The organism is Streptomyces paradoxus, assembly GCF_014202475.1.
Lineage (GTDB): Bacteria > Actinomycetota > Actinomycetes > Streptomycetales > Streptomycetaceae > Streptomyces > Streptomyces paradoxus.
Genome location: NZ_JACHGV010000008.1, coordinates 111756 through 168521 on the forward strand (window position 1 = coordinate 111756; position 56766 = coordinate 168521).

The window sequence follows — 56766 nt, forward strand, 5'->3', positions numbered from 1 at the left end:
CGGCCAGTGCGCGGTCGAGTGCGTCCGGATCGCCGACCGACGCCGGCCGGACCTCCAGCCCGGGGTACGCCGCCGCCAGCGCCTTCAGCTTCACCTCGTCGCGACCCGACAGGACCGGGACGAACCCGCGGTCCAGCAGCTCCGCCACCACGAACCGCCCCGTGTGCCCGTACGCGCCGAACACTGTCACCGTCTGACCCGGTCCCATGAGCTCTCCCCTGTGCTCGAACGATCAACTGCGCCCATCCTGACGGCGATGAGCATCCGACCGTGAGTGTCCGGAACGACACGCCCCATACAATTACGGACATGACCACTGTCGCGCTGGCCGCCACCGACGGGATGCTGCACTTCGAACTGTCCCTGGCGCACGAGGTGTTCGCCGCCGCCCCGGCCGGGGTGACGGGCCCCTGGTACGACCTCACCGTCTGCGGCCCGGCCCCCGTGCACATCGGCCGGTTCCGGCTGGAACCCGACGCAGGGCTCGACCGGCTCCGGCACGCCGGCACCGTGATCGTCCCCGGCTGGGCCGATGTCGACGAGGACCCACCCGCCGCGTTGGTCGACGCGGTGCGCGAGGCCCACGAGGCGGGCGCGCGGGTGGTCTCCCTGTGCACGGGCGCGTTCGTCCTGGCCGCGGCCGGCCTGCTCGACGGGCTGCGCGCCACCACGCACTGGGCGCACACCGGGGAACTGGCCGCCCGTCACCCCCGGGTGGAGGTCGACCCGGACGTGCTGTACGTGGACAACGGCAGGGTGCTCACCTCCGCCGGCAAGGCCGCCGCGCTGGACCTGTGCCTGCACCTCGTCCGTCTCGACCTGGGCTCGTCGGTCGCCAACGCCGTCGCCCGCCGCCTGGTCGTACCCCCGCACCGGGCGGGCGGACAGGCCCAGTTCGTCACCACCCCGGTGCCCGAGCGGGACGACCACCCGCTCGCCGCGCTGTTCCCCTGGATCATCGAGCGGCTCGACCAGCCGCTGACCGTGGAGGACCTGGCCCGCCGGGCCGGAATGAGCTCCCGTCACCTCGGCCGGCACTTCAGAGCGGTGACCGGCACGACCCCGTTGCAGTGGCTGCTGACCCAGCGCATCCGGCACGCCCAGGAACTGCTCGAGAAGACCGACGACAGCGTCGACGGCATCGCGGCGGCCACCGGCATGGGGACCGCCACGACGCTGCGCCGCCACTTCAACCGCACGGTCGGCGTGCCCCCGGACACGTACCGCAGGGCGTTCCGCTCGCGGACGCGCTGATCCCGAGGGGCTACGCCCGGCCGCCGGCGTGCAGAACGGCGAACGCCCCCTGCGCGCGGGTGCCGTCCGCCGCCTCCCAGGAGCCGGCGACGTGGGCGATCGCTCCCTGCGGAGGCACGACGAGGCCGTCCGTGGCGGGCTGCAGGGCCCGGTGCAAGCGGAGAACCGGGCCCTGCGGTGTGGTCAGCGCGGTGCCTTCCCGGTCGTCGGTGACGGTGAAGTCCGAGGAGAGGGAGCCTTCACCGGTGCGGGAGACGACGATCTCCTGAGCGGGAGTGTCGCTGACGTTCTGGTCCTGGGCCTGGGCCCGCCCTTCGATCAGGGCCCCCAACTGGGCCACCACCACGGGATCGTGGCAGCCGTCGTAGGCCCAGCGCCGCCCCAGCACACCGTGCTCCATCGTGCCCACGAGGGCGTGCTCCGCCCCTTCGAGCGGGGCACCGCGATAGGCCAGGGGCACCAGGTAGGCCACCGGCTGAGGGCCGGAGGCGTCGGTGACCACCATGAACTCGATCCCCACCTCACCCTGCGGATCGTCGAGCCGGAAGCCGCCCGCCTTCGCCAACTCCGGCTCCGCCGCGCCGCGGTACCACGGACGGGAGGGCAACCAGGCGGTGAGCAGCTCCAGCTTGGTCGGCTTCAGGGTGGTGTGGTGGATGACGGCCATGCCGGGCGTTCCCTTCCGGTGCGTCGTACGGGCGATCACACTTTCGCATCCGCGCGGAGCGGTCAGGGGCCCAGGGTAGGAGTCCGCGCGCGTAGGTTCTGACACCGGAACGCCACGAGGAGGCAGGACCATGACCCCATCGACGGGCAGGGTGGTGTGCGACATCACGATCTCGGCCGACGGCTACTCGGCCGGGCTCGGCCAGACGGAGGAGCGGCCGTTCGGGGACGACGGCGGTGACGGCTCGGGTGAACAGCTGCACGCCTGGATGTTCCGCACACCCGGCGAGAACCGGGCCGAGATCGACCGGCTGAACACAGCCGGGGCGTTCATCATGGGACGCAACATGTTCGGGCCGGTGCGCGGCGCGTGGGACCGGCCGTGGAACGGCTGGTGGGGTGGCGATCCGCCGTTCCACGCGCCGGTGTTCGTGCTCACCCACCACCCGCGTGAGCCGCAGCCGATGGCGGGCGGCACCACGTACCACTTCGTCACCGACGGCATCGCCTCGGCGCTGGCCCGGGCACGCGAGGCGGCCGGGGACGGCGGCGTCACCGTGCTCGGCGGCGCGACCACCGTCAACCAGTACCTCGCCGCCGGCCTGATCGAGGAACTGCGGCTGCACATCGCGCCCCTCACGCTCGGCGCCGGTACGCGGCTGTTCGAGGGCGTCCCGCCGCTGAGACTGGAGCAGGTGACCTCGCGGGCGGCGAGCGGGATCACGCACGTGACCTACCGCGTGCTGACCTGAACGTCCGGGAGGCCTGCGTTCGGGAGGCCTGCGTTCGGGAGACCGGAGAAGATCACTCCCGAATGAGACGGAGCCTCGTTCAGCACCCACAGACCGATCAGCGTGGCCAGCGCGAACACGACGGTGATGAGCACCGCGAGGACGAGCCTGCGACGGCGTTCGCGACGCAGCCACTCACCGCGTGCCGTGCGGTAGGCGTCCGGCGCGGCCCGCACCCCGCCGGCGAGGGCGGCCAGGGCCTCGGTCAGCTCCCGTTCCGTGCGGTCCGGATCGGTGTGGTTCATCGCCGGGCCTCCATCGCCTGGGTCAGCGCGGCGAGACCGCGCGCCGTGTGTGTCTTCACCGAACCGGAGGAGATGCCCATCGCGGCCGCGATCTCGCCCTCCTTCAGTCCGAGCCAGTGCCGCAGCACGAGCGCCTCGCGCTGCCGGGCCGGCAACTGCTGCAGCGCGTCGATCAGGACGCGCTGGTCGTCGCGGAGCAGCGCAGCGCTCTCCGCGGAGACGACGGTTTCCTCGGGCGGACTCTCCGCGTGCTTGCGGGCGACCTGGAGGTGCCGGATCCGCATCCGGGTCAGATTGCACACCGTGGAGCGCAGATACGCCTCCGCCGCCTCGATGTCCCTCAGGCGCCGCCACTTCCGGTAGATCTGGTAGTACGCCTCGGCCACCACGTTCTCCGGGTCGTCCGCGCCCAGCAGCACCGCCAGGCGCAGCATCGAGGCGTAGTGCAGCTCGAAGAGGCCCGCGAGTCCGGCCTCGCGCTCCAGTTCCGCCGGGTCGGCCGGCGCGGGTGTCAGCGCCTCGACGCCGGGCTCCGGCACGGGTATCGGGTGTCTGTGTCTCACTGCTGGTTCGCTCCCGTCTCCGGGCGCCGCCTGACGGTCAGGCGGGACGGCAGGTCGGTCAGGTCGGCGCCGCGCGGGACGCCGAGACGTTCGAGTACGGCGGTGCCGGCCACCGCGACGATCAGGTTGAGCAGCAGGGCGGCGAGCCCGGCGTAGATCTCCAGCGGCCCGGAACCGAAGCCCACGATGGACGAGAAGCCCTCGCGGACGACCAGGTACGTCCCGGCGGCCATGCCCGCCGCCCACCCGGCGAGCAGTGCCCGCGGATGCAGCCGTCCGGTGAACAGCCCGATGGCCACGGCCGGGAAGATCTGCAGGATCCACACCCCGCCCAGCAGCTGGAGGTTGATCGCGTCCTGGTCGCGCAGCCCGAAGACGAACGCGACCGCCCCGGCCTTGGCGATGAGCGAGACGGCCTTGGCGATGCGGACCTGCCGTTTGGGCGTGGCCGTCGGATGCACGTACTCGACGTACACGTTGCGGACGAAGCTGGTGGCGGCCGCGATCGACATCACCGCCGCCGGGACCAGCGCCCCGACGGTGATCGCTCCGAACACCAGCCCCGCCAGCGGCGCCGGCATCAACCGGTCGACCAGCATCGGCACGGCCGCCTCGGCCCCGCCCTCCGGCGCCCGCACCCCGGCCGCGAGTGCCGCGAACCCGAGGACGCCGAAGAGCGCGAGCAGTCCCGTCCAGGCGGGCAGCGCCACCGAGACCTTGCGCAGGGTGCGCGGTCCGTCGGCGGCGAACCCCGCCGTCAGCACGTGCGGGTACATCAGCAGGGCGAGCGCCGAGCCGAGCGCGAGGGTGGCGTAGGCGGGCTGCTGGGCCGGAGCCAGCACCAGCGCGGGGCCGCCGAGCCGCCGGGCCGCTCCGTCGAAGACGGCACCCGGCCCGCCGAGCCGCTCCAGGACCAGCCAGGTGACCGCGGTGAGCGACACGAAGACGGCCACCGCCTTCAGCGCGGAGATGACGGTGGGTGCCCGCAGCCCGTGGCGGTAGGTGGCCACGGCGAGCCCCGCGAACAGCGCCACCATCACCAGGTCCCCGGCCGCACCGCGCGGATACACCCCGCCGGCCGTCAGCACGGCCCGTATGCCGAGCAGCTGGAGCGCCAGGTAGGGCATGGTCGCGAGGATCCCGGTCAGCGCGACGACCAGGGCGAGCGGCGGCGACCCGTACCGCCCGCGGACGAAGTCGGCGACGGTGATGTAGCCGTGGGCGCGGGCCACGGTCCACAGGCGGCCGAGCAGCACGAAGGCGAGCGGGCAGAGGATCACCGTGTACGGCACGGCGAAGAAGGCCGCGGCGCCGTTGCCGTACGCCAGCCCCGGCACGGCGGTGAAGGTGTACGCGGTGAAGATCGTGCCGCCCAGCAGGAACCAGGTCCACACCGGGCCCAGGCTGCGGTCGGCCAGTGCCCAGCCCTCCAGGGACGGCAGCCGGCCGCTGGGCCGCAGGCGCCGCGCGGTGACGGCGAGCAGCGACGCTCCGCCGATCACGGCGAGGAACGTCGCGGTCATGGTGCCGTCCGCCATGGGTCACCGTCCTTGGTGTGCCTGATCCCTCGCGCAAGAGTTGCGCGGCGGCCCCGATCGGAGGACACGGAACCGGCGGGAAAATCCTCTGGACATTCGCTGTCAACCGGTTCCAGGGGGTGGGCAACTCTTGCACAGACCCACAGCGAGCGGGAGAGCCGCCGTTTCGCTGATCCCCGGGCACCTCGGGTCACGAGGTGTCCCGCACCGCCCCGGTGAGGAGCCGCCATGCCTGCGTCCACCCTGCCCGAATCCGGCCTGCCAGCGCCCGAAAAGTCGCGTATATCACTTCGATCCGCCCTGCTGTGGACCGGCGTCGCTCTGCTCGGCGCCGTCGCCTGGGGCGTCCTCGCGCTGGCCCGGGGCGAGAGGATCTCCGCCGTCTGGCTGGTGGTCGCCGCGCTCGGCTCCTACGCCATCGCCTACCGCTTCTACGCCCGGTTCATCGCCCGCCGGGTGCTCCGGCCGGACGACCGCCGGGCCACGCCCGCCGAGCGTCTGGAGGACGGCGTCGACTTCCAGCCGACCGACCGCCGGGTGCTGCTCGGCCACCACTTCGCCGCGATCGCCGGCGCCGGGCCACTGGTGGGACCGGTTCTGGCGGCGCAGATGGGCTATCTCCCGGGCACGCTGTGGATCGTCGCCGGGGTGATCTTCGCCGGGGCGGTGCAGGACATGGTGGTGCTGTTCCTGTCGATGCGCCGGGACGGCACGTCGCTGGGCCAGATGGCCCGTGACGAGATCGGCCGGGCGGGCGGGGCGGCCGCCCTGGTCGCGGTGTTCGCCATCATGATCATCCTGCTCGGCGTGCTCGCCCTGGTGGTCGTGAACGCTCTGGCCCACTCCCCGTGGGGCACGTTCTCCGTCGCGATGACCATCCCCATCGCCCTCTTCATGGGCTTCTGGATGCATCGCGTCCGTCCCGGCAGGGTCGTCGAGACCAGCCTCTTTGGCGTGGCGCTGCTGCTCCTGGCGATCGTCGGCGGCGGCTGGGTGCAGAACTCCTCCCTGGCCGGCACCTTCACCCTCAGCCCCACCACCCTCGTCTTCTGCCTCATCGGCTACGGCTTCGTCGCCTCGGTGCTGCCGGTGTGGATGCTGCTGGCGCCGCGCGACTACCTCTCCACCTTCATGAAGATCGGCACCATCGCCCTGCTCGCCGTGGGCGTGATCGTGGCCGCGCCCGTGCTCCGGGCCGACGCGGTGAGCGACTTCGCGACCTCGGGAGCGGGCCCGGTCTTCGCGGGGGCGTTGTTCCCCTTCCTCTTCATCACGATCGCCTGCGGCGCGCTGTCCGGCTTCCACGCCCTGGTCTCCTCCGGAACGACCCCGAAGCTGATCCAGAAGGAGTCCCAGGTCCGGCTGATCGGCTACGGCGCGATGCTGATGGAGTCGTTCGTCGCGATCATGGCGCTGATCGCCGCGGCGACGCTGGAGCCGGGTCTGTATTACGCGATGAACGCCCCGGCTGGACTGCTGGGCGCGACCGCCGAGTCCGCGTCCCACGCGGTGGCGGGCCTCGGCTTCACCATCACCCCCGACCAGCTCACCCAGGCCGCGAAGGCCGTCGAGGAACAGACCCTGATCGCCCGCTCCGGAGGCGCCCCGACCCTCGCGGTCGGCATGTCGGAGATCTTCTCCGGCGTCTTCGGCGGGGCGGCCATGAAGGCCTTCTGGTACCACTTCGCGATCATGTTCGAGGCGCTGTTCATCCTGACCACGGTGGACGCCGGGACCCGCGTCGGCCGCTTCATGCTCCAGGACATGCTCGGCAACGTCTACAAGCCGCTCGGCCGGGTCAACTGGAAGCCCGGCATCTGGCTGTGCAGCGGTCTGGTCGTCGCCGCCTGGGGCTACTTCCTCTACACCGGCGCCACCGACCCGCTCGGCGGAATCAACCAGCTCTTCCCGCTCTTCGGCATCGCCAACCAGCTGCTCGCCGCCATCGCCCTCGCCGTCTGCACCACCGTCCTCGTCAAGTCCGGGCGGCTGCGCTGGGCCTGGGTGACCGGCGTTCCCCTCGCCTGGGTCACCGCGATCACCTTCACCGCCGGCTGGCAGAAGGTCTTCTCCACTGACCCGAAGATCGGCTTCTTCGCCCAACGGTCCCACTATGCCGACGCCCTGGACGCCGGCCAGATCCTCGCCCCCGCCAAGACGACCGCCGACATGCACACCGTGGTCACCAACTCCACCGTCGACGGCGTCCTCATCGCCCTCTTCCTCCTCCTGGTCGCCGTGGTGATCGTCAACGCGGCGGTGGTCTGCGTGCGCGCGATACGGTCCACCACGCCACTGCCGACCACCGAGGCCCCGTACGTCGAGTCCCGCATCGACGTGCCCGGCGCATCCGTCGAGCCCCTGGCCGGAGCCCGCTCGTGAGGATCCGGCACTGGGTGCGGGCGGTGCGCTGGTACCTGCGCGAGCTGACCGGAGAGGCCGACTACGAGCGGCACTGCGAGCGGCACCGGCGCCACCACCCGCTCGCCCCGGTGCCGACCCGCCGCGAGTACCAGGTGCTGCGCACCCGGCACCAGGAGGCCCGCACCCACAGCCGCTGCTGCTGAGCGGCTCGCGGGACACCGCGCGGGCTCAACTGCCCACGGTGCTGCGGAAGTCGCGGACGGCGAAGGACAAGAGCGGTTTGTGCCGGGCCAGTACGGACAGGGGAGCGCCGGCCCCGGTCGTGACGCGGCTGCGGCCGAGGGCCGGCCGCCCGCTGATCCGCGCGGGCACGCGGCACTCCGTACCGTCGGGCAGTTGCTGGACCAGGTGGGCGCGGGCGGGCAGCCGGAAGGGCAGCCGCAGCACGTCCCGGTACGTGAGGCGGACCGGCGGAATGCCGGCGGCGGTCAGCTCTCCCCGGCCGCCCCGGCCGTCCGCGCTGAGCGTGATCACGCCCTGCTCCTTCGGGATGCCCCACAGGGCGCGTCCCCCGGCCAGGGACTGTTCGTCGTCGACCCAGGCCGCCACGGTGCTGCCGGCGAGGCGGCGGCCGTGGCGAACGGCCAGGGCGACGAGGAACTCGCGGTAGGCGAGGACGCCGCCGGGCCGGTAGTCCACCCAGAAGGTCAGCAGGGTGGCCCGGCGCCGCACGACCCAGGGGCGAACCCCGCGCGGCAGGGGCCAGGGCGGCAGATCGTCCGCCGGGACGCGCCACAGCGAGACGACCATGTCGCCGGTGAGATGCCAGGGCGACGGAGGAAAGGGCACGGCTGCTCGTTCCACGGCGTGATGACCGACTTCCTCGGCTGGGACTCGTACGGCAGATTGTCCCACCGGAGACGGTCGGGACCGGGCTGTGACGTCCGGGGCGACGGGTGCCGTGAGAGGGGCCGGCTCCTGTCGGTCACACGTCGAGCAGGTCCCGGGTGCGCACCGGACTCCCCAGCTCGAAGGACCGGTTCGCGGTGAGGCCCGCGACCAGTGAGCGTGCCCCGTCGACGGCGTCCGCCGCCCGCCCCAGCGGGTCGGCCACGGGTTCGCCGAAGAGATCCTCGAGCATGCGGACGTCCCCGCCGCCGTGACCGCCCTCGCCGGTCCGAACCTCCAGTACGCGCGGCGGTTCCCAGAACCGGCGCAACATCAGCTCCGTGCGCCCCGCCGTGTCGCCCACCGGCTCTCCGTGCGGCACGGCGCTCTCGTCCCGGACCGGCGACCGGGTCCAGGCGGACTCCTCGACCAGCAGCTCAAGACGTCCTTCGCTGCCGTTGACACAGAGAAGTCCCCGGCGGCGTAAGCGGGTACCGAGGCGCCGGGGCGCGGGCGCCCGGTCCCACCACGGCGCAGCGGCGGCGCGCGGCGTCGGAAGGCGTACGGTCTCCGTTTCGGTTCGGTCGGAGGACGACTCGGCGGGCACAGGACGGAGTCCCGGGTTCCGTGACGATTGCACGTCAGTAGCGTCGGCACGTGGTCGGCATTGAGTGAAAGTCCCACCGTGCGGGACAGGTCCTGCTCGCTTTGGATCGACCACGTCGCACCCCTGCCCGCTCCGCTGCACATTCCTTTGGAAAATGCCAAAGCGTTCACCTGCACCGAGCACCGTGCGTAGTGTCGTGCTCACGTTCGCGGGAACGGCCGTGCAGGGGGAGGGGATTCGGCGTGCCCGGAATCGACGAGAGTCTGCTGGACGCCATGCGGCTGCAAGGTGCCCGAGGGGCTTCGGTGGTCGATTGGATCAGTGGTCTTGCGCTGGGAGCGGTGGGTGACGCACCCGGTGGCGACGTGGAGGCGACGGCTGCGGAAACCGCGGAACTCGCCCGCCTCGCCACCGAGAGCGGCGCCCTCGCCCTGACCGGCAAAGGCCCGGGCGGGCCGCCCGACGACGACTCGGGTGGCCCGTCCGGGGGCCTGTCCGGCAAGGAGCCCCCTGTACAGGACCTGATCATCACGAACGCCGACTCGTACCACCTGCTCAGGTTCGTCACCACGACGTTCGACAGCACGGTGTTCGTGCACCTGTGGCTGGACCGTGACGAAGGAAACCTGGCCCTGGCCCGCATCCGGCTGGCCGAGATGGCGGACCGGCTGGTGCTCGGATGACCACGCCGACCGGGACCCTGCGCACGGACGAACCCGCCTCGGCCGTGCTCGGCACCCTCGCCGAACAGGGCGCGACCGGAGCCCTGTCCACCGAGACGGGGATCGTCTACCTCGCGGCGGGACACGTCGTGCACGTCGAATCCGCCGTCACACCCGACCTCGGCGACCTGCTCACCCACAGCGGCGCACTCGCCCCGGACGGCTGGTGGGAGGCGATCGACCAGGCAGGCCGCCGCTGCCGTGTCGGACGGCAACTGGTCGACAGCGGCCACCTCGCCGCCGGCGCCCTGGAACTGTGCCACCTGGGCGCGCTCTTCGACGCGGCGTACTTCGTGCTCGCCCACGACGGACCGGCACTGCGCTTCCGGCCCGGAGCCGCTCACTGGCTCGGCGCGGTCCGGTCCGTACCGGTGGAAACCGTCCTGCGCGAGTCCAGACGCCGCCGCGAACTGCTGCACCGCATATGGCCCGAACCCTCCGTCGACCGCGCGCCTCTGGCCCGGGTGCCCGGACCGGACGCCGCCGACCTGCCGGCCCGCCGCGGCCGGACCCTCGCCCAGGTCGACGGTGTGCGCACCGCCGCCCAGATCGCCACCGCCCTCGCCTGCCGCACCTTCCACACCCTCGTCGAGCTCCGCCGCCTCGCCGCCGCAGGACTGGTCACCCCCGTGGCCCCCCTGCTCCCCGTCCCCACGTCCGCCCCAGCCCCAGCGTCCGCCCCCGCCCCCGTGTTCGCCGAGCCGGGCCCCTCACCTCGTCCCGCGGCACCGGACGAGCCCGAAACCGCACTGCTGCGACGGCTCCTGCACGCCTTGGAGGCACTGTGATCCGCGCGCGAAGACAGCGTGCCGAAAGGAGACTGCTCATGGCCGTCGAGACCGACGTCCTGGACGAACTGCGTCGGCTCCGCACCCGCATACCCCGGCTGACGGGCTCCCTCGCGGCCACCGTCGACGGACTCGTCCTCGCCCACGACGTGCCGGGCACCGAGCCGGAGGGACTCGCGGCGCTCACCGCCGCCGCCCTCGGCGTCGCCTACCGCATGACCGACGCCGCCGCCCGTGGCGACTTCCGTGAACTGCTCGTGCGGGGCTCCGGAGGCTACGTCGCCACCTACGCCGCCGGGACGACCGCCGTGCTCACCCTCCTCGCCGAGGACCGCGTCAACGTCGGCCGCCTGCACCTCGAAGGCCGCCGCAGCGGCGCCCGGATCGCCGACCTGGTGGCCACGGGCGTGGGCCCGGGCACCGGCCGCCACGCCGACCGGGCCGCGCCCGAGGAGCACCTGGCCACGGTGCCCCCGGCCACGGACCGCCCCATCGGCACCCTCCCGGTACGCACCCCGCAGCGGCCCACGCACCAGCCGCGCCCGCAGACCGGCATCTGAGCCACCCGAACCTCCTGCCCCACCGAACCTCCCGACCCACCGAACCTTCCGACCCACCGAAGTAGAAGACCGAAGGAAAGGAACCGAGCGCATGGCCAACACGGAGACCGCGCTGAAGGAATGCCTGAGCTCCATCGACGGAGCGACGGCCGTCGCACTCGTCGACTACACCAGCGGCATGGCCCTCGGCACCCTCGGCGGCAGCAAGGACTTCAACCTGGAAGTCGCCGCCGCGGGCAACACCGACGTCGTGCGGTCCAAGCTGCGCACCATGGAGCACCTGGGGCTGAAGGAGGAGATCGAGGACATCCTGATCACCCTGAACACCCAGTACCACCTCATCCGCCTCCTGAAGGGCCGCGGAGGCAGCGGACTCTTCCTCTACCTCGTGCTCGACGGGAGCCGGGCCAATCTCGCCATGGCCCGCCACCAGTTGCGCCGCATCGAGGCCGACCTGGAGGTCTGAACCGGCACCACCGGACGGGAGCCCTCCGCCACGGACACGTCGCGGAGGGCCCCGGCACGCCGCACGGCGACGGCCTGCGCGCAGCCGGCCGCGTCTACGGTGGGTGCCATGACGGCACCCCTGGACGTGCTCGTGGTGGGCGCGGGCCCCACCGGACTCGCACTCGCGACCCAACTGCGCGCCTGTGGAACCCCCTTCCGGATCGTCGACCGCTCACTGGACCGTGCGCGGGAGTCACGCGCCCCCGCGATCCAGCCCCGCACCCTGGAGATGCTGTCCGCGTTCGGCGTGGCGGACGACCTCGTCGACCGGGGCAGCACGGCGGTCCGGCTGCACCTGCATCTGCCCCGACGGGTGCTGCGCGTCCTGGTGTTCGACGTCGGCTGCGACGACACGCCGTACCCCTTCCTGCTCTTCCTCCCGCAGTCGGAGACGGAGGCCACCCTGGCGGCTCATCTGGCCGAGCGGGACGTCACGGTCGAGCGGGGCACCGAGCTGGTCGGCGCCGAACAAGAGGGCGACCATGTCACCTGCCGCCTGCGACGCCGGGACGGGACCGACCAGACCGTACGGGCCCGCTACGTCGTGGGCTGCGACGGCGCGCACAGCACCGTGCGCGCCCGGGCGGGCATCCCCTTCGAGGGGTACGCCTATCCGCAGACGTTCCTGCTGGCGGACCTGGAGGCCGACGGACTGGAGCAGGGCACCGCACACACGTACATGACCGCGGCCGGGCTGCTGTTCTTCTTCCCGCTCGGCACTCCGGCCACCTGGCGGATGATCGCGATGCACCCGCCGGGCGCCCCCGGCGGCGAGGTGACCCTGGACCTCCTCCAGCGGATCGCCGACGACTTCACGCCCGACAAGCCGTCCCTGCACGACCCGGTCTGGATGACGAGCTTCCGCATCCACAACCGCGGCGCCACCCACTACCGCAAGGGCCCGTTCTTCCTCGCCGGCGACGCGGCGCACATCCACAGCCCGGCCGGCGGACAGGGCATGAACACCGGCATCCAGGACGCGCTCAACCTCGGCTGGAAACTCGCCCACGTCTGCCGCGGGGCCGCACCGGAGGAGCTGCTGGACACGTACGAGGCGGAACGCGCCCCGGTCGGCCACGGCGTACGCCGGCTCACCGACCGCGCGTTCACCGTCGGTACGAGCGGCCATCCGGTCCTCCGCCTGGCACGGACGCGACTCGCCCCGCACCTGGCCCCGCTGTTCCTGCGTGCGACCGGTGCCCGGGCGCGCCTGTTCCGTACGGTGTCAGAACTCGGCATCCACTACCGGCGCGGTCCCGCCTCCGCCACCGGACCGCACCGCCCGCGGCAGGGTCCACGCGCGGGAGACCGGCTGCCCGACACCCCGGCCGGACTCCAGCGGCTCATCGCCGGACCGGGCTACCACCTTCTGCTCACCGGCCCCGCCCACCACTGGCCCCAGGACCTGCCGCTGGGCGAGCGTCACGGCCTGCTGAGCGTGCACCGCCTGGGCACGCGAAGCCCGTGGCCCGGCGTCACCCAGGCCCTCGTACGCCCCGACGGATACGTGGGTCACCTGGCACGCGGCACCGACCTCACGGCCCTGCGCGCCCACCTGGACCGCTGGCTGCCGGCTCTCTAGGAGGGGAGGCCGGCGAGCCACTCCGTCAGGAGCCGGTTGGTATCGGCCGGCCGCTCCTGCTGCACGAAGTGACCGCAGCCGTCCAGGATGTGCGAGGCCCTCAGCCCGGGGAGCGTGGCCGGGAACGCCTCGATCGCGTCGGCCAGCCAGGTCGTGGAGGCGTCCAGGCCGCCCCCGATGAACAGCGACGGCTGGGTGACAGGGGCACCGGAGAAGTCCGCCAGGTCCTGCCAGTCACGGTCCATGTTCCGGTAACGGTTCAGGGCCCCGGTCAGTCCGGTGCGTTCGAACTCCGCGGCGTAGACGTCGAGGTCTGCCTCGCTCATCCACCCCGGCAGCCGGCCGGCCGGGAACCGGTCACGCAACCGACCGCCGCGGGCCACGAAATGGGGGTCGGCCCCGGGCGGCGCGTCCGCCGACAGGGCCGCGTAGAAGCCCGCGAGCCAGCCGCGCACGTCGGGCTCGATCTCCGCCTCGGCCCGGCCGGGCTCCTGGAAGTAGGAGACGTAGAACTCCTCGTCACCGCCCATCCGCGCGAAGACCTCACTCGGTTTCTGTCCGCCGGGCGGCGTGTACGGCACGCTCAGCAGCCCCACCGCGCGGAAGGTTTCCGGCCGGACCAGCGCGGAGGCCGCCGCGATGGCCGCGCCCCAGTCGTGCCCGACGAGCACGGCGGACCGCTCGCCCAGGGCCTCCACCACGGCGGCGTTGTCCTCCACCAGCTCCAGCATCCGGTACGCGTCCGCCTCCGGGGGCCGGGACGAACGTCCGTAGCCGCGGACGTCCACGGCGACCGCGCGGTAGCCGGCCGCGGCCAGCGCCGGCAGCTGGTGTCGCCAGGCGTACCAGGACTCGGGGAATCCGTGCAGCAGGAGAACGAGCGGTCCGGCACCCTGCTCCACGAGGTGGGTGCGGCCGGCCGGTGTGGAAACGAGGCGATGCGTGCGGTCAACGGCGGACGTCTGCGGCATGGATCCTCCCGCGATCCGAAGGGGCGCTCGGTCCACCGATCATCCAGCGCCCGCCGCGCCGCACGCGAAGCCTGTTGCCGGGTCGGCAAAAGGCTCAGCCGTGGAAGGTGATGTACCCGTTGCCGTCCGCGTCGGAGCCGCTCCTGGTGTACGAGTGCACGTCGGCACGGCTGCCGGACGGCTTGTACACGTAGATCGTGTCCTTGTCGTTGTTCCACATGAAGTTGCAGTTGTCGCGGTAGACGACGTTCTTGGTGTCGGAGTCGGTCCCGTTGCCGCCGCGCAGCTTCACGTAGTCACCCGGCTGAAGGGTGTGGCTCGCGGTGAAGGTGAACTTGTTCCCCGCCGCGTCCTTCACGACGTACCCCTTGAGGTTCACCGTCGTGGAACGCGAGTAGTTCTTGATGGTCAGGTACTCCTCGGCGGTGTTCCCGCCCGAGCAGCGGTTGGAGTCGCTCCCGGGAGCGTCGTACTGGATGCCCCGGATCTTCAGCGCGGAGTCGTACTCGGCGGCCTGGGCCGGAACCGCCGACAGGGCGGTCAGGGCCCCGGCGGCGAGGGCCGTGGTGGCGACAAGGCGTATACGCATGGACGTTCGTCCCCCCTGCATGGCCTTCAGGTGAAGGCGATGTGATGGTTCGGTGAAGCATCCGGATCGTACACGCTTCAAGTACGCAGAAGGGCGGGTCCGGTGACATTGCCACCGAACCCGCCCCGCGGGAGGTAAAACGTCAGGTGCGAGGCGTCAGGCGCCGCTGGCCCGCAGCATGTCCTCGCGCTCGACGATCTTCACGCGCTCGCGGCCCTCGGGCTCGCCCAGAGCCTTCTCCGCGGCGTCCAGCTTGTACCAGCCGTCCCAGGTGGTGAAGCGGATGTCGCGCTCGGCGAGGAACGCGTCCACGGCCTCGGGGTCCGGGGCGGCGGGCGTGTGCAGCCTGCCGCCCGCGTAGTCCTCCAGCAGGTTCTTCACCGTCTCGTTGGCGTCGCCCTTGGTGTGCCCGATGAGGCCGATGGGGCCGCGCCGGATCCAGCCGGTGACGTACGTGGACTGCAGGTGCTCGCCCGACTCCTGCACGACCCGGCCGCCCTCGTCCGGGACGGTGCCCGAGTCGATGTCCCAGGGCAGCTTGGGGAGTTTGTCGGACAGGTAGCCCACCGCGCGGTACACGGCGCCGACGTCCCAGGTGTTGAACGTGCCGGTGCCCTTGACGTTGCCGGTGCCGTCGAGTTCCGTGCGCTCGGTGCGCAGGCCCACGACCTTGCCGTCCTCGCCGAGGACCTCGACCGGCGACTCGAAGAAGTGCAGGAAGAGCTTGTGGGGCCGGTCGCCGACGTCGCGGATCGCCCAGTTCTCCAGGGTCTTGGCCACCATGTCGGCCTGCTTGTTGCCGCGCCGGGTGGTGATCGAGCCCTCGTCGTAGTCGATGTCCTCGGGGTCGACGATGACCTCGATGTTGGGGGAGTGATCCAGCTCCCGCAGCTCCATCGGGCTGAACTTCGCCTGCGCCGGGCCGCGTCGGCCGAAGACGTGGATCTCCTTGGCCCGGTTGGCCTTCAGACCCTCGTAGACGTTCGCCGGGATCTCGGTCGGCAGCAGTTCGTCCGCCGTCTTGGCCAGAACGCGCGCGACGTCGAGGGCGACGTTGCCGACGCCGAGCACGGCGACCTTCTCCGCCTCCAGCGGCCAGGTGCGCGGAACGTCCGGGTGGCCGTCGTACCAGGACACGAAGTCCGCGGCGCCGTACGAGCCGTCCAGGTCGATGCCCGGCAGCGAGAGCGCCCGGTCGGCGGTCGCGCCGGTGGCGAAGATCACGCCGTCGTAGAACGCGCGCAGGTCGTCCAGGCCGATGTCGGTGCCGTAGTCCACGTTGCCGAAGAGCCGGATCTGCGGTTTGTCGAGCACTTGGTGCAGGGCGGTGATGATGCCCTTGATCCGCGGGTGGTCGGGGGCGACGCCATAACGGATCAGACCGAACGGCGCCGGCATGCGCTCGAAGATGTCGATGGAAACGCCGGGTTCGGCGGCCACCTCGGACTTGAGCAGGGCGTCGGCGGCGTAGATCCCGGCGGGGCCGGATCCGACGATGGCTACCCGCAGGGGGCGGGGCATGGTCAGGTTCCCTTCGAGCGGCGACAAGCGATCTCGACGGGAAGCCTAAACTAAGGCATGCCTAAGTCGGTACGAGGGTCCGGTCTATGAGCTCATAAGGCTACTTTATGGGGAGTGCATGGTCCCGCTTATGGCAGGGGCTGCTCCGCCCAGATGACCTTCCCCGCCGGCAGGTAGCGCGTCCCCCAGCGTTCCGCGAGCTGCGCGACGAGGAACAGGCCACGCCCGCCCTCGTCCGTCATGGTCGCGTACCGCAGGTGCGGTGAGGTGCTGCTGCTGTCGAACACCTCGCAGATCAGGTTGCGGTCGCGCAGCATCCTGACGCGTATGGGGCCGCCCCCGTACCGCAGCGCGTTGGTGACCAGCTCGCTCAGGATCAGTTCCGTGCTGAACGTCAGCTCGTCCAGGCCCCATTCGGACAGTTGCCGGCTGACCGCCGCCCTCACCTCGCCCACGGCCGCCGGATCGGCCGGCACCGGCCACTCGGCGACCTGGCCGGAGGCCAGCGCCCGGGTACGCGCGACGATCAGCGCGATGTCGTCGCTGGAGCGGGCCGTGAGCTGCGAGTCGAGCACGACCCGGCAGGTGTCCTCCGGCGACTGCCCCGCCCGGCCCAGCGCCTCGCGCAGCATCTCCAGACCCACGTCGATGTCCCGCTCCCGGTCCTCGACCAGCCCGTCGGTGTACAGGACCAGCCGGCTGCCCTCGGCAAGCTCCAGCTCCGCCGTCTCGAACGGCAGACCGCCGAGCCCGAGTGGGGGACCGGCGGGGACATCGGGGTACTCCACCGTGCCGTCCGGGTGGATCAGTGCCGGCGGGGGATGCCCGGCCCGCGCGACGGTGCAGCGCCGGGACACCGGGTCGTAGACGGCGTACAGACAGGTCGCGCCGGTGACCGGGGCGCTGCCCTCGTCCTCCGTCTCGTCCTGGTCGATACGGCCGACCAACTCGTCCAGCAGGGCGATCAGTTCCTCGGGCGGCAGGTCGAGGGCGGAGAAGTTGTGCACCGCCGTGCGCAGCCGTCCCATCGTGGCCGCGGCGTGCAGCCCGTGACCGACGACGTCCCCGACCACGAGCGCCACCCTGGCCCCCGACAGCGGCAGCACGTCGAACCAGTCACCGCCCACCCCGGCCTGCGCGGGCAGGTAGCGGTAGGCGATCTCCAGGGCGCCCTGCTCCGGCAGGTTGCGGGGAAGCAGGCTGCGCTGGAGCGTCACCGCCATGCTGTGCTCGCGGGTGTAGCGGCGCGCGTTGTCGATGGAGACGGCGGCCCGCGCGACCAGTTCCTCGGCCAGGGCCAGCTCGTCCGCGTCGAAGGGCTCCGGCTTTTCGCAGCGCCAGAAGCTGACCACGCCGAGCACCAGGGCGCCGGCCCGCAGCGGCACCGTGATCAGCGAGTGGATGCCGTACGCGACGATCTGCGCCGAGCGTTCCAGGTCCTGTGCCTGCCAGCCCGGAGCCTCGCCCAGCCGGGGTTCCAGGACGGGGCCGCCGGTGGCGAGGCTGCGGCCCTGCGGAGAGGACTCGACGAACCTGATCCGCTCGCCGGCCGGGTAGAGCGGCGCGTCCTTGCGGATGCCGCTCACCGCGGTCCGGCTGAGCGTGGCCGCCGCGTTCGGCTGCCCGCCGCCCAGCACCGCGTCGAACAGGTCCACGGTGACGAAGTCGGCGAACCGCGGCACGGCCAGTTCGGTCAGCTCCTCGGCCGTGCGGGTCACGTCCAGGCTGGTCCCGATGCCCACTCCGGCGTCGTACAGCATGTTGAGCCGTTCCCGCGCGGTCTCGGCCCGCCCGGACAGCGCCCGCAGCTCCGTGGAGTCGCGCAGGGTGGCGACGCTGCCGGGCGGCACGCCCGCACGGTCCGTGGTCCGCTGGTTGACGGCGAGGAGCCGGTCCCCGACGAGGTGCACCTCGTCCGTGGCGACACGTCCGGAGGCCAGCAGGTCGGCGGTGCCCGGGTCGAGACCGAGGCTGAGGACGTGCCGGCCCTCGGCGTCGGCGGGCAGCCCGAGCAGCCGGTGTGCCTCGTCGTTGGCGAGGACCAGGATGCCCCCGTCGTCGACGATGAGCACTCCCTCCCGGACGGCGTGCAGCACGGCGTCGTGATGCTCGTACATCCGGGTCATCTCGTGCGGACCGAGCCCGTGGGTCTGGCGCAGCAGCCGCCGGCTCACCAGTGCGGCACCCGCCGTCGCCAGGGCGAGCGCGACGGCGGCGGCCGCGAGCACGAGCGGCAGCTGACGGTCGGCGGTGCCGCCGACGTTCTTGGTCGTGATCCCCGCCGAGACCAGGCCCACGACCCGGCCGTCCGGATCCTTCACCGGCACCACGGCCTGCACGAGCGGGCCGATGGTGCCTTCGATCTCCTCGGTGAACGACTTCCCGGCGAGCGCGGGCGCGAGCGTCCCGACGAACTTCTTCCCGATCCGGTCCGGCCTGGGGTGGGTGTAGCGGATCCCGTCGGTGTTCATGACGACGATGAAGTCGACCTTCGACCGCTCCCGGGCGGCCTCGGCCCGGGGCTGGAGCACGGCGGTGGGATCAGGGCTCTGGAGTGCCTCGACGGTGCCCGGCGCGTTGGCGAAGGTCTCCGCGACGGCGAGCGAACGGTTGCGGGCCTCCCGCGTCGTGTCGTGCCGCACCTGCAGCACCAGCGCCACCACGGCCGCCACGACCAGCAGCAGCACGATCACCACGACGAGCAGGAACACCTGTCCGGCGACGCTGCGTCCGCCCAGCACCGACCGCAGCCCCGCCCCCGGTTGCCACCGTGGCGGGCCCGCCTCCCGCCGCTGCCGTGCCGACGGCGCAGCGCCGGGCCGCAGGGGCGATCGAGTCCCGGATCGACCCAAGAGTCGGACCATGTGCCATGTCTACACTGCCCGGCCCCGGGAGGCGAGGGGCATCACCCATGGTGGCAGGGGGTCCTCACCGTTTCGTCACGTCTGCGGGCTTGAAGGGCTCGCCGCCCACCCGTGAACGTGCGACCTGCCCACCGCGGAACGTACGGCAGTCTCAGGCGCCCAGCGAGCGGGCCAGCTCGGTCGTGGCCCGGGCGATCTCGCCGTCCTGGTCCGCCATCAGCCGGCCGAGTTCGCCGCGCCGGGACCGCACCGCCTGGCGCGCCGCACGCTCCCATACCACCGGGTTCTCCCGGTGGTTCAGCAGCTTCGGATAGGCGGCGGCGGTGCTCTCCCACTGCCGGGCGTCGGCGATGTTCTTGAGCAGCTGGATGATCTGGGCGCGGCAGGTCACCTGCGGCAGCTGCGCCAGCTCCCACAGGAACGGAACCGTGGCCGCGGTCGCCTGCTCCACCACGAAACCGAACTGGCAGATCCGTTTGCGCAGGTCGTGGAGGGCGGAGCGGGCGGTGTCGGCGTCATCCCCCGCGATGCCGTTGAGCAGGTGGGGAATGGCCGCCGCCGAGCCGGTGGAGTCCTGGATGTCGCCCCACGGCACGAGGTCCAGTGCCGTGAGCGGTGTGTTCCGGGCCGTGGCGTCGGGGCGCTGGGGACGCTCGCTGCTCGGGTGTTCCGTCGAAGCGCTGCGCATGGCGAGGGGCCTTTCCGCGGCAGTCGTGTCAGATGGGTGGACAGGGGGTGGATGGCCGGGTCGACAACCTGGCCCAGACCGTCTTGCCCGCCGGGGGGCTGGGGGCCCAGCCCCACTCCTCGGACAGGGCGTCGACGATGCACAGCCCCCGGCCGTGCTCCTCCAGGGCGATGCCCGCCGGCCGGTACACGGGCGGGTGGTCGTCGGGGTCGGAGACGGTGACCAGCAGGTGGCTGGGGTCCAGGAGGAAACCGAGCCGGATCTCCGGCACATCCGGTGCGTCCGAGGCTCTGGGCGCCGCGTGTGTCGCGGCGTTGGCGGTGAGCTCGGTGATGACGAGGGTCGCGTCGTCGCAGCGGTGGTCGAGCGACCAGCCGTGCAGGGTGTCGCGGGTGAAGGACCGGGCTCGCGCGAACCCCTCCCGGCTGCACTCGACGCGCAGTGCGGCCGAGGCGGACAGGGCACCCGAGAACTGCGGCGGTGTCCGCGGTGCCGAGGGCGGAGTTCCGTACGCCGAGGCCGTGTTCGGCCCGGCCGGGAAGGTGTGGCTCGCCCCGGATGCGCCTGCGTGTGCCGCAGCCCCACTCGGCGGCCGGAGCACGTGCTGCGCAGGTGATGACACGGCATCTCCCCGATGCGACGTCAGGACGCGGCGCCGGCCCGGGGGTTGACGCCGCGGCTATTATCCACACTGAAGGCGCTCGCGTGCAATTGCACGAGAAATTGCGTGAGTATCAAGCCGTCGTGGGTACGCGAGCCGGGACGAGTGCGGTCGTAGGGACGCGCCCGCACTCGTCCGGACGGCCGGGCACGCCGTGTGCGGCGGGGAACGAGAACAGCAAGGAGACTGCGGTGCCACCAGTGCAGAACGGAGTGCGGGCAAGCTCTTTGGAAGCCTGCTGGATGAAGAGCCGGCACAGCAACGCCGAGGGCAACTGCGTCGAAGTCGCCCCCCTCGTCGACGGCGGGATCGCGCTGCGCAACTCCCGCGACCCCGACGGGCCCGCCCTCGTCTACACGTCGGCGGAGGTGGCGGCCTTCGTGGCCGGAGCGAAGGACGGCGAGTTCGACCACCTGCTGTGAGGAACGGCCCTGTCCGTGCGCGCGATGCCCTCGGGGAAGCGGAGTTCAACTCCCCACTTCTGCGGGGGCATTGCGGGCGGATGCGTGAAGGCCCGGTGAAGTGCGATAGTGTAAGTCGCCCTTGTGCCGGTCTGCTGGGAGTCAGGATGTCCGCCGCGTCGCATCTCCCGTCTGGAACCCTACCTGGACAGACGCGAGCCGGCGCCGACTCTGCTGAAGATGCTGGTCGGTGTACAGCTCGCCGGCTTCCGCGAGGACGCCGGCCTCGCCCAGGACCAGGCGGCGCGCGCCGTCGGGTTCAGTGCCGCGAAGCTGTCCCGTATCGAGTCGGGCAAGGGCCGCCGCCCGCCGACGGAGAACGACGTCCGCGCCCTGCTGGAGCTGTACGGCACCGACGACTACGAAGTCTCCGTGCTGCTCAAGCTGCTGCAGCGGGCCGGTGAGCCCGGCTGGTGGCAGCGGTACGACAAGCGGCTGATGCCCGAGTGGTTCGACCGGCTGGTCGGGCTGCAGGAGGCCGCCGCCACCATTCGCACCTTCGAGATCCAGTACGTGCCCGGCCTGTTGCAGACACCCGCCTACACCCGGGCCGTGGTGGAGCGCGGCCTGCCGAACGCGCCTGCGAGCGAGGTGGAGCGGCGCGTCGAACTGCGCAGGCAACGGGCCCGGTTGCTGTCGCGGTCCGACGCCCCGCAGCTGTGGGCGATCATCGACGAGTCCGTGCTGCTGCGCGTCCTGGGCAGCACCGACGTGATGCGGGAACAGCTCGCGCACCTCGTCGAGATGGCCGGGCGCTCCAACGTGACGTTGCAGATCGTGCCGTTGAGCGTCACCAACGCCTCGGCGCCGGCCATCCCGATCACGTATCTGCGCTTCGGCGGCCTCGATCTGCCCGACGTGGTCTACCTGGAGCACATCAAGAGCGCGAACTTCCTCGAGGACCGCGACGAGACCGAGGAGTACCGGATCGCGCTGGACCGGCTCGCGGACGAGGCGCTCAAGCCCCGTGACTCACTGGAGCTGCTGCGGCAGACGATGGAGCAGCGCTACCCGTGACCCGTAGGTGCCTCGTGGGGGCCGACGGCCGTCCCGCACGAGGCGTCACTGCGGTCACTTCGCCGGGTCACTTCTCCAGGGGGATCCGCCCGACACCGCCGAACTCGATCCACTCGTGGGTGAGCTGACGGGGTGCCACCTCGGTGTCCGGACGCCAGGTCGAGACCTCCACGAGCCCCGGCTCCAGGATCTCCAGACCCTCGAAGTACGTCTCCACGTCCTTCGGTTCGCGCACGCGGCCCCAGTGGCCCTGGGTCGCCTGGTCCATGAAGTTCGTGACGAAGTCACGCACCTCGGGGTCCTCGCTGACCAGCTGGCACATCACCATGAAGCTGCCGGGCGCGAGCCGCTCCCGCACACGCCGGGCCACCGCGAGCGGCCCGTCGGTGTCACTGTCCGGGATGCAGTGGAACACCGAGTTGAAGAGCACGCACACCGGCTGGTCGAAGTCGATCAGCCGCTTGGTGTCGGCGTGGCCGAAGATCTGGTCGGTCTCACGCATGTCCGCGTGGATGACGGTCGTCCGCTCGTCCTGCTCCAGCAGGGCACGGCCGTGCACCAGCACCATCGGATCGTTGTCCACGTAGACCACGTGGGTCGTGGGGTCGATGCGCTGGGCGACCTGGTGCACGTTGTCCTGCGTCGGCAGGCCGGATCCGTGGTCCAGGTACTGCCGGATGCCGTACTCCTCGGAGAGGGTCTTCACGACCCGCTGGAGGAAGCGCCGGTTGTTCAGGGCCAGGCGGCGGGTGCTGGGGACGACCTTGTCGAGTTCCTCGCACGCGGCGCGGTCCGCCGCGTAGTTGTCCTTGCCGCCCAGGTAGTGGTCGTACATGCGCGCTGCCGTCGGCACATTCGCGTCGATCTCGGTGGACAGCTGCTTCTCGGAGTGCATCGTTCCCCCTGCAAGGTGCCGCGCCAACGGCTGGCTGGACAGGAAGTACATCCTAGGGAGCGGGAGTTGGGCGGTGCCAGCCCAGTGGCGAAGGTGGCCACGATCGAACGACAAGATGATCGCACCCGCGTCGGCCTATGTGCCGTATGTGAACATTCGCGTGCTTTGTGTCACCGGCGCTTCAGGCGGGTACCCGCCGACGACAGTGCCGTCCTCTGCGGGAGGTGGACCGTGGACACCTCGGCTGACCGGATCACGGACGTCTGGGGCTCGCGCACACCGTACGGGCCAGGTACGTCCTGGCCGCCCCGGACCGACACCCATCTCGCGGCGGGGCTCGGCGAGCGGGACGTGGAGCGCTGGGTGCAGGCCGCCTCGGTGCTCCACTCCAACGGCGACGCGATGGACATCGCGGTGCGCGAGGGACGCATCGTGGGCGTACGGGGCCGGGCCGCGGACCGGGTGAACCGCGGGCGCCTCGGCCCCAAGGACCTCTACGGCTGGCAGGCGAACGCCTCCCCGGACCGCCTCACCAGGCCCCTGGTCCGCGAGGAGGGCCGGCTCGTGGAGTGCGACTGGGACACCGCCATGAACCGGATCACGGCCCGGACCAGGGAACTGCTGGCCGACAGGGGCCCCGGCTCGATCGGCCTCTACACCAGCGGGCAGCTGTTCCTGGAGGAGTACTACACCCTGGCCGTGCTGGCCCGCGCCGGCATCGGCACCAACCACCTGGACGGCAACACCCGGCTGTGCACGGCGACGGCCGCCGAAGCGCTGAAGGAGACGTTCGGCTGCGACGGACAGCCCGGCTCCTACGAGGACATCGACCACGCCGACACCGTCGCCCTGTTCGGGCACAACATGGCGGAGACGCAGACGGTCCTGTGGATGCGCCTGCTGGACCGTCTGGAGGGTGCGGACCCGCCCCGCCTGGTCTGCGTGGACCCGCGCCACACCCCGGTCGCCCGGCGGGCCGACGTCCACCTGGCCCCGCGCGCGGGCACGAACGTCGCGCTGCTCAACGCCCTGCTGCACGAGATCATCCGCACCGGCCGCACCGACCGGTCCTATGTCGCCGCACACACCGTCGGATTCGACGAGCTCGCGGCCATGGTGGAGGAGTGCACGCCCGCGTGGGCGGCCGGGATCTGCGACGTGCCGGCCGCGCAGATCGAGCGGGCGGCTGAGATCATCGGCAGCGCCGAGAGGCTGCTGTCCACCGTCCTCCAGGGCGTCTACCAGTCCCACCAGGCCACTGCCGCCGCCGTCCAGGTCAACAACCTGCACCTGATCCGAGGCATGCTGGGCCGCCCCGGTTGCGGGCTGCTCCAGATGAACGGCCAGCCCAGTGCCGAGAACACCCGGGAGTGCGGCGCCGACGGCGACCTGCCGGGCTTCCGCAACTGGCAGAACGACGAGCACGTGGCGGACCTGGCCGCCGTGTGGAACGTGGCACCGCAGACCATCCCGCACTACGCCCCGCCCACCCACGCGATGCAGATCTTCCGGTACGCCGAGCAGGGCTCGGTCCGGATGCTGTGGATCACCGGCACCAACCCGGCCGTGTCCCTGCCCGAACTGTCCCGCATCCGGTCGATCCTCGCCCAGGAGAGCCTCTTCGTGATCGCGCAGGACCTGTTCCTCACGGAGACCGCGCAGCTCGCCGACGTGGTCCTGCCTGCCGCGACCTGGGGCGAGAAGACGGGCACGCTCACCAACGCCGACCGCACGGTGCACCTGTCGGAGAAGGCCGTCGAACCGCCCGGGGAGGCCCGCCCCGACCTGGACATCTTCCTCGACTTCGCCGCCCGCATGGACTTCCGGGACAAGGACGGCGGGCCGCTGATCACCTGGCACGACCCCGAGTCGGCGTTCGCGGCCTGGCAGCGGTGCAGCGCGGGCCGCCCCTGTGACTACACGGGCCTGAGCTACGACCGGCTGCGCGGCGGCAGCGGCATCCAGTGGCCCTGCACCGACGAGACCCCCGGCGGCACCCCGCGCCTCTACACCGACGGCATCGGCTTCGCCCACCCCGGCACCTGCGAGAGCTACGGCCGGGACATGGTCACCGGCGCCGGCGTGGAACCCGTCGAGTACCGGGCCCTCAACCCGCACGGCAAGGCAATGATCAAGGCGGTCGAGTACCTGCCGCCGCACGAGGACACCTCCGCCGGGTATCCCCTCCAGCTGATCACCGGGCGCACGGTGTACCACTTCCATACCCGTACGAAGACGGCCCGCGCGCCCGAGCTGGACGCCGCCGCCCCGGACGTCTGGGCGGAGATCTCACCCGCCGAGGCCTCGGCCCAGGGTCTCGCCGACGGCGACCTGGTGCAGGTCACGACGCCGCGCGGGGCGATACGGGCCCGGCTGCGCACCACCGCCATCCGTGACGGCATGGTGTTCCTGCCCTTCCACTACGGCTACTGGGACACACCGGCGGGGCACCGTCCGCCCGGCGACGGCCCGGGCCGCGCCGCCAACGAGACCACCGTCACCGACTGGGACCCGGTCTCCAAACAGCCGTTGTTCAAGACCGGCGCGGCCCGCCTCACCCTCGTCGCCCGCCGCGCGAACGCCACCGGAGCACGCACTACGACGCAGGGGAGCGGCTCATGACCGGCATCGGCACCGGCATCGTCCTCCGCCTCCTCCACGACGGCGAACGCGACCTGGAACAGGACCTGCTGGCCGCCGCCGCACGGCACCGCACCGACCACGAGTTCCACCACGTCGCCCTCGACATCGCCCGCTGGTCCCGCGAACACGCCGCCCGCCTGGCCGACGCGGGCCGCGACCACGGCCTGGACCTGCCCGGTCCGCGCGGCAACCCCTCGCCCGGGGCGCTCGCCGCCCTCCGGGAGAAGGCCTCGGCAGCCCTCGGCCGGCGCCCCGAGACGGGACTGCTCCTGCTGAACGACTTGCGTGAGCTGCACCTGGCGGTCGCGCGGAACTCCCTCCACTGGGAGATGCTGGCCCAGGCGGCACAGGCGGGCCGGGACGATCGGCTCCTGGCGCTCGTCACCGACTGCCACCCGCAGACGCTCCGGCAGCTCCGCTGGACCAACACCATGATCAAAATCCTGGCGCCGCAGCTCCTCACCGGCGTCTGACCCGTCGGTTCACCGCGATGTGAACCGCTAATCTGGAAATACGAGAATTGATCGAAGTCGAGGGCGTGTCCGCAACCGCTATTCTCACGGCCCCGGCCGCTTTCCAGTTTTCCAGGAGGAACTCATGGGCGACTATTACGACCTCGGCCCGCACGGCCGTCCCGTCACCACGTCCTCCGCCGATGCTCAACTCTGGTTCGACCGCGGCCTGGTGTGGACATACGCCTTCCATCACGAGGAGGCCGTCGCCTGTTTCGAAAAGGCGGCCGAGGCCGATCCGGAATGTGCGATGGCGTATTGGGGAATCGCCTACGCGCTCGGCCCGAACTACAACAAGCCCTGGGAATTCTTCGACGGCGAGGAACTGGTGCGGACCGTCGAGCGTACGCACGCCGCTGTGGAACGCGCTCACGAGAAGGCCGCCGGCGCCACCCCGGTCGAGCGGGCCCTCATCGGCGCCCTGCGGGCCCGCTACCCGCAGTCCGAGGCCGTCGAGGACTGTTCGGTGTGGAACGAGCCCTACGCGGACGCGATGCGCGTCGTGTACGAACTGGCGCCCGGCGACCCGGACATCGCCACCCTGCACGCCGACGCCGCGATGAACCTCACCCCGTGGCAGCTGTGGGACCTCAGGACCGGTCAGCCGGCCGAGGGCGCCCGGACCACCGAGGCCAGGGCCGTGCTGGAACGCGCCCTCGCCACCGAGGCCGGCGTACGGCACCCGGGGATCCTGCACCTCTACATCCACCTGATGGAGATGTCCCCGACCCCGGAGCAGGCCCTCACCGTCGCCGACCGGCTGCGCGGCATCGTGCCCGACGCCGGGCACCTGCTCCATATGCCCTCACACCTGGACGTTTTGTGCGGCGACTACCGCCAGGTCGTCGCGGCCAACAGCGACGCGATCGCCGCCGACGAGAAGTACCACCGGCAGGCCGGGGCGATGAACTTCTACACCCTCTACCGGGCGCACAACTACCATTTCAAGATCTACGGCGCCATGTTCCTCGGCCAGGCGCAGATCGCCCTCGACACCGCCGCCCAGCTGGAAGCCGCCATCCCCGAAGACCTGCTCCGCGTACCCAGCCCGCCGATGGCCGACTGGCTGGAAGCCTTCCTGGCCATGCGCGTGCACGTCCTGATCCGCTTCGGCCGCTGGGCCGAGATCCTCGAACTCCCCGCCCCCGCCGACCCGGAGCTCTACGCGATGACCGTCGCCATGCGGCACTACGCCCGGGGTGTCGCGCTCTCCGCCACCGGCGAGGTCGACCGGGCGGAGGCCGAACGCGAGCTCTTCCGGGCGGCGGTGACCCGGGTGCCGGAGACGCGGATGCTGTTCAACAACACCTGCCACGACATCCTCGCCATCGCCGCGGCCATGCTGGACGGCGAACTCGCATACCGCAGGGGCAACCACGACCTCGCCTTCGCCGCCCTGGAGCGCTCCATCGAGCTGGACGACAACCTCCCCTACGACGAACCCTGGGGCTGGATGCAGCCCACCCGCCACGCCTACGGCGCACTGCTGCTGGAGCAGGGCCGCGTGGCGGAGGCCGAGGCCGTCTACCGTGCCGACCTCGGCCTGGACGACACCCTGCCCAGGCCCCTCCAGCACCCCGGCAATGTCTGGGCCCTGCACGGCTTCCACGAGTGCCTGCTGCGCACCGGCAAGACCGGCGAGGCGGCGCTCGTGGCCCACCAGCTCAAGATGGCGAGCGCACTGGCCGACGTGCCGATCCAGGCGTCCTGCTTCTGCCGCCTGGATGTCGCGGAGCCCGCCGGCGAGTGCTGCCACTGACCCTCGGGGTCAGGGCCGGTTCAGGTGTGCGAGTTCCAGCGCCCGGGTCACCGCAGGCCGGTCCCGCTGCCGCCAGGACGGGTCGGTGGTGAGGGACATCAGAAGCTCAGGGGTCAGGCGGTAGCCCTCGGCGTGCGCCAGCAGGGCCTCCGCCTCGCCGGCCGACGTGGCGCCGTGGTCCTCGTCGGCGATCGTGCGCAGCACGTCGTCGCGGTCGGTGAAGCGGCTCAAACCGCAGTCGAGCCCGTCGTCGTCCAGGGTGCCGGATATGGGGCGCGGGCCCAGGTCCCTGTGCGGTGATGCGCCTTCCGCTCGTCCGCCGTGGTGGCCTCCAGTACGGCGATGAGCACCCAGCGCGCCCACAGCACCTCCGGCGACGGCAGGTCTCCGGGCAGCCCCGGCCGGCTGATGGTCTTGCGTGGCCCCCGCTCGTCACACCGATCGTGATCATGGCCGGCCACGTTTGGGATGCCGCTCCAGTGGTCACTCGTGCGGTGACCCTTTAGTCGGACACGACCTGGAGTGAGGCGAACCGTGGCTGCAGATCAGAAGGGCAAGGCGAAGGCCGAGCAGGCCAAGGGCAAGGCCAAGGAGACGATCGGCCGCGCGGTGGGCAACGAGCGGCTGGAGGCCGAAGGCCGTGCGGAGCAGTCGAAGGGTGACGCCCGGCAGGCCAAGGAGAAGACGAAGGACGTCTTCAAGCACTGAGTCCCTCTCTACGAGTACCGAAGTCATGTGGCGGGGGGGGGGGGCCCCCCCCGGGGGGGGGGCCCCCCCCCCCCCCCGGGGGGGGGGGCCCCCCCGCCCCCCCCCCCCCCCCGCCCCCCGGGCGCCCCCCCGCGGGCGCCCTAACTCGCCCCCGATGCTCTACCACACCCTCCACCCTCTAACTCACACCGTTTGTGTGGGGGGGGCCCCGCCCCCCCCCCGGGGGCCCCCCCACCGCCACATGCCGAGGTTGCGGGCCCGGCCACGAGACGACTCGCCCGTCATGCCGCAGAGGCCCCTTCCAGGGGAAGTGGCAGGCGGCTCCGGGAGCGGCGCACCGGGCGGTGGTGCGGGCACGGTCTCGGCGCACAGGTCCCGCACGCGGGCACCGGGTCCGGAACCGGCACCCGGAGGGCGGGTCGGCCGGTGACGGGAGCGTCTCCACGACGGCACCCCGCGTACATGACGGCGACCCGGTCCGCGTGCTCGGCGGCGAGCCCCACCCCGCGCACCACCTGGACGGGTCGGCGCTTGCCTCGGCGACGAGCCGCCGGGCGCGCTGCGGGTCGTACGGCCACGGTGCTGTGCGCGGGTTCTAGCCGGTGACGCCCTTCGAGACGAGCTGCCCGCTGGGCCGGCCGGCGAAGACGGCTGTCGTCAACCCCTCTCGGTCGATGGCGTAGTTGACTGCCCGGCGGCCCCGGATGTCGTCCAGCGGTGGCTTGGTGGCGTCGATCCGCAGGTACGAGACCTCGTTGGTGGCGAACTCGACCGCCCGGTCACCCGCCCCGTCCTCGGGGGCGAGCGCTCGTCGATGCGATAGGGCCACGTTCCGACCGGCTTCCGCGAAGTGGCCGACGTACGGGTCCACTTGGTGGCGCGAGCGGGTTCCAGGCCCCCGGTGGACGGTTCGCGCTCGGTGAGGGCCTCCGTGATGTTGTGCCGCGTCACCCTGCCCGTCGCCGTCAGTGAGGCGTCACAGGGTTCCAGGGTCGGCGGTTCCTCGGGAAGGACGATGCGCAGGGTGCCCGGCCGGAACGCGTCAAGAGGTGTGCGCCGGTTCTCAACTCGCCCCACCTCTTGACGTGTTGATTGCCGTCCTAAAACATGCGGGAAACTCGATTGATTCTGCGCGGTTCTGTTCGCTCTCGAAGGGAATCCATGTCCAGCAGACATCGCCTCGCCCGAACGGCACTGGCGATCACCGTCCCCCTGGCGCTCGGTGCGGGCCTCATGGCCGTGCCTCCCGCCGCCGCTGCCGCCGACCCGCCCGCGAGTGCGGTCACGGTACGGATCGACCCGTCCTACCGGCAGCAGGAGTTCGAAGGGTGGGGGACGAGCCTCGTCTGGTTCGCCAACATCACCGGCCGCTACCCCGAACCCATCCGGCAGAAGCTCGCCGCCATGCTGTTCGGCGAGGACGGACTCCGCCTGAACATCGCGCGCTACAACATCGGCGGCGGCAACGCCCCCGACGTCCGCAAGGACTACATGAAGACCGGCGCGACCATGGACGGCTTCTGGAAGGCGCCCGAGGGCACCACCAGGGAGGACACCGACTGGTGGAACCCCGACGACCCGGACCACTGGGACTGGTCCGCCGACCCGGGCCAGCGCTGGTGGGTGGACCGCGTCAAGAGCAAGGTGACCCGCTGGGAGGCCTTCAGCAACTCGCCGCCCTGGTTCCAGACCGTCAGCGGCTACGTGTCGGGCGGCTTCGACGCCAACACCGACCAGATACGGGCGGACCGCGTCGACGACTTCGCCACCTACCTGGTCAAGGTCACCGACCAGCTGGAGAAGAAGCACCGCATCCGGTTCGACACCATCGCCCCGCTCAACGAGCCCAACACCAACTACTGGGGCACCCAGATCGGCCCCGGCGGGCAGCCCACCGGCGGCCGCCAGGAAGGCGCGCACGCCGGCCCCGAACTCCAGCAGAAGGTCGTGCTGGCCCTGCGGCGCGCACTGGAGAAGGCGAGAACCCGCGCCACGATCTCCGCGATGGACGAGACCAACCCCAGTACCTTCGTCCGCAACTGGAACGCCTACGACAGCACCGCCCGGGCCGCCGTCGACCAGCTGAACGTGCACACCTACGGCACCGGCATGCGTACCAGCGCCCGCGACAGCGCCAAGGCCGCGGACAAGCCGTTCTGGATGAGCGAGGTCGAGGGCACCTGGGGGACCGGCACCGACTTCACCGGCATGGAGCCGGGGCTCGGCATCGCCACCCGGGTCGTCGAGGACATGCGTGAACTGGAGCCGTCCGCCTGGGTGTTGTGGCAGCCGATCGAGGACTCCATCCCCCAGGCGCAGGCCGGCAAGAACTGGGGCAGCATCCACGTCCCGTTCAACTGCACCGCCGAGGACACGCTGGAGACCTGCCCGGTCAAGGCAAACACCAAGTTCCACACGCTGCGCAACTTCACCCACCACATCCGCCCCGGCGACCACTTCGTCAAGGCCGACGACCCCTCCAGCGTCGCCGCCGTGCGCAAGTCCGGCCGCGGTGCGACGGTGGTGCACGTCAACAACGGCACGACCCCGCGCGCGGTGACCCTGGACGTCTCGAAGTTCCGGCGGGTCGCTCCCGGAGCGACCGTGACCCCCGTGGTGACCAGCGCCGACGGCGCGCTCGTCCGCGGCACACCCGTCAAGGTGAAGAACGACTCGGCCACCGTGACCGTCCCGGCGAAGTCGGTCACCACCCTCCTCGTCGACGGAGTGTCCGGCACCGCGAAGGACGCCGCGCTCGTCCAGCCCGGCCACACCTACCGCCTCCAGGGCGCCCAGAGCGGCAAGTCCCTGGCACCGTCCGCCGGCGGCGACGGCATCGTCGTCCGCACGGCCGACCCGGCCGCCAGATCCCAGCTCTGGACGGTGAAGCAGCTGACCCGCGGCGAAGGCAACCGCGACCGCTACGCCCTCGTCAACGCGGCCGACGGCAAGCGCCTGGCCGTACGCGACAACGAGGCCGTACTGGAGGACGGGGACACACCGTCCGCACAGTGGATCATGTCCACCACGGGAGACGGCACCTGGACCTTCGTCAATGCCGTGACGGGCCGTCTCCTCGACGTCGTCGGGCAGTCGACCGCGGACGGCGCCCGCGTCTCGGCCCACCCGCCGACCTCCAACGCCAACCAGCGCTGGGGAGTGACCGACGAGACGGTCCTCCGTACGCAGCCGGCGAAGGCGTTCACCGTGCCCGGGCGCGCCCCCGAACTGCCCGGCACCGTGACGCCCGTCTTCCGCGACGGCGCCCGGGGCGCGCTCCCGGTGCAATGGACGCTGCCCTCCGACGCGCGCTGGCGCAAGCCCGGAACGGTCCGTGTGGAGGGTCGGGCCACGGACGCCCTCGGCCGGACCGTGCCGGCCGAGACGGTCGTCACCGTGGACACCATCGCCTCCACCCTCCCGGCCCGCGCCAAGACCTACACCGGCGGACGGCCCGACCTGCCCGCCACGGTCACCGGCGTGGGACGGCACGGCGGGACGGCCGGCCTCCCGGTCACCTGGGACGCCGCACCCGGCGGCGCCTTCGACGGCACCGGCGTGGTCACCCTGCGCGGCACGGCCCGGGTCCCCGGCGCAGACCCGGTCGCGGCGACCGTACGCGTCCAGGTCACCGCTCCCCGGGCGACCAACGCCGCGCGCGACGCGGCGTGACGGTGGGCGCCACCTACACCGAGAGCGGCTACTCCGCCGAGGGCCTGCGCAACGGCACCACGTCCGAGAAGGCCTGGTCGAACTGGAGGTCCGGCGCGAAGAACCCCTCCGACACCATCACCTTCACGCTGCCGGAAGCCCGTGATGTGACCCGGGTCGTGACCCACTTCCACCGCGACGGCACCAACGTCAGCTTCGCGGAGTCCCTCAAGGTGCAGGTGCGGGGTTCCGACGGCACCTGGTCCGACGCGAGCGACCAGGTCGCCGTCGGCACCGAGGGGACGCCGGTGGCCGACGTCCCGGTGCGCGCGGCCGGTCCGGCGACGGGCGTGCGCGTGGTGATGACGGCCCGCCCGGGCGGCTACATCACCCTCGGGGAGATCGAGGTCCACGCCAAGGCGCCGGGCGCCTCCGCGGACGCGGCAGCCGCGTCGGTCGAGCTGGACGGCGAACCCCTGGCCGGCTTCGACCCGGACCGGACGAGCTACCGGGTGGCGGCCGACCGCCCGGACCGGGCCAGGATCACCGCCACACCGCGCGACCCCTACGCGAAGGTGACGGTCCGAAAGGACGCCGTCGGCGGCAGGACGGTCCACACCGTCACCGTGACCGGCGAGGACGGCTCACGGACGCAGGAGTACCGGATCGAGCTGACCCGCCGCTGAACGCAGGGAAGCGCGGGGCCCGCACGCCCCGCGCTTCCGTCTTCCGGGATCAGGCCGATCAGACCGCCGGAGCCGGGTACGTCGGGTACTCCACGCCGGACACGTGCTGCACGACGCGGATGACCTGGCACGAGTAGCCGAACTCGTTGTCGTACCACAGGTAGAGGATCGCGTTGTCGCCGTCGACCTTGGTGGCGCCGGCGTCGACGATCGAGGCGTGGCGCGAGCCGATGAAGTCGCTGGAGACCGCGTCGGGCGCCGTGGTGAAGTCGATCTGGCGCTTGAGCGGCGAGGTCAGGGAGACGTCGCGGAGGTGGTCCAGGACCTCCTCGCGGGTGGTCTCCCGGCCGAGCCGCAGGCTGAGGATCGCGATCGAGACGTCCGGCACCGGGACGCGGATCGAGCTGCCGGTGATGGGCGCCTTGAGGTCGGGCAGCGCCTTGGCGACGGCCGAGGCGGCACCGGTCTCGGTGATGACCATGTTGAGCGGCGCGGACCGGCCGCGGCGGTCGGCCTTGTGGTAGTTGTCCAGCAGGTTCTGGTCGTTGGTGAACGAGTGAACCGTCTCGACGTGGCCGCGCAGGACCCCGAACTCGTCGTCCATCGCCTTCAGCGGCGGCACGATCGCGTTCGTGGTGCAGGACGCGCAGGACAGGATCTGCTCGTCCGGCTTGATCGTGTCGTGGTTGACGCCGTGCACGATGTTGGGGACGTCGCCCTTGCCGGGAGCGGTCAGCACGACCTTGTCGATACCGGGGCGCAGGTGCTCGGACAGGCCCTCGCGGTCACGCCACTTGCCGGTGTTGTCGATGAGGATGGCGTCCTTGATGCCGTACGCCGTGTAGTCGACCTCGGACGGGTCGTTCGCGTAGATCACCTTGATGGCGTTGCCGTTGGCGATGATCGTGCTGCTCGCCTCGTCGACGGTGATCGTGCCCTGGAACTGGCCGTGGATCGAGTCGCGGCGCAGCAGCGAGGCGCGCTTGACGATGTCCTGCTCGCCGCCCCCGCGCACGACGATGGCCCGCAGCCGCAGACCGTTGCCCGAGCCGGACTTCTCGATGAGCAGCCGGGCAACGAGCCGGCCGATGCGGCCGAAGCCGTAGAGGACGACGTCCCGGCCCTCACGGCGCTCGATCTTGTCGGCGCCCGTGGCACCGGCGACGGCCTCGGCGGTGAACTCCGCGACCGACAGACCGCGGTCGTCCTCGCGGTACGTCGCCGCGAGCATGCCGATGTCGATCTGGGACGGCCCGAGGTCGAGCTCGGCGAGGGTCTGCAGGAACGGCAGCGTCTCGGTGACCGAGAGCTCCGCACCGGCGATCTGCCGGGCGAACCGGTGGGTCTTGAGGATGCTGACCACCGACTTGTTCACCAGGGAGCGGCTGTGCAGCAGGACGGTCACGTCCCGCTCCCGGTGCAGCTTCCCGATGATCGGGATCATCGACTCCGCGATCTCCTCGCGGTTCTTCCAGTTGGTGAACGAGTCGTCGTTGAGAGTCACGAGTTCATCTTTCGAGCTAGGCGGCGCTCATATGTTAAACCGTCGATTTCCCGATCCTGAACGGGGGCCTCCGACGCGTTCGGCGGCCTCTCCGCGCGCCTCTCGGGGCAGGTCCTGAGACGATCGAAAGCGGATTTTCCGTGCGAAAGGGGTGTACATGGACTACGACTCCGTGGCCGACGAGCTGTACGCCCTGCGCCCGGAGGAGTTCACCGCCGCCCGCGCCTCCGCCGTGGCCTCCGCCCGCACCGCCGGTGACCGGGAACTCGCCGAGCGGATCGGGGCGTTGCGCAAGCCCAGCCTCGCCGCCTGGGTCAGCAACCTGCTGGTCCGCAGCAGCCCCGGAGAGGTCGAGCCCCTGCTGCGCCTGGGGGAAGGGCTGCGGCAGGCCCACCAGGACCTGGACGGCGCACAGCTGCGCGAGCTGAGCCGCAGCCGGCACGCGCTCATCCGGGCCCTGTCCCTGCAGGCCCGGCAGCTCGCGAAAGAGGCCGGCCATCCGATCGGTGAGGGCGTGCAGCGCGAGGTCGAGAACACCCTGCACGCCGTCCTGGCCGACCCCGAGGCCGCGCGGGCCTGGGCGGGCGGCCGCCTGGCCAAGCCGCTGAGCGCGGCCGTCGGCTTCCCCGCCGTCGCCGAGGGGGCCCGGCCGCAGCGCCCCGCGCCCGCGCCCGTTCCCGCGCCCTCCCGCCCGGACAAGAAGACGAGCGAGCAGCGGCGACGCCGCCTGGAACGGGCCCGGAAGGACGCCGAAGCCGCCGAGCGCGAACTGCGGCAGCTGCGCGACGAGGCCGCGGCCGCGGGGCAGGCGGCGGGGGAGGCGAAGCAGCAGGTGGACGCTCTCCAGCGGCGCGTGGAGGAGCTCACGGGCGAGCTGGAACGGATCAGGGGCGAACACCAGCAGGCCCGTTTCGCCGAACGGGCGGCCCGGGAGCAGGCGCGCACGGCCGACCGCCGGGTCCGTGAGGCCGGCCGCAAAGCCGCGACGGCCGCCGCTCAGCTCGAACGTCTGACCTCGCCGGACGCGTGATCGAGGGACCGGTGCGGCGGTGCGCGCCACCTGACGCCCGCCGGGGCGCCATCATGCGGCTGTGACTGAACTCACACCCCTCAAGTAAGCCGTCCCGCAAAGCCACACACGCACGACACCAAAATTGAACCGTTCGTTTTCTTGAACCAGTCGTGTTTGTGTGGCTAGGTTGTCCGCATGACCGCATCCGGGAACCCGACCACCGCCGAGGAGCTCCGCGGTGCCGGCCTGAGGGTGACGGCCGCCCGCGTCGCGCTGCTCGAAGCCGTACGGGACGGTGACCACCTCGGCGCCGAGGCCATCGCCTCCGAGGTGCGCGGCCGCGTGGGCCACATCTCCGTCCAAGCCGTCTACGAGGGGCTGCACGCACTCACCGCGGCGGGACTCATACGCCGTCTCGACCCACCCGGCAGCCCGGCCCTCTACGAGGGGCGGGTCGGCGACAACCACCACCACCTGGTGTGCCGGTCGTGCGGAGCCGTCGCCGACGTCGACTGCGCGGTCGGCCACGCCCCCTGCCTGACCGCGTCCGACGACCGCGGCTTCGCCGTCGACGAGGCCGAGGTCATCTACTGGGGCCTGTGCCCCGCCTGCTCCACCGCTCGCAGTTCCTGAGCACCTGATCCACCCGCGTTCCTGAGCACGTGATCCACCCGAGCACCGTGATCCACCCGTCCGGAAGGATTTCCATGACTGAGAACCACGACGCGATCGTCACCGACTCCAAGTCGGAGGAGACGGGGGGCGGTTGCCCCGTGGCGCACGGCCGCGCTCTGCACCCGACCCAGGGTGGCGGCAACCGCCAGTGGTGGCCCGAGCGGCTCAACCTGAAGATCCTCGCCAAGAACCCCGAGGTGGCCAACCCCCTCGGTGAGGACTTCGACTACGCCGAGGCGTTCCAGGCCCTCGACCTCGCCGCCGTGAAACGCGACATCGCCGAGGTGCTCACCAGCTCGCAGGACTGGTGGCCGGCCGACTTCGGCAACTACGGCCCCCTGATGGTCCGTATGGCCTGGCACAGCGCGGGCACCTACCGCATCAGCGACGGCCGCGGCGGCGCCGGTGCCGGCCAGCAGCGCTTCGCCCCGCTCAACAGCTGGCCGGACAACGGCAACCTCGACAAGGCCCGCCGTCTGCTGTGGCCCGTGAAGAAGAAGTACGGCCAGTCCATCTCCTGGGCCGACCTCATGATCCTCACCGGCAACGTGGCGCTGGAGCAGATGGGCTTCGAGACCTTCGGCTTCGCCGGCGGCCGCAAGGACGTCTGGGAGGCCGAGGAGGACGTGTACTGGGGCCCCGAGACCACCTGGCTCGACGACAAGCGCTACACCGGCGACCGCGAGCTGGAGAACCCGCTCGGCGCCGTCCAGATGGGTCTCATCTACGTCAACCCCGAGGGCCCGAACGGCAACCCGGACCCGCTCGCCGCGGCCCGCGACATCCGTGAGACGTTCCGCCGCATGGCGATGAACGACGAGGAGACCGTCGCCCTGATCGCGGGCGGCCACACCTTCGGCAAGACCCACGGTGCCGGCCCGGCCGACAACGTCGGCGCCGACCCCGAGGCCGCCTCCATGGAGGAGCAGGGCCTGGGCTGGCGCAGCACCTACGGCACCGGCAAGGGCGGCGACGCCATCACCTCCGGTCTGGAGGTCACCTGGACGAGCACGCCGACCCAGTGGAGCAACGGCTTCTTCAAGAACCTCTTCGAGTTCGAGTACGAGCTGGAGCAGAGCCCGGCCGGCGCCAACCAGTGGGTGGCGAAGGACGCCCCGGAGATCGTCCCGGACGCGCACGACTCCTCCAAGAAGCACCGTCCGAAGATGCTCACCACGGACCTGGCGCTGCGCTTCGACCCGATCTACGAGCCCATCTCCCGCCGGTTCTACGAGAACCCGCAGGAGTTCGCGGACGCTTTCGCCCGCGCCTGGTTCAAGCTGACCCACCGTGACATGGGCCCGAAGTCCCTGTACCTCGGCCCGGAGGTACCGGCGGAGACCCTGGTGTGGCAGGACCCGCTGCCGGAGGCCGAGGGCGAGGCGATCGACGCCGGTGACATCGAGACCCTCAAGACCAAGCTCCTGGAGTCGGGTCTGTCCGTCTCGCAGCTGGTGTCCACCGCGTGGGCCTCGGCGTCCACCTTCCGCGGCAGCGACAAGCGCGGCGGCGCCAACGGCGCCCGTATCCGCCTTGAGCCGCAGCGCGGCTGGGAGGTCAACGAGCCCGACGAGCTGGCGCAGGTCCTGCGGGTCCTGGAGGGCATCCAGCAGGAGTTCAACTCCGGCGCCGGCGCCAAGAAGGTCTCCCTGGCCGACCTGATCGTCCTCGGCGGCACCGCCGCCGTCGAGAAGGCCGCCAAGGAAGCCGGCTTCCAGGTGCAGGTCCCCTTCGCCGCGGGCCGCGTGGACGCGACGGAGGAGCACACCGACGCCGAGTCGTTCGAGGCGCTGGAGCCGACCGCCGACGGGTTCCGCAACTACCACGGCAAGGGCAACCGCCTGCCGGCCGAGTTCCTGCTGCTCGACCGGGCGAACCTGCTCACCCTCAGCGCCCCCGAGATGACCGTCCTGGTCGGCGGCCTGCGGGTGCTGGGCGCCAACTACCAGCAGTCCCAGCTCGGTGCCTTCACCAAGACGCCCGGCTCGCTGACCAACGACTTCTTCGTCAACCTGCTCGACCTGGGCATCGAGTGGAAGTCGACGTCCGAGGACCAGACCACGTTCGAGGGCCGCGATGCGGCCACCGGCGAGGTCAAGTGGGCCGGCTCCCGCGCCGACCTGGTCTTCGGCTCGAACTCCGAGCTGCGCGCCCTGGCCGAGGTCTACGCGAGCGACGACGCGAAGGAGAAGTTCGTCAACGACTTCGTCGCGGCGTGGGTCAAGGTCATGAACCTGGACCGGTTCGACCTGGTCTGATCACCCCGCATGACAGGACGCCCCGGGCCGTCGGCCCGGGGCGTCCCGCGTTGCCCCGGGAAGCGTTGCCTGAGAGATCGTCAAAAACCCTTCAAGGTAAGAACATCACTTACCCAACTCTCACCATGAAAGGGCAAGGAACGCGACCGCGCCCGGAGCCGGGCATACGTTCGGGTCGTGAACACAGATTCCGCTGCCCACAGAGGCACCGGCCGTGCACCGCGCCCCTTCGCCGCTGCACGGCCCACCACCGGCGGCACCGTCCGCCGCACCCTGCTGCGCACCGCCCTGACGGGGGCCGCGGCGCTCGGCGCGGGCCTCGGCGCCGCCGGGCCGGCCACCGCGGCCACCCCGGTCCGGGACACCCGCCCGAGGCCCGGCACCCCCGCCGAAGCCCTGCGCGAACTGGCCGCGGGCAACCGCCGCTGGCGCGCCTTCCGGGAACGCCACCCGCACGAGGACCCCGCCCTGCGCCGGACGCTGGCCACCGGCCAGCACCCCTTCGCGGTCGTGCTCGGCTGCATCGACTCGCGCGTGCCCCCGGAGCTCGTCTTCGACCAGGGCCTCGGCGACCTGATGACCGTGCGCACCGCCGGCGAGGTGCTGGACGAGGCCGTCCTCGGCAGCGTCGCCTACGGCGTCCTGGAGCTCGCCATACCCCTCGTCGTCGTCCTCGGACACCAGTCGTGCGGCGCTGTCCGGGCCGCCGTCGAGGCGGAGGAGTCCGGGACGAAGCTGCCCGCACACATGCAGTACCTCGTCGACCAGATACGCCCTGCCATCGACCACGACAAGGAAGGAGACGCCCGGATCGACGCGACCGTGAGCGCCAACGTCCGGCTCGTGCGCTCCCGGCTGGCCGCGGAACCCGAACTGGCCGCCAGGATCGGCACGGGCAAGCTGGCGATCGTCGGTGCCCGCTACGAACTGACCACCCAGGCGGTCCACCGCCTGGCCTGACCATCCGCCCGGTCCGCTGCACGCGACAGCGGACCGGGCCGCGCCGTCACACCTGAAGCGGGTTGTACCGCGCCGCCGCCATCAGATACCAGGCGGTCGCCCCCGTGTGCCGGTACGGGTAGTAGCCGAAGCCGAATCCGGTGTCCAGCGGACTGCTCGCGGACACCACCCCACAGCGCTCGGGCAGTGCCTTCCCGCCGACGGTCTGACCGCCGCCCAGCAGGTCCTGTGCCTGTTCCGTGGACGCGATCAGACGCCGGGCGCGTGCCTCGTCGCCCCGCGCCCCTCTGTCACGCAGGGCGAGCGCGAGGTGGGCCGTCCCCTCGAACCACACGCCGTTGCGGTCGGGCTTGGGCTGGCCGGCGGCGATCGGGGCGTCCTCGTCCGCGAGGAGGCTCGCCGAACTGAAGGTGACACCCTCGTACGACTGCCCCTCGGGCACCGTGCTGTTGACGCGTCCGGAGTGGTCCGTGACGGCCAGCTCGGCCGCGGCCCAGTCCAGCGAACGGGAGAAGCGGCGCGAACCGAGCGCGAGGCGTGTCCAGGTCTGGGTGTCCTCCGGGACCGGGGACTTGTTGACCGTGACACCGTCATTGGTGCCGGTGTAGAAGAAACCACCGGACGGCTCCCACATTCGCCGCACGAACGCCTCGGCCCGCCCCCGCCGTTCCAGCCCCACACCCGGTCGCCGGTGAGCCGGGCGAGCCGGCCGAACAGGCAGACCAGGTCGGTGTTGTGCTCGGTCGAGGTGAACGGCAGCTTCTGATTCGCCCCGTCGACCCCGAACTTGAAGCCGCCGAGAGGCTCGTCGGTCCTGCCGTTGCGCTCGATCCACTCGCCGATCCGCACGGCACCGTCCAGGAAGCGGCGCGCCCCGGTCCGCCGGGCGAGGGCGCTCAGCGCGATGCCGGCCCAGGCCATGTCGCCCACGGCGGTGCCGGTGAAGCCGAACTGCGTCCCGACATTGGCCGTGCCGTCCGCCCGCACGAAGCCGTCGGGCTGGAGCGAGCCGTCGTAGAAGGTGTACGGCCCGACGTTGTAGGCCTGCCGGAGCCTGCCGTCGTCGTACGCCGGGTCGTGGCCCTGGGCATGGAGCAGCGCATCACCCAGCGCCTCGGCCCTGGCCAGTGCGGCGGAGGTCCGGGCCGCGAGGTGGGCGAGGATCACGAGGGCGTTGTCGTAGGTGAACGCGGTGCTGAACAGGCCGGCCTGGTCGGTGTAGCTCTGGGCCAGGCGAAGGGTGCCGTGGTCGGGGTAGGCGTCCATGGCGGCGGCGAGGAAGGCCAGTCCCCGGGCCGGGGCCGAGGCGGGGCGCGCGCCGGCGGAACCGGCCGCGAAGGCCTGCCCCGGGCCGGCGGCGGTGAGCCCCGCGGCACTGATGCCGAGTCCGGCACCGATGAGCGAACGCCGGCTGAGCGCCGGGCCTTGTCTGCCAGTCATGGGTCTCCCTTGAGAGCGCTCTCAATCAGTGGGCGCTCATTGTGCTGGCGCGCCGGGGCGGGGTCAACGCTCCGGTCGGAAGGGAGAGTTGGCGGAGAAGGCGAACGGGAAGCGGATCACTCGCAGACGATCTCGTCACGTGGCGTGTAGTGCGTGCGGTACGGCTCCCGCTTCACTTCCCGGCCGTCGTTGTAGAAGACCCGCTCCACGGTGACGTCGAAGCCTTCGAGCGGTGTCTGCGGGACGCACTCCTTGTCGTCGCTCACCTTCTTCTCCGGCTTCTTCACCTCGGTACGCGGGCCCGTGACCGACTTGATCTCGTCGTACTTGCGGGTGCCGAGGAAGGAGACGGTGACGGAAGTGTCGGTGGACTCGGCCTGGATGTAGACGGCCTTGCCGGAGTCGTTGGCGAACCGCAGGTCCAGGCTGCCCCAGGCGACCGTCGCCTCGCGGCCCTCCGGGTAGCGCTCGATGTAGAACGAGTGCGCTCCGTGCTCCACGGGCTTGAGCCCGGCGAAGAACAGCGCGTTGTACACGGTCGTCGCCACGGCCGAGACACCGCCGCCGGAGGCCTTGGTGAACTTGTCGTCCAGGATGATGATGCCGTCCATGAAGCCGTTGGCCTCGGTGCGCTCACCGACGGTCCGGTTGAAGCTCCAGGTCTCGTCCGGCCTGACGAGAGAGCCATTGATGAGTTCCACCGCCCGGCCTATGTTCTTCGTGCGGTACTCGGCCGGTTCGAAGTTGACGGTGAAGGAGGACATCCTCTCCGTCAGCCCCAGCTCCGCGGCGTTCTCGCGGGTCACCTCCGGCCGGGTCTCACGGACCTCCACCTCGCCGCTGCGGGCGGCGCCCGACTCGGTGAGCAGCGGCAGCACGGCCTGGCCCAGCGCCTTGTCGGTGACCGACCGGCCCACCGTGGCGTCCTCGGCCACCACGGCCTTTTCGCCCTCCGGCCGCAGCTTCGCGTTCTCGGCGGTCGTGGAGATGTCGTCCAGGGGACCGGCCACGGACGGCTCGGCGCGCAGCCCCTTGGCGTCGAGCTTTGGTCTGAGTTCGCCGCCGCGGTCCGGCCGCATGGTCAGATGCGCGCCCAGAGCTTCCTGGCCGACCGTGAACCGCCGGCCGGCGGCGGTGAGCGTCACCGGGCCCGACATGGCGGGCTCCGCGAAGGTGCGCACCGCCCGCTCCACCTCGCCGGCGGTGACCTCCGGCCGGGTCTCGCGGGTGGGCAGGGGAGTGACCGTACGGGTCTCACCGCGCAGGAAGGAGTCGCGCAGGGGCCGGACCGCGGCGTCCACGTCCAGCGCGTACCCCGTCCGCGGCATGACCGCCTTCACCCGGCCGTCGTCGAACGCGACGCCGCCGTCCCTGACCTTCTGGTCGAGCCCCTTCGCCAGCTGCCCGAGGGACGCCCGGGCCTTGTCCTCGTCGAGGTCCACGACCGGGTCGATCTCGCCGCCCGACCGGAAGATCCCCCCGAACACGCTGACCGGATCGGCGCCGGTGCGCGCCGCTCGGTCGACGGTCTCCTCGACGTCGTAGGAGAGGCCCGCGCGCTCCGGATCGACCCGGCCCGTGCGGTCACCGACCTTCACGGGCAGTTCCCGGGCACCGGCCGCGCCCAGCTCCCGTTCCAGCTTCCGCACCGCCTCCGCGGGGCTCAGCCCCCCGATGTCCACGCCGCGCACGGTCGTGCCGGAGTCGATCTGGCCGCCCGTGAGGAGCAGCCCGGCGAGATACAGACCACCGACCCCCACGGCCAGCGCGCCGCCGGCCAGGGCCACGGGCGGGAGGGAGGTGATGCGCGGGAGGAAGGCTGTACGGGGGCGCATGGGTCTCCAGAAGATCGGTACGAGGGTGCACCCGATGACGCGACGATGCGCGGGCAAACACATCAAGCTATCCACACCTCGGGGGCGAACCGGTATGGCCCAGACCACTTATGTCCGAGATCATTCCCGAACCGGCTGGACCGGCCCGGCCGCCGGGCACGGGCACAGAGTGGTAACGACGAACAACGGTCGGGCCGTTGACACGGTCTAGGCCACCATGAAGATCTCTTTCCTGATTCACAACGCCTACGGAATCGGAGGCACGATCACCACCACGTTCAACCTGGCCGGGGCCCTGGCCGAACGGCACGACGTGGAGATCGTCTCCGCGTTACGCCACCGGGAACACCCCAACCTCGTCCCGGATCCACGGGTGCGGCTGCGGGCGCTGGTGGACCTGCGCAAGGAGGCGGACCATCCGCTGCACCAGAGACCCGCGAGGGTGTTCCCGCCCGCCGAGTACCGCCACCACCAGTACAGCGAGCTGACCGACCAGCGCATCGGCGAGTGCCTCGCGGCGCTCGACGCCGACGTCGTGATCGGCACCCGCCCGGGCCTCAACGTGCACATCGCCCGCCAGGCCCCGCAGCACGTCCTGCGCGTCGGCCAGGAGCACCTCACCCTCGACAACCATTCGCCGCGGCTGCGCACCGCCCTGCGCCGCGCCTACCGCCGCCTCGACGTGATCACCACCGTCACGGAGGCGGACGCCGCCGCCTACCGGCGCCAGATGTGGCTGCCCGGCGTCCATGTGGAGGCCCTCCCGAACAGCGTCCCCGACCCCGCCCTGCCTCCCGCCGACAGCACCGCCAAGGTGGTGATCGCCGCGGGCCGCCTGGTTCCGGTCAAGCGCTACGACCTCCTCATCGAGGCGTTCACCCGGGTCGCTGCCGTACACCCCGACTGGCAGCTGCGCATCTACGGCAAGGGCGAGGAGCAGCCCAGGCTACGGGAGCTCATCGAGCGCCTCGGCATGTGGAACAACGTGTTCCTGATGGGGGCCGCCACCCCCATGGAGGCCGAATGGGCCAAGGGCTCGATCGGCGCGGCCGCGTCCGACTTCGAGCCGTTCGGCATGACCATCGTCGAGGCGATGCGCTGCGGGCTGCCCGTCGTCAGCACCGACTGCCCCTACGGCCCCGGCGAGATCATCGCGGACGGCACCGACGGCAGGCTGGTCCCGGTCGGGGACCGTGACGCGCTCGCCGCGGCCCTGCTGGACCTCGTCGGCGACGACGAGCGGCGAAGCCGCATGAGCCGGGCCGCCCTGGCCAACGCGCGCCGCTTCGCCCCCGGCCCCGTCGTCGCCCAGGCCGAGCGCCTCCTGGAGACCGCCGCCGCGGCCAGGAGCACAGGCCGGACGGCCACCCCGCCGCAGCACCGCACCCAGAGCGCCCTGACCGGCCGTGGCCACGCCGCCCGCGACGCCGCCCACGCCGCTGCCGCCGGCGTACTGCGCTCGATACGGAAGGGACGCCGATGAGCACACCGGGAGACAGGACGTCGAAGGAGCCGCGTGAAGGCGCGACGCCGGACACACCACGGGTGCCGCCGGGCCCGCCGCACGAGGGCATGACGCCGGGCGTGCCGCACCGGGGCGCGGCGCCGGGCACCCCGCGAACCACGACGGCGAGCCCCCGGCACGCAACCCACCCGCGCGCCGACTGCGCGATCGACGCCGACGGCCGGATCACCTTCCGGCTGCCGCCGGCCCCCGGCGCACAACCCCGGCTGCTCCTGCGGCTGCGGCCCAGGAAGGGGCGGGCCGAGACGACCCTTCGCCTCCTCGACCTGGAGCCCGAACGGGCCGACGGCCACCGGCATGCCGTACTGGAACCGCACCCCGTCCTCGACGAGGGCCGCTGGGACGTGTACCTGCTGCCGGAATCCGATGCCGAGCGCCGACGGGTGCGCCCCGGCCTGCGGGATCTGCGCAGCCTCGTCGACGGTCACCTGCGCGACCGCCCAGCGCCGGTCGCGGTCAGGATCCCGTACACCACGAAGGACGGCTTCCTCGCCATCAGGGCCTGGCGGCGCACCGCCCACGCGGAGGCCGGCACCATCGACGTCACGGACCGGGCCATGACGATCACGGCCCGCCTGCACGGCGCCGAGCTCGGCGGGGACGCCGCCGTGCGCCTGCGGCTGCGCGGCACCGACACCGTACGCACCCTCCGCCCCCGGACCGACGACGACGCCAGGGGCTTCTCCTTCACCGTCGGTGCCGGTGACCTGGCGGACGACGGCGGGGGAGCGGCCGGCGTCTGGGACGCCTACGTCCGCCCCACGGCCGGTGCACCACTGGTCAGGGTCGGTCGGCTGCTCGACGACGTGGCGGACCGCAAGCACGTGTACGTCTACCCCGCGATCGAGACGGCCGGCTCCGCTCTCCGCCCGTACTACACCGTCGACAACGACTTCGCGATAGAGGTGACGTAAGACCGATTCGCCGAAATGCCCGAAATGAAAATTCCTGGACTTCCGGATGGTCGTTTCGGTGATGCGCCGCGACAGCGATGTGTGGGTTTTGTGTAAAGCGGCGGCAAAAGGGGTCAGGGGCTTGTTCTCAACAGCCGCACATCGGGAGGGGACTTGCGGCTATAACCAAACTCAAGTACCTAGATGAATCATGAACCTGTTCAACCGCGTTGTGCCGTCCCGCCGGCAGGCACAGCTCCCCCCACAGCGCCCCGTCGGCGCACCGGCATCCTCCACTGCCGTGCTGCCGGACCCCAACCTGGCCGATCTGTCCGGTGAATGGGTCGTCGACCCCGCGCACAGCAGGATCGGCTTCTCCGTCCGGCACGCCATGGTGACCACCGTGCGCGGTTGTTTCCTGGAGTACGAAAGCCGGCTCTACTTCGACGCGTACGACCCCACACGGTCACGGGCCGACATCACTCTGTTCACCTCCAGCGTGGATACCGGAGTGGAACAACGCGACGCGCACTTGGTCGGCCGTGACTTCCTCGACGCCGCGACCTATCCGCGTATGCGCTTCACCAGCACGGGGGTGGCTCAGACGGGCGCCGACCTGTTCAGCATGTCGGGGGAACTGACCATCAAAGGGATCTCCCGTCCCGTCGTACTCGACATGACCTATATCGGGAATGTCACCGACCCCTTCGGATACGACCGGGTCGGCTTCGACGGCACCACCACCATCAACCGCTCCGACTGGGGCCTGACGTACAACAGCAGGCTGGCCGAGGGCGGCGCGATGGTGAGCGAGAAGGTGCGCCTGCAGCTCGACATCGCTGCCATCCGCACGGCGCCCTCGGGCGGCTGACCGCACCGGGGCGCTTCACGACGCGGCGTCGGCCCCGGCCACGATCCGGAACGTGGCCGGGCCGAGCGTGAGAACCCCGTCGCTCAGGGGGATGCACCGCACGCCGCCCCGGCCGCGCAGGGCCCGCTGCGCCCCCGGGCCCATGGTGACGTCCATCCACGCGCAGGGCCGGGCGGGGCGCTTCACGGCGAACACCAGCGGCCCGGTGCCGCAGTCGAGCGAGATCGTCGCCCCGACGCAGGCATCGATGTCGACTCCCCTGAGCAGGATGTTCCTGCGCGTGTGCCGCAGATCCGCGCCGGCCGGGAGGTTCTCCGCGGCCATGATGGTCACCGCCGCGTTGCGGTGGGCGGGCCGGGCGTAGTAGCGGTCGCCGACCAGTCCCAGCCCGCTGCGTACCTCCACCCGGGTGACCCGCTCGTCCGAGGGACCGGGGGACGGCCCGTCCGACGGGCGTCCGGCCAGCCGGTGCGCGGGAGACACCAGCAGCTGCAGCACCTCCACCTCGGTCATGACGCCCACCCTACGTCTCGGTAACCACCGTCGAGGGGGCGCGGAGCCTCAGCCCGTCACTCCCGCAGCCCGGGCTCGCGGTCCTCCAGCGGAGCCCGGCCGTCCGCCGCCTCGCCCGCGGTCAGGTGCTCAAGGACCTCGACCAGTTCCTGGCAGGCGCGCTCCACGGAACGCCGTGTGTAGATCTGCTCGGTGATCACCGCGGACAGGATCAGGGCGGTGAGTGCCATCGCCCCGTTGAAGGCCTGCAGCTTCATCATCACCTCGACCCGGCTGAGCCGTTCGAACGGCCCGACCCGGTCGGTCGCGGCCACCGTGGTCATGACCGAGGCGAACAAAGCGCACAGCAGGCTGCCTGCCAGCTGGAACCGCAGAGCCGCCCAGATCAGCAGCGGATAGACGAGGAACAGCAGACTCACGGAACTGTGCGCGGCCAGGGGTACGAGGCAGCAGGCGATGACCGCGAGCCCCAGAGCCTCCTTCCAGCGCGACATGGGCAGCGGCAGGCGCACCCGGAACAGCAGGAGCAGTACCGGCGTGACGATGAGCACGCCCATGGCGTCACCGACCCACCAGGCCAGCCAGACCGCCCAGAAGCCGTGCTGTTCGATCTTGTCCGTGACGAGCAGGGTGCCGGCGCCGGTGGTCGCGCTGATCAGCATCGCGGTGAACGCGCCCAGGAAGACCAGGGCGAGACCGTCCCGCAGCCGCGCGAGATCGGTGCGGAAGCCGGCCCGCCGCAGCAGCAGGTACCCGGCGACGGGACCGGCCGTGTTGCCCGCCAGGACGCAGAGAGCCGACGGCGTGAGGGACGTGAGGGAGAGGATGACGAAGAAGGCGCCCAGGGCGATCCCGGGCCAGCAGCGCAGCCCGAGGATCAGCAGGCAGGCCACCGCGACGCCGGTGGGCGGCCAGATCGGGGTGACGACCGCGCCCTCGACGACCAGTTCCCGCAACAGCCCCAGCTGCGCGGACACGTAGTAGCAGGCGGCGACGGCCAGCGTCCGCAGAGCGGCGACGACCGGCGTACGCAGATCCTGGCTACCCACCACAGCAGCCATCAGACACCGAGGCAGCCGCCCCGGCGAGGCAGGAGCGCGTGTCGTGCGGCCCTATGGCTGAGCGTCCGGCCCGTCGAGGCCGACCACCAGGACGGCGGCGTCGTCGTCGTGCCCCACCCGCTCGGCCCCCTTGATCACGGCGGCCGCGAGCGCGTCCACGTCCATGCCCGCCACCGCCGCGATGCCCGCGAGCCGCGTCACCTGGTCGAGGCCCTCCTCCAGCCGCATCGTGGGGCCCTCCACGACACCGTCCGTGAGCAGGACGAACACGCCGCCCGTGGTGAGCTCGTAGCGCGTCACCGGGTAGGGAACCCCCGGCTGCACCCCGAGGGGCGGCCCGCCCTCGTCCTCGGTGACGCCGGACTTCCCGTCCGCCGTGGCCCAGACGCAGGGCAGATGTCCGGCCCGCGCGCTCTCCAGCACCCCGGCGCACGGGTCGAGCCGCATGAACGTGCAGGTGGCGAACAGGTCGGAGCCCAGGGACAGCAGCAGATCGTTGGTCCGGGCCAGCACCTCGCCCGGTTCGCTGGTGACGGAGGCCAGCGCCCGCAGCCCGGCCCGCACCTGCCCCATGAAGGCCGCGGCCTCGATGTTGTGGCCCTGGACGTCACCGATGGCCAGACCGATCCGGCCGTCGCCCAGGGTGAAGGCGTCGTACCAGTCGCCGCCCACGTTGAGGCCCTGGCACGCGGGTGTGTAGCGCACGGCCAGATGCAGCCGGCGGGCGACGGGCAGGTCCCGCGGCAGCATGCCGCGCTGGAGCGCGATCGCCAGCTCGACCCGGGAGCGCTGCATCTCGGCCTGGGCACGCGCCTGAGCCGTCAGGGCCCCGAGCCTGGTCAGCAGCTCGTCGCCGTCGTCCGTCGTGCCGGTGCGGGACATTGATCACTCCGGCGAGGATGGCCACGGTAGGTGACGACCCGAGAAGGCGAATCACCTGATTTACATCCATAGGATGATAAGCAGGCGGGGCCTTCCTCGACGACTCCACGCTGTCCGGGAGCCCTCACGGAGCTGTCCGCTCCGCCTCGGAATCCGTCCGCCGCCCTGTCGCCGCCAGCACGAACGTCACGCTGATGAGCAGCGCCCAGGCCCCGAACTTCTCCACCCCCACCGGCTCCCAGCCGTGCTGCTGGTACGGATAGCGCCACGCGCCGGCCAGGGTCGCCAGATTCTCGGCCACCCACAGGAAGAACCCGATCAGGACGAAGGACAGCGCCAGCGGCATCCGCCGGCGTACCCCCCGCACCGTGAAGTGCACCGACGTCCCCAGCGTGACGGCCACGAGCAGCCCGGCCAGCACCCAGCGCGCATCTGGCAGCCAGTGGTGGCTGAAGAAGTTGACGTATATGGCCGCGGCGACCACGGCCGTCGCCCGCGGCCGGTACCGCACGAGCCCCAGGTCGAACAGATGCCAGGCCCGGCAGACGTAGCTGCCCACGGCCGCGTACAGAAACCCGCCGTACAACGGGACACCGGCGAACTTCAGCACGGCCGGTTCCGGATAGCTCCAGGAGCCGAGCGCCACCTTCACCAGCTCGAAGGCCAGACCGATGACATGGCAGGCGGCGATGACGGCGACGTCCCGCCCGCTCTCCCAGCCGCGAGCCCAGAACAGCAGCGTGAGCAGCACACCGTAGACGACCAGCAGGTCATAGCGCGCCACGGGCAGTTCGGGCAGCAGCGCGGACACGGCCACGCCGGACAGCAGGGCGACGGCGAACGCGCAGGCGCGCGTCTGTGTCCAGGCGAACGCGAGCAGCTGACGGACCGGTGCGGCCAGGGGGCCGGCGATGCTGGCAGGGATCATGGTGCCCTGTAGGACGGGCCGGTGCGCCTACCGGTTGCAGTGAACCTCCCCGCCCGGAGCCGGGCCGCCCGCGTACTCCCGTGCCCGGGTCACGGCCTGCCGCAACAGCAGGGACAGCAGCCCATCGGCCTCCGGCGCGGTGCACAGCACCCGGAGCGCACGCTCCAGGCGCCGGCGCCCGGGCCCGCGCCACCACAGCAGATCGACGATCCGGGCCGCCGGACCACCCGCAGGCGCGTCGGCGAGTCTCCCCGCCCTCCGCCGGCACGCCCGGCCGTTCCGCGCCAGACGCCGCGACGCGGGACGGACCCGGAGTGCCCTGTCCACGACCATGCCGACTAGCAGCGGCGGGTAGTCACGGCCGGCGGGGCGGGCGTCGGCGAGGTCGGCGGCGAGCGGCCACAGCGCGTGCCGGGCGTCGTCGCCGACGCTGTCGTTGACCACCCGGGCCAGGGCGGCGAGCGCGGGGTGCGTCCCGGCCGGGCTGTCGGTGAAACGGCCGGTGGCCAGCAGCCCGGCGGCCTCCATCAGACAGGCGCCGTCGTCCGGGTGCAGATGGGCGAAACGCCCCGGCGCCGGAAGACCGGCCGGGAGCCCGGCGGGCGGCTCCACGGACGCCCGGCGGCCGGGAAGAGCGGTCATGGGCGGCCTCCGGCTGTGCTCACAGAGGGGTGACGGCGTGCAGGAAGAGGTAGAGCAGCGCGGCCGGGATCCCCGCGCCGGGAAAGGTGAGGATCCAGGCGGTGCCGATCGAACGGGCCACCTGCCAGCGTACGGCGGAGAAGCGCCGGGTGGCGCCGGAACCCAGGATGGCGGCGGTGATGGTCTGCGTGGTGGAGATCGGCGCCTTCACGAGGAACGCGGTCGTGTAGAGGACGGCCGCGGCGGCGGTCTCGGCGGCGAAGCCGCGCGGCGGATCGAGGTGCACGATGCGCCGCCCCAGGGTGGTGATGATGCGGCGCCCGCCGGTGTACGTACCGACGGCCATGGCGGCCGCCACGGCGGCGATCACCCACACCGGCACCGAGAAGTCGTCCTGCCAGCCGGCCGTGACCAGGGCCAGCACGATGACGCCCATGGTCTTCTGGGCGTCCTGCAGCCCGTGTCCCAGCCCCATGGCGGCGGCGGAAACGGTCTGCGCCATGCGGAACCGCTCCATGGTGCGCCGGGGTGCCGAACGCCGGAACACCCACAGGATGCCCGTGTGCAGCAGGTATCCGAGCACCACGCCGACCAGCGGGGACAGCAGCATCGGCAGGATGACCTTGTCCAGGATTCCCGACCAGTGCACCGTGGCGGACGCGGCGAGCGCGGCACCGACCAGCCCGCCGATCAGGGCGTGCGAGGACGAGGTGGGAAGCCCCCGCCACCAGGTGAAGACGTTCCACCCGATGGCGCCGATGAGCGCGCACAGGACGAGCAGCAGCCCTGAAGTCGCCTCGGGTGCCCCGATGATGCCGCTGCCGACGGTCTGGGCGACTCCGGTTCCGAGGAAGGCGCCGAAGAAGTTCATCACCGCGGCCATGGCGAGGGCCACGCGCGGTGTCAGGGCCCTGGTGGAGATGGAGGTGGCGATCGCGTTCGCGGCGTCGTGAAAGCCGTTGGTGAAGTCGAACGTCAGACCCACGATGATGATCAGCACCACGAGTGTCAGCTCCATGCCCGATCACCTTCCGACGCCCGGCCGCTCGCATCCATCGTGCGCTCCCCGGGCGGAGCGGGCCGTGCGACTACGCCACGCGGGGCGAGCCGCCCGACGGAACCCGGGGACACGGATGCCCAGCTTTACGGTGTCCTGATGCGATTTGTTCCTACATGGGCTCTGGTGTCATCGGGGTGCGCGCCGCTCTTCCTGATCATGGGCTGGCTGGTGGCGGCGTCGCTCCAGGGCCCTCCCTACGACCCCGCCGCCCAGACGATCAGCGTCCTGGCCGCGCCCGGGAACTCGGGGTCCTGGGTGATGACGGCGGCATTCATCGCGCTGGGGGTCTGCCACCTGCTGACGGCCTGGGGCCTGCGGCCGGCCGCGACCGCGGGGCGGGCGGCCCTGGCGGCCGGAGGGGTGTCGGCGGTGGCGGTGGCCATGGTCCCGGCGCCGAGCAGCGGCGGGTCCCTGAGTCACGGCTCGGTGGCCGTCGTGGGCTTCACCGTCCTGGCCGCATGGCCCGTCCTGGCGGCCCGGGCCGGTACCGGCGTTCCGTGGGCCCTGCGCCCTTTCCCCTCCCTGGGGGCGACCGCGGTCATGGCGGCCGGCGCGGCCTGGTTCCTGATCGAGCTGCACCTCCACGGCGCGGTCGGTGTGGCCGAGCGTGCCGTGACGGCCCTCCAGTCGGTCTGGCCCTTCGTGGTCGTCCTCTCCTGTCTGCGCGGGTTCCGCCGCGACGGCTGCCCGAGCTGACCGGGCGTGCGCGAAGCATTGACAGGTACGGACCAAGAGGCAACTCTGAGAGCGCTCTCACAGTTTGGAATCGGCCACCTGTCGAACGGAGGCAGCGCGTGTTGCGAACTCTCAGGCGCCGGGCCACGGCCGCGGGGCTGTCCCTCGCCACGGTCCTCGCCGGCTCACTGCTGGCGACCGGAACGGGCGCTCCGGCCCACGCCGCCGTCCCGGCGACGATCCCGCTGAAGATCACCAACAACTCGGCCCGCGGCCAGCAGCTGTACATCTACAACCTCGGCACGGAACTCTCCACCGGACGACAGGGCTGGGCCGACGCGGCCGGCACCTTCCACCCCTGGCCGGCGGGCGGCAACCCGCCGACCCCCGCCCCCGACGCCTCGATCCCGGGCCCGGCCGCGGGCCAGTCGGCCACGATCCGCATGCCGAAGTTCTCCGGCCGCGTGTACTTCTCCTACGGCCAGAAACTGGTCTTCAAGCTCACCACCGGAGGCCTGGTCCAGCCCGCCGTGCAGAACCCGTCCGACCCCAACCGGAACATCCTGTTCAACTGGTCGGAGTACACGCTCAACGACTCCGGCCTGTGGATCAACAGCACGCAGGTCGACATGTTCTCCGCTCCCTACGCGGTCGGAGTGCAGCGGGCCGACGGCAGCACCGCGAGCACCGGCCGGCTCAAGCCCGGCGGATACAACGGCTTCTTCAACGCCCTCAGGGGGCAGCCCGGAGGCTGGGCCAACCTGATCCAGACCCGCTCCGACGGCACGGTACTGCGCGCCCTGTCGCCGCTGTACGGCCTGGAGACCGGCGCTCTGCCGGCCGGTGTCATGGACGACTACATCAACCGTGTCTGGCAGAAGTACTCCACCTCGACCCTGACGGTCACCCCGTTCGCCGACCGGCCCGGCACGAAGTACTACGGCCGGGTCTCCGGTGGCGTCATGAACTTCACCGACGCCGCCGGTGCCGTCGTCACCAGCTTCCAGAAGCCGGACGCCTCCTCCGTCTTCGGCTGCCACAGGAGGCTCGACGCCCCGAACGACCAGGTGCGCGGGCCGATATCGCGCACCTTGTGCGCCGGCTTCAACCGCTCCACGCTGCTGGTCAACTCCAGTCAGCCCGACGCCAGTGCCGCCGACTTCTACAAGGACAACGTCACCAATCACTACGCCCGCAAGATCCACGCGCAGATGGCGGACGGAAAGGCGTACGCCTTCGCCTTCGACGACGTGGGCCACCACGAATCACTCGTGCACGACGGCAACCCGCGCCAGGCCTACCTCACGCTCGATCCCCTCAACTGACCGTTCCGGCTTCGCCGCCGGCTCCGCGAACGGAACGCGGTGCCGGCGGCGTTGCCGTATTCACCTGCAGGATCGCGTCCACGACCATCTGGTGACCGCATAGTTGGCTATTCATCAGTTCTGAAATCAATCACAACTTTGCCATCTCTTGGTGTAGCTCGACCGTCGATTACGTGAGCCTCATGTGCATCACCCGATGACCCCAACCCCATGCAAAGCAGGGGTCATTGCGGTCATCTCCCCCCCCCACGCAGAAGTAAGAGGCACCGACGATGACGATGAACCACGCCCTGCGGTACGGCAGTCGCACGCTCGCGCTGGCGGCGACCGTACTCGGGGTGATCGCGACGGCGGTCCCGGCCGCCGCCGGGGATGAGCCCACCGCGGAGCAGATCCTGGCCGACTGCGCTTCCGGAGAGGGCAAGTGCAGCTTCAATTCACCGCAGCTCGGCAAGGCCTACCTCGGTGAGCCCCGTCAGGTCTCCGAACTGCTCTTCAACTGCACCGACTCGCCCGCCTCCCAGTCGATGTCATGGGCCGACACCGTGGGCTCCTCCCACTCGGTGGGAGGCTCGGTCACCGTGGGCGGCGGTATCGAGGGCATCATCACGGCCAGCGTGACCGCTACGTACAACTACACCTGGCAGAGCTCGCACACGGAGACGAGTTCCTTCACCGTCACCGTGAAGCCGGGAGAAGTGGGCTGGATCTCCCGTGCCCAGGTCATGCGGCAGATATCCGGCACGTGGCAGACCCACTACGACGACCCCAAGTGGGGCCACTACTACTGGTTCGTGCCCGACACGGTCACCGGCCCGGCCCCGAACGGCACGGACGGCAAGCACAGCGCGGTCGTGGTCAAGTCCCGCAAGATGACGGCCGACGAGAAGAAGTTGTGCGCCGGCGGCCCCACCCAGGACAAGGTCTTCACCCGCAGCCGCTGATCCGGCCCGCCTCGGCGGTCCCGGACGAAATCCGCGTGCCGACTGACCGGCCCCGTCAGATGGTTCTCGTCCGACGGGGTGCCCGCGGCGTCGTCAACCGCTCGCGGCGGCGGTCACCGTGGCGGGATCCACCCCGGTCAGTTCGACGATGCGGTGCGGTGCCACACCGGCGGCCAGCGCTCGCCCGATCAGGCCGTCCCGCCCGTCCGCGCAGTCGCGGTAGGCGAGCAGTTCCTCCTCGACCCGGGCCAGCGGCTCCGGTGCCATCTGGTGGCGGAGGCGGTTCAGCTCCTCCTCGCTCAGCGGGACGGGCAGCCGTTCCGCTCCCTCGGGCACGGCCGCCCTCTCCTCCGGCGGCAGCAGACGCAGGTGCGGCGAGGTCGGCGTGCTTCCCTGGGCGTCGAGCCAGGCGCGCACCGCGGGAGTCTCCATGCACGCGAGTTCACCGACGGCCGCCGGAACCACGCCGAGCTGCGCGGACGCGTCATCAAGCAGGAACAGGTAGGCGTCGTCGGTCATCCTCGGCTCCTTCACGGCAGGGTGCTGATCGACATCCCATTACCCCGCCGCGCCCGGAATACCGCCCGATCACCATTGCGAGGGAAGGCCACCCGGATGACGGGCGCTCACGCGGGGGCGGCGGCACGGCGCCGGGTCTCGGTGAGGTGGGTGTCGATGTACGAGGCGAGGACGAGCGCGTCCCCGGGCTCGTCGGCGCTGAAGGCGATGCGGCGCAGCAGGGTGACGCCGTCGAGGGCGATGCCTTCGCGGGCGAGGACGAAGACCAGGGTGAGGAAGGCGGCGCGGGCGTTGCCGTCGTCGAAGGGGTGGAAGAAGCAGACGTCGAGGTAGGCGCGGGCGGCGCGGGCGGTCAGGGGCAGGGGCCGTGCTGGGTCGCGGGCGCTCTCGGCCAGGCAGGCGTCCAGGCGGGCCCCGAGGCCGGGAGTGATGCCGTAGCGTTCCCGGCCGCCCTTCGCGAAGGCGGGCCGGCCGCGCAGCGGCGGGGGCCGCTCTGTGCCCAGGAGGTGCCGCTGCCAGCGCTGCAGCAGCCCGAAGCCGAGGCGGGCGTCGGGCGCGGCGTCGGCCCGCAGCAGCTCCAGTGCGGTGAGCAGGCCGCGGGCACGGTCCGGGTCCAGGGTGCCGTCGAAGTCGCGGATGTCCTCCTGCGCGCCGTCGCGGAACGGGGTCACCGGTCCGTCCGCGCCGCTGTCCGGGGCCTGCTGCCACGGCACGCTCTCCCGCACCGCGAGCCAGCGCTCCAGGTGGTCCGGCAGCGACTCGGCGGACCGTGCCCGGTCGGCCGGCCGCAACGACTGCGCGAGCCGCTCCGCCACATCGTCGACCAGCGCGTCGTCAGGGCCGGTCCAGCTCAGGAACCGCCCGCCGATCGCACGGTCGACCAGTTCCTCCGCGACGCCGGGTGCCACCGCCCAGCGGTCGAGGAACCAGGTGAGCACCTGGTGGCAGTGTCCGTGCCAGCCGCTGCCGCACCCGGTGCGGTCGGTCACCTGAAGGATCAGGTTGCGGGCGGCCCGGTCCCACAGGATCCGGTCGTCCTCGACGGTGTCCAGGTCCAGCGGGTACGCCTCGATCCATCCGGCGAGGCTCTCCAGCCAGGCGCGCCATTCGCACAGGGCCGCGACCACGCGGGTGAGCGTCTCCTCGGGGGTGGTGATCGAGTCGCGCGGGCAGCACCAGTGCCCGACCGGCCCCCCGTCGAAGTCACCTTCGTCGTGCGACCAGCGCCAGCCCGCCGCCCAACGGCCGTAGTGCTCCATCAAGGCATGGGACATGGCATCGGCCCACCGCCGGGCCTCACCCCAACTCCAGTCGCTCATCACCGGGTCGGCGAACGCGACATCCGGCCGGCGCGGCACACACCGGGCCGGCCCGAGCGAATGGACCACCTGTGCCGCCGAGGCGGCGTCGAAGGGGTGGCGGGCGGGGTCCACCTCGTCCCAGCTCAGGAACCCAGGTGCCAGCACAGGTATCACCGCGCAAGACTGCCACGCCCGCCCCACGCCCGATCAAGCGAATATCCGCCTGCACCTCGCGATCTCCGTCAGCATGCGGGCACGGGTGCGGCGCATCTCAGAACTGTGCACCGGCTGTCTCCCACCCGGCCGCCCCGCCGCCCGGGGCGATGTCCCAGGGCCGGGGGCCGGTGCCGTTCGTCCACGCCTCCAGTGCCTCCCGGTCCACGCACACGATCCCGCACTGCTCGGCGTACTCCATCGCCGGCGCCGTGAAGTCACTCGTGCTGACCAGTACGGCGACGTCGGCCTCATGGACGGTGTAGCACGTGCCGCCGAAACGCTGCAGATCCTGTGAGCCGACCCGATGGGACTCGCCGTACTGCTTGCACTGGATGACGACGCGGCGCCCGTCGGGCGTCACGGCCACGACGTCGGCGCCCAAGTCCCCGGCGCCTCCCACGACTTCGGCACCCGAGCAGCCGTCCCGCTCGCAGAGTGCCGCGATCGCCTCCTCGAACTCCTCCGGCGTCAGGGCGTCGTAATCGACGACGACCTCGGCGGCCGCCGGCTGACGGGGCACGGCTGGAGCCTCCAGTTCCTGTGCCGCCACCCTGGCCGCCTCGTCGAGTGCCGCGGCGGCCCGGCGTGCCACGCCCGCCACCCGCATCCGGCGCCGTAGGCCCAGGCAGCCCGCGACGGCTATCACGGCCAGGACGAACACCCAGGCAGGACGCCGCTCGACGGTGCTCGCCGCCACGCGGGCGGCGAGGCCCAGGACACTCACGACCACCGCGAGAAACACGAAGAACAGGGCCGTCGACCGAAGATCGAACCCGTACCGGCGGCGCTTCACAACCGGAGCGCGCTGCGGAGGCACTGTCACGACATCCCCCCTCATGGGACCAACAGCAAGATCACTCCCACCGTCTTCCCAAGATCACCGACTTCACCGCTCCAGCCGCCGTGTGGGACGCCCCGCCCGAGGGTGCCGCGCGAAGTCATCGTTCCCGCAGGCGCCACCACCACCAGCGCCCCGCGGTCCACTCGCTCACCCACCCCGGATTCGGAAGCGTGCGGCGCTCGAAC

Annotated in this window: 53 protein-coding genes and 2 pseudogenes (2 of these 55 running past the window's edge); 26 read left to right on the forward strand and 29 right to left on the reverse strand. The window is 71.5% G+C overall.

All coding sequences use genetic code 11. The features are described 5' to 3' along the window. Positions 1-208, reverse strand: partial view of a saccharopine dehydrogenase family protein gene (locus HNR57_RS25355; protein WP_184563204.1) — the 5' portion only. Its footprint begins 824 nt before the window's first position; only the first 208 of its 1032 coding nucleotides appear in the window; the start codon lies at positions 206-208; its stop codon lies beyond the left edge, outside the window. Between the two features lie 101 nt (positions 209-309). On the opposite strand from HNR57_RS25355, the gene HNR57_RS25360 reads away from it, so the two are divergent. Then, positions 310-1254, forward strand: coding sequence for a helix-turn-helix domain-containing protein (locus HNR57_RS25360; protein WP_184563206.1), 945 nt, complete (start codon positions 310-312; stop codon positions 1252-1254). Between the two features lie 10 nt (positions 1255-1264). Here the strand turns inward: HNR57_RS25360 and HNR57_RS25365 are convergent, their stop codons facing one another. After that, positions 1265-1921, reverse strand: coding sequence for a maltokinase N-terminal cap-like domain-containing protein (locus HNR57_RS25365; RefSeq protein WP_184563209.1), 657 nt, complete (start codon positions 1919-1921; stop codon positions 1265-1267). A 130-nt stretch (positions 1922-2051) separates the two neighbouring features. On the opposite strand from HNR57_RS25365, the gene HNR57_RS25370 reads away from it, so the two are divergent. Beyond that, the gene (locus HNR57_RS25370) at positions 2052-2672 is read left to right on the forward strand and encodes a dihydrofolate reductase family protein (protein WP_184563211.1); all 621 of its coding nucleotides are present in this window, start codon (positions 2052-2054) and stop codon (positions 2670-2672) included. On the opposite strand, the gene HNR57_RS25375 is transcribed toward HNR57_RS25370, so the two are convergent. From HNR57_RS25375 to HNR57_RS25385, 3 genes are read right to left on the reverse strand one after another with little or no spacing between them, the layout of a single operon-like run. Continuing rightward, positions 2654-2956 carry a hypothetical protein gene (locus tag HNR57_RS25375; RefSeq protein WP_184563213.1) on the reverse strand — a complete coding sequence of 101 codons (303 nt, stop codon included), beginning with the start codon at positions 2954-2956 and terminating at the stop codon, positions 2654-2656. The genes HNR57_RS25370 and HNR57_RS25375 overlap by 19 nt on opposite strands. After that, positions 2953-3495: a sigma-70 family RNA polymerase sigma factor gene (locus tag HNR57_RS25380; RefSeq protein WP_376772285.1), complete on the reverse strand. Its 543-nt coding sequence runs from the start codon at positions 3493-3495 to the stop codon at positions 2953-2955. Before HNR57_RS25380 ends, HNR57_RS25375 begins: the two co-directional genes overlap by 4 nt. A gap of 20 nt (positions 3496-3515) precedes the next feature. After that, positions 3516-5057, reverse strand: a complete 1542-nt coding sequence (locus HNR57_RS25385; RefSeq protein WP_184563214.1) for a sodium:solute symporter family protein — start codon at positions 5055-5057, stop codon at positions 3516-3518. Positions 5058-5285: 228 nt separating this feature from the next. On the opposite strand from HNR57_RS25385, the gene HNR57_RS25390 reads away from it, so the two are divergent. Both HNR57_RS25390 and HNR57_RS39680 read left to right on the forward strand, forming a co-directional pair. Continuing rightward, on the forward strand, positions 5286-7439 hold the full coding sequence (locus HNR57_RS25390; RefSeq protein ID WP_184563216.1) for a carbon starvation CstA family protein: 2154 nt from the start codon (positions 5286-5288) through the stop codon (positions 7437-7439). Then, positions 7436-7624, forward strand: a complete 189-nt coding sequence (locus tag HNR57_RS39680; RefSeq protein ID WP_184563218.1) for a CstA-like transporter-associated (seleno)protein — start codon at positions 7436-7438, stop codon at positions 7622-7624. The genes HNR57_RS25390 and HNR57_RS39680 overlap by 4 nt, the downstream gene beginning before the upstream one ends. 25 nt (positions 7625-7649) lie before the next feature. On the opposite strand, the gene HNR57_RS25400 is transcribed toward HNR57_RS39680, so the two are convergent. Then, positions 7650-8270 (reverse strand): acetoacetate decarboxylase family protein, encoded by a 621-nt coding sequence (locus HNR57_RS25400; protein WP_184563220.1) that lies wholly within the window; start codon positions 8268-8270, stop codon positions 7650-7652. A 136-nt stretch (positions 8271-8406) separates the two neighbouring features. Continuing rightward, positions 8407-8673, reverse strand: coding sequence for a hypothetical protein (locus tag HNR57_RS39210; protein ID WP_221343001.1), 267 nt, complete (start codon positions 8671-8673; stop codon positions 8407-8409). A 485-nt stretch (positions 8674-9158) separates the two neighbouring features. Between HNR57_RS39210 and HNR57_RS25410 the strand changes: the two genes are divergently transcribed. The 5 genes from HNR57_RS25410 (at position 9159) to HNR57_RS25430 (ending at position 13075) form a co-directional block, all read left to right on the forward strand. Next, positions 9159-9599, forward strand: a complete 441-nt coding sequence (locus HNR57_RS25410) for a hypothetical protein (protein WP_184563224.1) — start codon at positions 9159-9161, stop codon at positions 9597-9599. Then, positions 9596-10426 (forward strand): hypothetical protein, encoded by an 831-nt coding sequence (locus HNR57_RS25415; protein WP_184563227.1) that lies wholly within the window; start codon positions 9596-9598, stop codon positions 10424-10426. Before HNR57_RS25410 ends, HNR57_RS25415 begins: the two co-directional genes overlap by 4 nt. 38 nt (positions 10427-10464) lie before the next feature. Further along, positions 10465-10986, forward strand: a complete 522-nt coding sequence (locus HNR57_RS25420; RefSeq protein ID WP_184563229.1) for a roadblock/LC7 domain-containing protein — start codon at positions 10465-10467, stop codon at positions 10984-10986. Positions 10987-11077: 91 nt separating this feature from the next. Next, entirely contained in the window at positions 11078-11452 is a 375-nt protein-coding gene (locus tag HNR57_RS25425; protein ID WP_030847269.1) for a roadblock/LC7 domain-containing protein, read from the forward strand. 108 nt (positions 11453-11560) lie between these two features. Beyond that, on the forward strand, positions 11561-13075 hold the full coding sequence (locus HNR57_RS25430) for an FAD-dependent monooxygenase (RefSeq protein ID WP_184563231.1): 1515 nt from the start codon (positions 11561-11563) through the stop codon (positions 13073-13075). Here HNR57_RS25430 and HNR57_RS25435 read toward each other — a convergent pair. From HNR57_RS25435 to HNR57_RS25460, 6 genes are all read right to left on the reverse strand, one after another. Further along, on the reverse strand, positions 13072-14046 hold the full coding sequence (locus HNR57_RS25435) for an alpha/beta fold hydrolase (RefSeq protein ID WP_184563233.1): 975 nt from the start codon (positions 14044-14046) through the stop codon (positions 13072-13074). The two genes, HNR57_RS25430 and HNR57_RS25435, sit on opposite strands and share 4 nt — an antisense overlap. Positions 14047-14140: 94 nt before the next feature. Continuing rightward, a complete protein-coding gene (locus HNR57_RS25440) occupies positions 14141-14635 on the reverse strand; it encodes a lamin tail domain-containing protein (protein ID WP_184563235.1) in 495 nt (164 codons plus the stop codon). A gap of 156 nt (positions 14636-14791) precedes the next feature. Then, complete coding sequence (locus HNR57_RS25445) at positions 14792-16156, reverse strand: FAD-dependent oxidoreductase (protein WP_184563237.1); 1365 nt, start codon at positions 16154-16156, stop codon at positions 14792-14794. Positions 16157-16284: 128 nt separating this feature from the next. Beyond that, positions 16285-19020 (reverse strand): SpoIIE family protein phosphatase, encoded by a 2736-nt coding sequence (locus HNR57_RS25450; protein ID WP_184563239.1) that lies wholly within the window; start codon positions 19018-19020, stop codon positions 16285-16287. A gap of 151 nt (positions 19021-19171) precedes the next feature. Further along, positions 19172-19708 (reverse strand): hypothetical protein, encoded by a 537-nt coding sequence (locus tag HNR57_RS25455; RefSeq protein WP_184563241.1) that lies wholly within the window; start codon positions 19706-19708, stop codon positions 19172-19174. 28 nt (positions 19709-19736) lie between these two features. Beyond that, entirely contained in the window at positions 19737-20330 is a 594-nt protein-coding gene (locus tag HNR57_RS25460) for an ATP-binding protein (RefSeq protein ID WP_313674708.1), read from the reverse strand. A 230-nt stretch (positions 20331-20560) separates the two neighbouring features. Between HNR57_RS25460 and HNR57_RS25465 the strand changes: the two genes are divergently transcribed. Both HNR57_RS25465 and HNR57_RS25470 read left to right on the forward strand, forming a co-directional pair. Further along, a complete protein-coding gene (locus HNR57_RS25465) occupies positions 20561-20791 on the forward strand; it encodes a DUF397 domain-containing protein (RefSeq protein WP_184563243.1) in 231 nt (76 codons plus the stop codon). Positions 20792-21010: 219 nt separating this feature from the next. After that, positions 21011-21847: a helix-turn-helix domain-containing protein gene (locus tag HNR57_RS25470; RefSeq protein ID WP_246554930.1), complete on the forward strand. Its 837-nt coding sequence runs from the start codon at positions 21011-21013 to the stop codon at positions 21845-21847. Between the two features lie 67 nt (positions 21848-21914). On the opposite strand, the gene HNR57_RS25475 is transcribed toward HNR57_RS25470, so the two are convergent. Further along, positions 21915-22742, reverse strand: a complete 828-nt coding sequence (locus HNR57_RS25475) for an SAM-dependent methyltransferase (protein ID WP_184563247.1) — start codon at positions 22740-22742, stop codon at positions 21915-21917. 231 nt (positions 22743-22973) lie between these two features. On the opposite strand from HNR57_RS25475, the gene HNR57_RS25480 reads away from it, so the two are divergent. The 3 genes from HNR57_RS25480 (at position 22974) to HNR57_RS25490 (ending at position 27656) form a co-directional block, all read left to right on the forward strand. Next, entirely contained in the window at positions 22974-25364 is a 2391-nt protein-coding gene (locus HNR57_RS25480) for a molybdopterin oxidoreductase family protein (protein WP_184563249.1), read from the forward strand. After that, the gene (locus tag HNR57_RS25485; protein WP_184563251.1) at positions 25361-25858 is read left to right on the forward strand and encodes a hypothetical protein; all 498 of its coding nucleotides are present in this window, start codon (positions 25361-25363) and stop codon (positions 25856-25858) included. Before HNR57_RS25480 ends, HNR57_RS25485 begins: the two co-directional genes overlap by 4 nt. Positions 25859-25982: 124 nt before the next feature. Beyond that, positions 25983-27656 carry a tetratricopeptide repeat protein gene (locus tag HNR57_RS25490; protein WP_184563253.1) on the forward strand — a complete coding sequence of 558 codons (1674 nt, stop codon included), beginning with the start codon at positions 25983-25985 and terminating at the stop codon, positions 27654-27656. A gap of 9 nt (positions 27657-27665) precedes the next feature. Here the strand turns inward: HNR57_RS25490 and HNR57_RS39685 are convergent, their stop codons facing one another. Continuing rightward, positions 27666-27887 carry a hypothetical protein gene (locus HNR57_RS39685; protein ID WP_246554932.1) on the reverse strand — a complete coding sequence of 74 codons (222 nt, stop codon included), beginning with the start codon at positions 27885-27887 and terminating at the stop codon, positions 27666-27668. A gap of 303 nt (positions 27888-28190) precedes the next feature. On the opposite strand from HNR57_RS39685, the gene HNR57_RS25500 reads away from it, so the two are divergent. Continuing rightward, a complete protein-coding gene (locus HNR57_RS25500) occupies positions 28191-28364 on the forward strand; it encodes a CsbD family protein (protein WP_184563255.1) in 174 nt (57 codons plus the stop codon). A gap of 595 nt (positions 28365-28959) precedes the next feature. Here HNR57_RS25500 and HNR57_RS39690 read toward each other — a convergent pair. Next, on the reverse strand, positions 28960-29193 hold the full coding sequence (locus tag HNR57_RS39690; protein ID WP_184563258.1) for an ABC transporter substrate-binding protein: 234 nt from the start codon (positions 29191-29193) through the stop codon (positions 28960-28962). Positions 29194-29525: 332 nt separating this feature from the next. Here HNR57_RS39690 and HNR57_RS25510 point away from each other — a divergent pair. Continuing rightward, a pseudogene (locus HNR57_RS25510) lies at positions 29526-32701 on the forward strand (glycoside hydrolase). Positions 32702-32759: 58 nt separating this feature from the next. On the opposite strand, the gene HNR57_RS25515 reads toward HNR57_RS25510, so the two are convergent. Then, entirely contained in the window at positions 32760-34205 is a 1446-nt protein-coding gene (locus HNR57_RS25515) for a glyceraldehyde-3-phosphate dehydrogenase (RefSeq protein WP_184563259.1), read from the reverse strand. 157 nt (positions 34206-34362) lie between these two features. Between HNR57_RS25515 and HNR57_RS25520 the strand changes: the two genes are divergently transcribed. From HNR57_RS25520 to HNR57_RS25535, 4 genes are all read left to right on the forward strand, one after another. Beyond that, positions 34363-35235 (forward strand): hypothetical protein, encoded by an 873-nt coding sequence (locus HNR57_RS25520; RefSeq protein ID WP_184563261.1) that lies wholly within the window; start codon positions 34363-34365, stop codon positions 35233-35235. 177 nt (positions 35236-35412) lie between these two features. Beyond that, the gene (locus HNR57_RS25525; protein WP_033308886.1) at positions 35413-35850 is read left to right on the forward strand and encodes a Fur family transcriptional regulator; all 438 of its coding nucleotides are present in this window, start codon (positions 35413-35415) and stop codon (positions 35848-35850) included. Positions 35851-35924: 74 nt separating this feature from the next. Further along, a complete protein-coding gene (gene katG, locus HNR57_RS25530) occupies positions 35925-38150 on the forward strand; it encodes a catalase/peroxidase HPI (RefSeq protein WP_184563263.1) in 2226 nt (741 codons plus the stop codon). Between the two features lie 177 nt (positions 38151-38327). After that, positions 38328-39110, forward strand: coding sequence for a carbonic anhydrase (locus HNR57_RS25535; protein WP_184563265.1), 783 nt, complete (start codon positions 38328-38330; stop codon positions 39108-39110). Positions 39111-39156: 46 nt separating this feature from the next. Here the strand turns inward: HNR57_RS25535 and HNR57_RS25540 are convergent. Next, positions 39157-40550: pseudogene (locus tag HNR57_RS25540) on the reverse strand (Tat pathway signal sequence domain protein). 116 nt (positions 40551-40666) lie between these two features. Continuing rightward, positions 40667-42385, reverse strand: coding sequence for a VanW family protein (locus tag HNR57_RS25545; protein ID WP_184563267.1), 1719 nt, complete (start codon positions 42383-42385; stop codon positions 40667-40669). A 217-nt stretch (positions 42386-42602) separates the two neighbouring features. On the opposite strand from HNR57_RS25545, the gene HNR57_RS25550 reads away from it, so the two are divergent. From HNR57_RS25550 to HNR57_RS25560, 3 genes are all read left to right on the forward strand, one after another. Continuing rightward, on the forward strand, positions 42603-43868 hold the full coding sequence (locus HNR57_RS25550; RefSeq protein ID WP_184563269.1) for a glycosyltransferase family 4 protein: 1266 nt from the start codon (positions 42603-42605) through the stop codon (positions 43866-43868). Beyond that, positions 43865-44824 carry a transferase gene (locus HNR57_RS25555; RefSeq protein WP_246554933.1) on the forward strand — a complete coding sequence of 320 codons (960 nt, stop codon included), beginning with the start codon at positions 43865-43867 and terminating at the stop codon, positions 44822-44824. The genes HNR57_RS25550 and HNR57_RS25555 overlap by 4 nt, the downstream gene beginning before the upstream one ends. A gap of 190 nt (positions 44825-45014) precedes the next feature. After that, positions 45015-45674, forward strand: coding sequence for a YceI family protein (locus tag HNR57_RS25560; RefSeq protein WP_184563271.1), 660 nt, complete (start codon positions 45015-45017; stop codon positions 45672-45674). A gap of 15 nt (positions 45675-45689) precedes the next feature. On the opposite strand, the gene HNR57_RS25565 is transcribed toward HNR57_RS25560, so the two are convergent. From HNR57_RS25565 to HNR57_RS25590, 6 genes are all read right to left on the reverse strand, one after another. Next, the gene (locus tag HNR57_RS25565; RefSeq protein WP_184563273.1) at positions 45690-46187 is read right to left on the reverse strand and encodes a molybdenum cofactor biosysynthesis protein; all 498 of its coding nucleotides are present in this window, start codon (positions 46185-46187) and stop codon (positions 45690-45692) included. A gap of 56 nt (positions 46188-46243) precedes the next feature. Further along, complete coding sequence (locus HNR57_RS25570; RefSeq protein ID WP_376772286.1) at positions 46244-47239, reverse strand: MASE1 domain-containing protein; 996 nt, start codon at positions 47237-47239, stop codon at positions 46244-46246. Positions 47240-47299: 60 nt separating this feature from the next. Next, positions 47300-48130, reverse strand: coding sequence for a PP2C family protein-serine/threonine phosphatase (locus tag HNR57_RS25575; protein WP_184563283.1), 831 nt, complete (start codon positions 48128-48130; stop codon positions 47300-47302). 124 nt (positions 48131-48254) lie between these two features. Beyond that, positions 48255-49058, reverse strand: a complete 804-nt coding sequence (locus tag HNR57_RS25580) for a DUF817 domain-containing protein (RefSeq protein WP_184563285.1) — start codon at positions 49056-49058, stop codon at positions 48255-48257. A 27-nt stretch (positions 49059-49085) separates the two neighbouring features. Further along, entirely contained in the window at positions 49086-49700 is a 615-nt protein-coding gene (locus HNR57_RS25585) for a hypothetical protein (RefSeq protein ID WP_184563287.1), read from the reverse strand. Positions 49701-49719: 19 nt separating this feature from the next. Further along, a complete protein-coding gene (locus HNR57_RS25590; protein WP_184563289.1) occupies positions 49720-50718 on the reverse strand; it encodes an inorganic phosphate transporter in 999 nt (332 codons plus the stop codon). A 138-nt stretch (positions 50719-50856) separates the two neighbouring features. Here HNR57_RS25590 and HNR57_RS25595 point away from each other — a divergent pair, with 138 nt between their 5' ends. The 3 genes from HNR57_RS25595 to HNR57_RS25605 all read left to right on the forward strand — a co-directional run bounded on the left by HNR57_RS25595 (position 50857) and on the right by HNR57_RS25605 (position 53704). Beyond that, positions 50857-51456, forward strand: a complete 600-nt coding sequence (locus HNR57_RS25595) for a DUF998 domain-containing protein (protein WP_184563291.1) — start codon at positions 50857-50859, stop codon at positions 51454-51456. Between the two features lie 98 nt (positions 51457-51554). Continuing rightward, on the forward strand, positions 51555-52760 hold the full coding sequence (locus tag HNR57_RS25600; RefSeq protein WP_184563293.1) for a glycoside hydrolase family 64 protein: 1206 nt from the start codon (positions 51555-51557) through the stop codon (positions 52758-52760). Positions 52761-53032: 272 nt separating this feature from the next. Next, on the forward strand, positions 53033-53704 hold the full coding sequence (locus HNR57_RS25605; RefSeq protein WP_184563295.1) for a hypothetical protein: 672 nt from the start codon (positions 53033-53035) through the stop codon (positions 53702-53704). A 93-nt stretch (positions 53705-53797) separates the two neighbouring features. Here the strand turns inward: HNR57_RS25605 and HNR57_RS25610 are convergent, their stop codons facing one another. From HNR57_RS25610 to HNR57_RS25625, 4 genes are all read right to left on the reverse strand, one after another. Then, positions 53798-54223 (reverse strand): DUF6003 family protein, encoded by a 426-nt coding sequence (locus tag HNR57_RS25610; RefSeq protein WP_184563297.1) that lies wholly within the window; start codon positions 54221-54223, stop codon positions 53798-53800. A 107-nt stretch (positions 54224-54330) separates the two neighbouring features. Next, a complete protein-coding gene (locus HNR57_RS25615) occupies positions 54331-55689 on the reverse strand; it encodes a Fic family protein (RefSeq protein WP_313674723.1) in 1359 nt (452 codons plus the stop codon). Between the two features lie 106 nt (positions 55690-55795). Continuing rightward, positions 55796-56563 (reverse strand): restriction endonuclease, encoded by a 768-nt coding sequence (locus HNR57_RS25620; RefSeq protein ID WP_313674725.1) that lies wholly within the window; start codon positions 56561-56563, stop codon positions 55796-55798. Between the two features lie 115 nt (positions 56564-56678). Next, positions 56679-56766: the 3' portion of a hypothetical protein gene (locus HNR57_RS25625; protein WP_313674727.1), read on the reverse strand. It continues 224 nt past the right edge of the window; only the last 88 of its 312 coding nucleotides appear in the window; its start codon lies beyond the right edge, outside the window; the stop codon is at positions 56679-56681.

Coding starts and splice junctions, on each gene's coding strand:
- HNR57_RS25555 (WP_246554933.1), top strand. CDS start 43,865: ATGAGCACACCGGGAGACAGGACGTCGAAGGAGCCGCGTGAAGGCGCG.
- HNR57_RS25440 (WP_184563235.1), bottom strand. CDS start 14,635: ATGCGTATACGCCTTGTCGCCACCACGGCCCTCGCCGCCGGGGCCCTG.
- HNR57_RS25370 (WP_184563211.1), top strand. CDS start 2,052: ATGACCCCATCGACGGGCAGGGTGGTGTGCGACATCACGATCTCGGCC.
- HNR57_RS25520 (WP_184563261.1), top strand. CDS start 34,363: ATGGACTACGACTCCGTGGCCGACGAGCTGTACGCCCTGCGCCCGGAG.
- HNR57_RS25605 (WP_184563295.1), top strand. CDS start 53,033: ATGACGATGAACCACGCCCTGCGGTACGGCAGTCGCACGCTCGCGCTG.
- HNR57_RS25490 (WP_184563253.1), top strand. CDS start 25,983: ATGGGCGACTATTACGACCTCGGCCCGCACGGCCGTCCCGTCACCACG.
- HNR57_RS25560 (WP_184563271.1), top strand. CDS start 45,015: ATGAACCTGTTCAACCGCGTTGTGCCGTCCCGCCGGCAGGCACAGCTC.
- HNR57_RS25450 (WP_184563239.1), bottom strand. CDS start 19,020: ATGGTCCGACTCTTGGGTCGATCCGGGACTCGATCGCCCCTGCGGCCC.
- HNR57_RS25435 (WP_184563233.1), bottom strand. CDS start 14,046: ATGCCGCAGACGTCCGCCGTTGACCGCACGCATCGCCTCGTTTCCACA.
- HNR57_RS25470 (WP_246554930.1), top strand. CDS start 21,011: ATGCTGGTCGGTGTACAGCTCGCCGGCTTCCGCGAGGACGCCGGCCTC.
- HNR57_RS25365 (WP_184563209.1), bottom strand. CDS start 1,921: ATGGCCGTCATCCACCACACCACCCTGAAGCCGACCAAGCTGGAGCTG.
- HNR57_RS25425 (WP_030847269.1), top strand. CDS start 11,078: ATGGCCAACACGGAGACCGCGCTGAAGGAATGCCTGAGCTCCATCGAC.
- HNR57_RS25445 (WP_184563237.1), bottom strand. CDS start 16,156: ATGCCCCGCCCCCTGCGGGTAGCCATCGTCGGATCCGGCCCCGCCGGG.
- HNR57_RS25375 (WP_184563213.1), bottom strand. CDS start 2,956: ATGAACCACACCGATCCGGACCGCACGGAACGGGAGCTGACCGAGGCC.
- HNR57_RS25550 (WP_184563269.1), top strand. CDS start 42,603: ATGAAGATCTCTTTCCTGATTCACAACGCCTACGGAATCGGAGGCACG.
- HNR57_RS25390 (WP_184563216.1), top strand. CDS start 5,286: ATGCCTGCGTCCACCCTGCCCGAATCCGGCCTGCCAGCGCCCGAAAAG.
- katG (WP_184563263.1), top strand. CDS start 35,925: ATGACTGAGAACCACGACGCGATCGTCACCGACTCCAAGTCGGAGGAG.
- HNR57_RS25360 (WP_184563206.1), top strand. CDS start 310: ATGACCACTGTCGCGCTGGCCGCCACCGACGGGATGCTGCACTTCGAA.
- HNR57_RS25475 (WP_184563247.1), bottom strand. CDS start 22,742: ATGCACTCCGAGAAGCAGCTGTCCACCGAGATCGACGCGAATGTGCCG.
- HNR57_RS25575 (WP_184563283.1), bottom strand. CDS start 48,130: ATGTCCCGCACCGGCACGACGGACGACGGCGACGAGCTGCTGACCAGG.
- HNR57_RS25485 (WP_184563251.1), top strand. CDS start 25,361: ATGACCGGCATCGGCACCGGCATCGTCCTCCGCCTCCTCCACGACGGC.
- HNR57_RS25420 (WP_184563229.1), top strand. CDS start 10,465: ATGGCCGTCGAGACCGACGTCCTGGACGAACTGCGTCGGCTCCGCACC.
- HNR57_RS25430 (WP_184563231.1), top strand. CDS start 11,561: ATGACGGCACCCCTGGACGTGCTCGTGGTGGGCGCGGGCCCCACCGGA.
- HNR57_RS25415 (WP_184563227.1), top strand. CDS start 9,596: ATGACCACGCCGACCGGGACCCTGCGCACGGACGAACCCGCCTCGGCC.
- HNR57_RS25595 (WP_184563291.1), top strand. CDS start 50,857: ATGCGATTTGTTCCTACATGGGCTCTGGTGTCATCGGGGTGCGCGCCG.
- HNR57_RS25545 (WP_184563267.1), bottom strand. CDS start 42,385: ATGCGCCCCCGTACAGCCTTCCTCCCGCGCATCACCTCCCTCCCGCCC.
- HNR57_RS25585 (WP_184563287.1), bottom strand. CDS start 49,700: ATGACCGCTCTTCCCGGCCGCCGGGCGTCCGTGGAGCCGCCCGCCGGG.
- HNR57_RS25455 (WP_184563241.1), bottom strand. CDS start 19,708: ATGCGCAGCGCTTCGACGGAACACCCGAGCAGCGAGCGTCCCCAGCGC.
- HNR57_RS25525 (WP_033308886.1), top strand. CDS start 35,413: ATGACCGCATCCGGGAACCCGACCACCGCCGAGGAGCTCCGCGGTGCC.
- HNR57_RS25590 (WP_184563289.1), bottom strand. CDS start 50,718: ATGGAGCTGACACTCGTGGTGCTGATCATCATCGTGGGTCTGACGTTC.
- HNR57_RS25610 (WP_184563297.1), bottom strand. CDS start 54,223: ATGACCGACGACGCCTACCTGTTCCTGCTTGATGACGCGTCCGCGCAG.
- HNR57_RS25385 (WP_184563214.1), bottom strand. CDS start 5,057: ATGGCGGACGGCACCATGACCGCGACGTTCCTCGCCGTGATCGGCGGA.
- HNR57_RS25580 (WP_184563285.1), bottom strand. CDS start 49,058: ATGATCCCTGCCAGCATCGCCGGCCCCCTGGCCGCACCGGTCCGTCAG.
- HNR57_RS25565 (WP_184563273.1), bottom strand. CDS start 46,187: ATGACCGAGGTGGAGGTGCTGCAGCTGCTGGTGTCTCCCGCGCACCGG.